Raw genomic sequence first — 53,234 nt, forward strand, 5'->3', positions numbered from 1 at the left:
ATGCGCAGGGGAACAGCAGCAGACCCGACCAGCCGACGAAGACGAAGCGATCCCGCTTCAGCCAGTCGTCCACTACGTCGAACCACCCGCGTTCCGTGCCCACGCGTCCAACTGCGATGGTCATGGAGTTCCTCTCTATCTGTTAACAGAGGTTCAAAATTGCGATATCTACGGTCGTGAGGCGGGTTTGAAGCACTTCCGGTTCCGTAGAATTTTGACCCGTCTCGCGATCGGGGCCTGGGCAACGATGAGAATCCGCAGGGAGTTGGGGCATGAGTTGCACTTCCACCCAGAAGAGCGCCGTTGCCGATGCCATCGATTGCTGAGATCGGTTAATTTTTCTTAACCTACCACACTCATTTCGGGTGAGGGTAGGGCGATCGCAAGTCTGGCAACCAAATCAGAAAATTTGGACTGGTTTCCAGGGTTTGGTCGAACGATCACATCGATTACAAATCTCATGATAATTGAAGGGGCGATCGGGGGGTGGAGAATCTCTTAACGGAGTTGATCAAACCCAGGTGGATCGCGTCAATCGGGCCCGTTGGCGGGATCACGGGCGGCGAAAACCCTTCCGATCAACTTCAGACTAATTTAAGAATTGCGGGGATCAACGCACGGCTCCGTAACAGACCACTGCCAATTCCCATGCCAATCCACAGCCCATGGGTGGTCAATCTCGCAGCCCGATCGCGATTCAGCGCCAAGTCACGATCACCGAGTTCGCGGCTCCGGGCGATCGCGCTGTTGCGATTTTTTTCATTTCCCCCAATCTAAGACCTTCGTTAAGAAAAAATAAGTAACTATGCTTAATGTTCGTCAGCCATTCTTGGATCGTTGTCTTTCGCCAAGATTTTTAGGAATCTGCCAAGTTTGCTTAGACTGTTGAAGGGACGGTTCCTGATGGAGCAACCGGGCCCAATCAAATCATGGCCGGTCTGAGCCAACAGTTTGGGGCCAACAAGCGTTTCATCCCCCCCTGCGTTCCCACACCTGTTTTCGATACACAAGCAATTTTTAAGCCATACACCTATGACTGTCTCCACCGATCCCCAATCCGATCGCCTGTTGCGGACGGAGATTGTCGGCGCGCGCCGTCTCAGTAGCTATGCGATCGCCACGATCGTCACCATCGGCGCTACGGGCTTTTTGCTTGCCGGTTTGTCGAGCTACCTGGGCGTGAATCTGCTGTTGTTCTCAGACCCCACCAAGCTCGTGTTTGTCCCCCAAGGACTGGTGATGGGGCTGTATGGCACTGCCGGATCACTGCTGGCCACCTATCTGTGGTTAACCATTCGCTGGAACGTGGGCGGTGGTTATAACGAGTTCGATCGCACCACGGGTAAAGCCACCATTTTTCGCTGGGGCTATCCCGGCAAAAATCGTGAAGTGAAGCTCACCTGCGACCTGAGCGCGATTCAATCCGTGCGCGTAGACCTCAAGGAAGGGATTAACCCCCGGCGGGCCTTGTACCTGCGAGTGAAGAATATGCGCGATGTTCCCCTAACCCGTGTGGGCCAACCCCTGTCCTTGACGGCACTGGAAACGGAAGGAGCCGCTTTGGCCAAGTTTCTGAGTGTGCCGCTGGAGGGTCTGTAACGATGAACTATTTAGCAACCTACTGGATGAAAACCTGCGCCAAAGCATTCCGGGGGCTATGGCTGGCTCCGATTGCCGCGTTGCTGGTTTTTTCGATCGCGGGCTGTGCTGGCCAGCCGGCCGATAGTCGCCAAGTGAGCAGCCCCGCGCCGTCGGTTGCCGCCACGCCGGCCCAGTTGCCCGCCGGTTTGCCCCAGTTAACCGGAAAAGCAACCGTGACCATGACCATCAAGGGTCAGCCGGTGGAAATTGAGGTGGACGGCACCAACGCACCCATCACGGCCGGAAATTTTGTGGATTTGGTGAACCGTGGGGTATATGACGGCTTGATGTTCCATCGGGTGGTGCGGGAGCCGGTGCCCTTTGTGGTGCAAGGGGGCGACCCGCGCAGCAAGGATCCCAAGGTTCCGATCACGGAGTTGGGGATGAGCGGTTTCACGGATCCCAAAACGGGCCGCGAGCGCACCATTCCCCTGGAAATTAAGCCCAAGGGTCAAGCCCAGCCGGTTTATAGTGCGACGTTCCCCGATTTGGGCATTGCAGAAACGCCGGTTTTAACCCACAAGCGGGGCGCGGTGGCCATGGCACGATCGATGTCGCCGGATTCTGCCTCGTCGCAGTTTTACTTTGCGCTGGCGGAGTTAACCCCGTTGGATGGTAGCTATGCGGTGTTTGGCTATGTGACCAAGGGCATGGAGACGATCGACCAGGTGCAACAGGGCGATCGAATTGAAAAAGCCAGCGTCACGGCAGGTCTGGAAAATCTGAAAACCACGCCCTAGTCCAAGCGATCGCAAAATTCAGTCTGCAAAATCACGCTCGCGTCCAACCAGGGACTTCCTAAGCCTGTTTTTTCAAGCTTGAATTAAATGAAAAGCAGATAAGTTGATTAACTTACCTGCTTTTTTATTGGGCACATTTTTCAATTTGTGTCAGCAGTGCAATCAGGCTATCGACACTCGATAACTTTCAACAGTCGATAGCCTTGAAACAGGACTCAACCTAACGTTTTCGAGGCCGGTTGCTATTCAAAAACAAAGTTCTCTCGACCCAAACGTGCTGGGGCAACGTTATTAATAGTCACCACATCAAGCCCATCGAAACGAATCACAGAACCTGATCCTCGTGCAGAAATTTGCAAGCCACTGTAGCGGCCCACAACTCCCTTAAACACAATCAAGTCCACATCGGGAGTGAAATCAGTAATCGTGTTAATTCCCGCAGGCAACGAACCATTAGTCACAACAAAGCGATCGCGCCCTTCTCCTCCAGTGAGACGAGAGCTACTACCCGCATAGAGAATGTCATCACCTTGGTCGCCAAAGAGCTGATCGTTGGCAAAGCCCAATAGTGTGTCGTTACCTTTTCCACCGCGCAACGTGTTACGGCCTACGCCGCGAGACAGCAAGAGATCATTACCCTCATTGCCGTTAATTGTTGCGTTACCAGCGCCAGTCAATGTGTCACCCTTGGGGGTAGATACAGTTGTCCGATTAATATTGAGTGTCATGACTGATGGAAGCCATAGCCGCAGAGATTAGGCGAATCATAACAACTAAGTTTTAGAATTTCAGTCTCGCGCGCTATTGTCAATTGTTAAATAATCTGATAGAGAGCCATACTCTTGCAAAAGAGTTTAATGAACGATTTTTAAGAAAGCCGCCAATTTCAATTGATCTTTGTTGTTTGATTAAAAAACGTCAAAATAAGCGTTGATTTGATCTGTAATCCTTAAGAAAAATTTCCTGAAAACAGTTATTATTAGCAATTGTGAGGCAATATTTCTATAAAGAGTTTCCAAAATACCAAAGATTTAATTTAAAGATTATTACTGAATGACAGCAACATCAGATTAACAAATCATTCATAAATTACTTTTGAGCGATTTGAACGTTTGAAATGAATCACATTCAAGAGAAATCCAGAAGGATTGTAGTCACTGGTATTGGATTGACTTCAGCTCTGGGTAATCGAAACGTTACTTGGCAATCACTGCTTGCTAGGCAATCAGCCATTCAACTCCATCAACCCTTTGTTTCAATTCCTGCGCGTCCATTAGCACTAATTGATTCGGAGCCAATTGAGCTAACACGGTTAGTAGACCAGGTAACTCAAGCAGCTTGGGTTGATGCAACCACGGTTCCCATTGATGCACCTATTGATCCAGATCTTGTTGATCAACATCTCGGGGTTTGTGTGGGATCCAGCCGCAGCTATCAGGGAGTTTTGGAGCAATACGCCGCCGGGGAACGCCCCTTGGATGATCAATGGTTAAGGCATTTGCCCCACGGCCCAGCGGTGCGGATCGCCCAGCAATTGGGGGCAGGGGGCCCGCTACTGGCCCCGATGACTGCCTGCACAACCGGAATCAGCGCGATCGCCCGGGGAGCGGACTTAATTCGGGAAGGCTGGTGCGATCGGGTCTTGGCGGGAGCCGTGGAAGCCCCGATTACGCCCCTGACTTTGGCGGGGTTTGCCCAAATGGGGGCCCTGGCGGCCACGGGTTCCTATCCCTTTGACCGATCGCGCGAGGGGCTGGTGTTGGGAGAAGGGGCGGCTCTGTTGGTGTTGGAAGCGGCCGACCTGGCCCGATCGCGCGGAGCCAAAATCTATGGAGAAATTTTAGGGGCCGGCTTCAGCACCGATGCTTATCACCTCAGTGCGCCGGATCCAACGGGGCGATCGGCTCGGGTTGCGGTGCATTGGGCCCTGGAGCGTAGCGGCTGGCGACCGAAACAGGTGGACTATATCCACGCCCACGGCACAGCCACCAAGCTGAATGATGCCCAGGAAGCCAAGTTAATTCAAGATCTTTTTCCCCAACAACCGCCCGTGAGTTCCACCAAAGGAGCCACCGGCCATACGCTGGGGGCTTCCAGCGCCTTGGGAGTTGCGTTTTGTCTTTTGGCGATCGAGTCCGGCCAGTTGCCGCCCACGGTGGGATTACAGGATCCAGAATTTGCCGGGTTTTGGCTGCAAACCCCGATCGCCCGACATGTCGATCGAACCCTTTGTTTTGCGTTTGGGTTTGGCGGTCAAAATGCGGTGCTCGCTGTTCAGCGATTTGAAGATTGAGAGTTGAGGATTGAGGAACAGGCTAGGCCGTCAATTTGCAGCAACCAGATTTGCAGCAACCTAGAAGCCTGGAGAGGCTCAGCACTTTAGCTTTCCACAATCCTGCGGCCCGACTCTCAGCGATCGGGCGTGGGTTGCGCTGGGCGATCGGGTCGAGCGGTTTTGACGGGCAAGGCGGAATCGGTTGCCAAAGTCCAGCCATGATTGGGCGATCGCCACAGTTCGATCGCGCTTTTGATCGTTCCCGCCAACGGAACCGCCAAAACCACCCCCAGCAAACCACCCACCTTAGCCCCCGCCAACAACGACAACAGCACCCAAACTGGATTCAGCCCCGTAAATTGCCCCAACAGGCGCGGAGCAACCGTATTTTCAATAATTTGATCCACCAAAAAGGCCAGCAAAAGCACCTGTAGCCCCAGCCAAAAACTCTTGACCGCTAACAGCAAGCTCACCACCACAATGCTGATCCCCGCGCCAAAGGGCACTAGCGTCATGACCCCAATGCCCAGGCCAAACAGCAACCCAAACGGCACTTGCAGCACCAGAAAAAGCAACACCATAGCCACCCCGATCGTGGTGGCCAAAGCCGCTTGGCCGGCATAGTAATTTTGGAAATTTTGGCGAAAACATTGGCGCACCTGCTCCCGTCGCTCGGGCGGCAACCAACTAAAAAAACCATCCCAAAATTGCTCGCCCCGCAACAGCAAATACACCGCCAGCACCATCGCAATCAGGGCATCAAAGGCCCGCCCGGCCATTTGCACCAACAGGCTCACCAGTTGGGTGGTTAGGTTTTGGATTTGGGCTGAGAATTGGGCGATCGCCTGGGTTCCCAACTGCTGAAGGTCGATCGGGAGCCGCTTGGCAATGGCCCAATTAGACAGGTTTTCAAGCTGTTGCCGACTCGAAGCCACCCAACCGGGCAACCCATTGGCAAAGGCAGCAAATTGGTCATAGAGCACCGGAGCCAGCGTTAGCCCCAACAGACCCACAATCCCCAAGGTCAACAGGACGATCGCCAACACCGCAAATTCCCGCCGCACACGCCAGCGTTTTCCCTGCGCTTCCAGCCACCGCACGGGATAGTCCAACAGAAAGGACACCAGCGTGGCCACCACAAAGGCAGACAGCAGGGACTGAAAATAATTGAAGACCTGAAGCAACATCCAGCCGTTCAAAAACGCCAGCGGCAACAGCAACCCCAATAAAAACCAGCGCAGGAGTGATCGGATGGACATTAATTATCGAGATTGATCGAAGTCGAGCGGCCACCCCAAAAACAGAGGAGCCACGCACTGAAAACAGTCAAGGCAGCCCGCTCAGGCTTCCGCCGTCGCCCAGCGCTGCGGAACTGATGGCAATCATTTTGGCGCAGAGAAAGCCGACCGTGGAGATCGATCGCCCTTCCCCACTGCCACATCGCCCTAGGGAGCCACCACCTCATCGGCAAAGCTGGCCACCTTCACAAAGTCAAAGGGCCCGGCCACCGCACCCCACACATGCTCATCGGTTTCCGGGTCACGACCCCGATCCCAGCTCACAAATCGATCGGCTGTGATTTCAAACTGGCTATCCAAGTAGGTTTCCTTGCCCTTGCGCGTGACCATGCAGGCCTTGCCGGGTTCCACCTGGCCCGTGAAGGTTTGCCCCGTCCGGCTCACCAAAAAATTGCAATGACAGAGCCGCTCCAGGCGATCGGCCGTCAGCGCTTGCAGGCGATCGGGCTGTCGAGAAGCACCAAAAAATTCCTGCTCATGGGCAACGGCATAGTTTTCAATTTGGATTTGCCCATTCACCTCAATCAACTTCAACACTCGCACGCGATAGGGCTGGTTGAGGGCGTAATCATAGGCCTGTTCCACATAGAAACTAATGCCACCCAGCAAGGCGATCGGCAGAGGCCGCATACAGACCCGAATATGGGCAAAAAAGGGCGGATTTTCAAAAGCTTGGGCTTGGTTGCTGAAGTCGGCGGCCATCCAACGGCCAAGGGTCACCAAATCAGCAGCGGGGGCGATCGCTTCAGACACTTGGGTCATGGTGTGATTAATCGGGGATTTCGTAAGGATTGAAAGGAATGAATGGTTATAGGAGCGAATCAAAATTGATCCCAACAATGGCGAGGGAAAGGCTGACCACTGACCACAGCGGATGACCGTTGCAGTTCGTTGCAGTGGCTCCCCGCGATCGCATCTTAATCGCCAACGCGCCGATAGCGAAATGGGCCCATGATTGCCCCCCAAATCGGTTTGCCCGTGTCGGGATCGATGCCCTTGTCGTAGCTGAGAAATTCGCCCGATCGCACCTCAAACCCCAAACTCACCTGGCGCAATTGCCCATCGGCCTGGAAACAACAACGCCGATCGGGCGGAAGCTGGGCCCGGAAACCTGCATCCTCTGCCAGAACCGCCATGGGCAACAGGCAACCGGGCAGTGGCTCCAAGTCCGCCAAGGTCAAGAGTTCCAAAATAGCGGGATCCAAACCCGCGCCGCGCCACCGCTCCGGCTGTCGCAGGGCAAAGTAGGCCACCGCCAGCGGAAAATCAGGATCAGAGGTGGGAGAAATCTGGAACACCCTGGGGCGATAGATTTTGGCAAAGGTGGGGGCGCTGGCCTGTTCCGCATAAATCCCCAAGTGGCCGGGCCCAAAGACCCCGATCGATCGATGCCACAGCCGCACACCCACATACCAAGTGGGATCCGCCAGGGCCTGTTCCCGATTTTCAAAAGTCCCCGGCAGCCAAAGGGCCAGGCGATCGAGCCACTTAGTCTCTATGTCCATTAAATTTCTCAATCCTTAAGCAATGAATCACTTCTATCAGTTGCAATTCTGTGTAGTGCCTCAATCCAAACTCGTAGTTCTTGTTTCGCTAAGTCCCGGTCAGTTAATTCTGACTCTTGGTGAGCGATGTAGGTGTTTCGAAATTGGTTGATCCGAGTGATGGTTTTTAGCAACGTCCGACTGCCCTGGAATCGTAATTCAGATCTAAGGGATTCGAACACCCCTCCAATTAAAATGGAGTCATTGAGAGCATAGTCTAAGCATGACCGAAGTAGACCAATTAAGGAGACCCCATTATTAAACACTAGGGTGCGTTTGAGGTTTTGGGCAAGCTTGCGATAATGCCCCTCAGTTTTTCGATCTATGACGGTCAAATCAGGTGAAAACCAGGCTTTTTGATCATTAATATTTGTAGGCATTACCGACTGAAGCCGTCGAGTCAATAATCCTTTAGCTACTTCGTCAATTGAACCTAGTAAAGGTGTAAAGACTGGTGCATAGCTCATTCCCATTTTATTCTCAAAAAATTGATAAAGCATGATCGCTTGATCGGCTGCCCAGCGATAACGGGTTGGTAACTGGTTCAAAATACTTGGATCAACAATGTCATCAGTCAGGGATATTTCCTCATCAGACTGACCTAAGTTGGCAAACAGCGGTAAATCTTGAAACTCTTCAGATTGCAGCAGATTTTGCAAAGCCGGTTCACAGGCCCGCGCTAGTTCTGCCACAGAATCACCCGCCATCCGCTCAAATACCCCTTGCGGAACGTAAAGATACTGCCACTTTTTGCTCGTAGTGATGACTTCAGTCGTCACCCCATCACTCACCCCAGAAGCCGCCTGACACCAAGCGATCGCAGCCTTAGCCTTCAACGGCACATCTCGATCTTCCCGCCCCTTGGTTTCCACCAAATAGCAACAACCATCCTTTGTCCGCACAAAGAAATCAGGTGTATAAAATGCCAGCCGATCGCCCAGGGCCAAATAATCGATGCGCAAGGCCTGAGAACCCGCATTTTTAGCAAAGGCCGCTACATCAGGAGCGCGATCGCAAAACTTCGCCACCGCCACTTCGAGTTCACGATTGCAAGTCACCAGATTAAAAAGCGTTTTCGCTGCTGGCAAAGCTGGACGGCGATCGCTCAAGGTCACCTGAAACGGTTTCCAGTTCTTTAACAACTTTGGTGGCTCAACCATCAGCCGCTCCTCCGTCGTTGTTGTATGACTGCGGATCAGCGGCACAAACACGGCTCGCAAATGTTCACCCACATCAGAATCGGCCAAGCGCCCTACTAGTTGAGGGTCAAACAAGGTTGTTCTTTGATCAAAAAGAATTTCTTCTAAAAACATCTGAACTAAAGGAGCTAGAAGCGGGTGCAATCCTCGTAATTTACAGATAGTTTCTAATTGTTTAACGTAATAAGAAACCGCTCCAACTCCTGAAGCCAGCAACGGTAGATTCAGTTCCGTTTTTTCTACAATTTCACCTGTAAAAAGATGCCGTCCTTCATATTGAATTATATTGAGATTTGATGAGTTTCCTAACGGCAATGGGCGGTAAGACTTGAAGGCTTTTTTTACGTCCTGTATGGTTAGCCCCTCCAGCTTTGGCACAATCCGAAAGCCTGCCGACAACGACGGAATAGGAATCTCTAGGGCTTCAAGATCCTTATGAGCCAGATCAGGAAAGATCGAGATTGTTGTTTTAGGAACCTGATCGAGTTCCACAATTTCTAATGGCAACCCTTCTTGAGCCAGCTCCTGTTGATAGAGACTCGCAAAAGCAGGATGTTCAACCACCGTCACCAACTCGTTCGCCTGTCCCGGCGGAGTCATGCGGCGTAAACCACGGCCCAGGGTTTGTTCCGGCAAAATATTGGCTTTGGAACTGTAGGGACGCAGCGGCACGATCGTTGTCACATTCCGCACGTCCCATCCTTCCCGCAACATCAACACCGACACAATGCAGAAATAGGGGCTGGCATTGCTGTCTAGCTCGCGGCTCAGTTGACGCAATGCCTTCAGATCTTCATCGCTGATCGCTTTTTCATCTTCGACAAACTCATAGCGAGCGTCTTGGCCTCGCCCAACTTTTTTTAACTTGCCCTTTAGATTTGTGTGTAGGTTAATCGTTTTACCGTTTAGCTGCTCAAATAGGGGATCAGTGTTGAAGCGTTGCGTAATTTGATTAGCCGCTTCCGTGTCTTCACACATTACAAACAGCAACGGTTTTTTCCCGCTAGGCTCCCATTCTGCCTTGCTGGCTTTCCAGCGTTCATAGCCCAGCAACAAATGCCGTTCCCAGCGATAGGCTGCATTATCATCAGCCTGCTCTTGCAAGTTTTGACTAGCAGCCCCGATCAACGGTGTTTTAACAATGCCCGCATCCACCGCTTCTCCCAGGGGCGTATCGCAGACAATGTGCTTAAATGGTTGCCCTTTGTTATCTTTGGGGGTCGCTGAAAAGTCCAACTGCGCTACCAGCGAGCAACCGCTACGAGCCAAAAGGGTTTCATGGAGCCAACGAATTGCTTCATTCCATGCCGAACCCGAGTCCCACACATGGTGCGCCTCATCATTCAGCACCATCACTCGTCGATGGGTCGTGATGCGATCGCGCAGGGCCGCTCCAGTATCCAGCGCCTTCGTTTTAGACACCACAGGCCCCATCCACTCATAGGTATCGGCGGCCGCTTTTTTAGTGCGTTTGGCTGAGTCGTAGAGACGATGGATATTCGTTAGATAAAGTGTGCCCCCCGTGGCTGCGCCGCTGGCCTCATCTTGCAGCACCACGGACAAGTTCCAATCTCCCCGCCACTCGGGAGGAATCAGCGGATCGGTATCAAACACCCGCCCATGACCAAAATCGTCCTTGAGCCGCTCATAAACTGTCAAGTTAGGCGCAATCACCACGAAATGCCGCGCCATTTCTGAATCGGACTCCCGCAGGGCATGGAAATAGCTCCAAACCATGCAGAGGCTCATCACTTTGGTTTTGCCCGCACCAGTTGCCAGCTTAAAAGCGTAACGACTCCAAGCATCTTCTTCCTCCTTGACCCCCAAGGCCTGAAGTTCCGCATTCGAGCCACCAAACTCCGCAATAATTTGTGACAGACACTCAATCCGCCGCACTTCTTTGAGATAAATCAGGGTTTCGATCGCCTCGCGCTGGCAAAAGTAGTAGCGAAACTCGAAGTCCTCTCCGGCGGCTGTGGTTTGTCGGTGGGCACGGTTAAACCAATGGTTCAGCAGATGACGGCTAGTATCGCTGGCTCCAACGTAGAACGCTTCTCGCCACTCCCGCACCGCCGATCGCAGGCTGTTTACGACTTCAATCGGAGAAGGTCGGCGGCCCTGTTGCACCACTGCTGAGTCCCCAGATTTACTGGCCCGAACGCGGTGAGCATTCGGTTCTTGCCAAGGAGCAAACAACGGTTCGAGCAGCGCAAGGTTTAGGGTAGCCATGGGTGTAATGAAGCGGCTAAAAGGCAATTAGGCGAGGAGATTAAGCCGTGGCAAACTCAGAATGTTCACGCATTAGAGGGTGGTGAAAACCCACAACAATTTCTTGTTTGGAGATGCCCATTGCTTCAAGATCTTTGTCAAGTTCTACGTCAGTTGTATTTTCTTGAACCCAAATTTTTTCATCTTTAATGTCAAAGTGAAAAACGGGATAATAAATTCTGTGATCGCCAACCCATCCGGCCTTCAGTAATAAGTAGTGATCATGCTCAGAGTCAATAATAATTTGGTTTTCAACACCGTTTTCTTGCCAAAGCTGAGAGTAGCGATCGAGAAAGATGCGAATGCAATGGCGATAGTGATTTAGTCGATCCATGATTGAATCTCCTGACTAGACAAGTTGTAGATGAGCAGTTTTACGGGATATTCATTCAACACATCTTGAATCAAAATCTCTTTAAAAAATGTGTAGTAAATCGGTGCGGGAACAGCTAGGTAGAGCGTGCGATCGGGGTCTTCACGAGCAAGGGCAACCTTATAGCAGAGGTATTGTCCAAAGGCAGCATAGAAATCTGTGATTTTAGAAACATTCATAAATCCTTTGATTTCAATGGCTATTTTTCGCTGTGCTTTTTCAGCCCCAATTAAATTCTCTAGCCCCAAATCAACGTGAATGCCAATTTTGCCAACTCGGATTGAAAGGGGATCATGAGAAACAGTCCACCCTGCTTGGATGAGCGATGCTTTTACCCAATCGTGGTAGATGTCCTTGGCTGGCATCGTTACACTTCGATATCGATCGTGATTGAGGTATCGCAGCCGAAGGTGTCTACCACTTTGACGCAGGCAGTATATTTGCCGGGTGCGGGATAGGTGTAACTAGCATCGCTGACGGTTTTGAGGCTGCGATCTTTGCGAGTGCGGTAGTCCTGCCAATCGTGGTTAAAGGCCTTGCCAGGTTGCCAATTAAAATCTACAGCCCAAAAATCAATGAAATCAAAGCCACTTTTGATCGCTCGCTCTCGAATTGCCTCTAATTCTTTGGTAGGAACTTCGGCAAGGGAGGGCAAAAATTGGGTGAGTTTGATGTCAACGGTGCGCTGACTGAAGTCAGCACTACGAGCCTTTTTGTTTGTAGTGACGACTTCAGTCGTCGCAGTCGTCGCGGTTTTGTAGACGGGTTCGGCGGCCAGGACGGCCACTTCTAGAAATGGGGGCGGAGCGGTGCGATTTTTCTCCATGATTTCGCGGGGAATTTGCACCATTTTGAGTTTCACGCCCAGTTCTTGCGCCAGGGCATTAATCAACAAGTGCAAGTCCATTTCAAATTCCCAAGCGAGGCAAAAACACTCGCGCCCGCCCGCTGCTTTTACGGCTTGGGCTACTTGTTTGGCTTCGTCGCGGGTAAACATGGAATCAATCCCGTCCACATGGCAAAAGGCTCCGGCTTTGCGCCCATGTAGAAGAGGTGAGGGGGCGCTGGTCAAAGGCTCGGCTTTAAAAAATTCCAGAACGACGCGGCGATGTTCTTCATCGGCTCCCTGTAGGCGATCTTTTTGCCACCATTGTCGCTCGTAACGTCCGAGGTTATAGACATCAAAGGCGCGGTAGGGTTGCCCGTCGCTGTGCAATTTTCGCTGGAGTTCAATCATCCGTTTGCGGGTGGTGTGGATGGCAAATCGCCCCAGATCTGCCATTAACCAACGACGACCTAAACGCTCGGCGACAGCTCCGGTGGTTCCTGATCCACAAAAGAAATCTGCAACAAGATCGCCTTCGTTGGATGAGGCTTTGATAATACGTTCTAAAAGCGCTTCTGGCTTTTGTGTATCGTATCCAGTTTTTTCTATAGCTTGAGAGTTTATACGTGGGAGATCAGACCAGAGATCTCCTAATGGTTTTCCTGGCATTTCATCTAAATAACGAATGTACTCAGCTGTTCCATTACGTGTATATTTTATACGTCCTAAATTATCAAGTTCTTGCATTTTAGAAATAGGACATCTCCAAATTTTCCTAACTCCATTCCATACATAGTCATATCCACCGCCTTTTAACCCAGAGGCAGTCAAGTTATCAGTTCTATATAGACGACCCTTATCGTCAGTAAGCCTGTAGTGAGACTCAATATATTCTGAGTCATAGGAATCATAGAGCTGATTCCAAGTAACCTTTTCTGATTTTGAAAAAAAGAAGATAGTGTTATGTGTTACCCCATAATACCCTGCATCATTGTGCCCGGGAGCGCTTTTCCAAATGATTTCACTTCGATTCAATTCAGAATTTAAGCCAAACACGTCAGTTAATATAATTTTCAGATAAGCATTAGTGCGATAGTCACAATGTACATATATACTGCCAGTCTCGGAAAGAAGCTCTTTCATTAGAGAAAGGCGTTCATACATCATGAACAAGTAAGAGTCAGTTCCTCTTCCCCACGTATCTCGATAAGCAACCATTTCTAAGGTTGATTGTTCTTTTTGAATTGAATCTTTTTCATCCCCAATCTGAACCTGCATCGAAAAGTCCGCACCTACATCAAACGGTGGATCGATATAAATCAGATCCACCTTGCCCTTAAACTCCTTCAACAACGAAGCCATCACCAGCTTGTTATCGCCCCAAATTAGCCGATTCCGAAAATCATCCTGGCGCTTATTTTGTTGTTCAAAAAGCGTCAATTGTTGATTCGCTTCCGCTTCCCGCCGTGGCTCATCAATGCTCTCAATTTTTTGCATCGGCATCGCGCAGCCCGCAATATCCACCTCCCGCCGATTGCCATACTCGTCATACTTCCCCTCCCACACCAACTCCGTCCGCAATTGCGACAGGGGATGGGGATTGTGTGGGCCGTAGGTCGGTTGCTGAGTCATGGCGTGAGTCAAAAAGTAAACGAGAAAAGGTGAACGCAGAAAGCACCATGACAATTATAGTCACGGCTGCGCGACGCTTGTAGTGTGAGCTTTAGCTCGCACGGAAGTGCAGGATGGTGCAGGTTGAAACCTGCACTACGAGCCGATTGGAGGGTTAGGGCAATGATCGCACATCGACCGCGCGGGGTTCGATCGCACTCAAATCTTGCATGTTTTGGCGAACGGTGTTGCAAATGGCATCTAGGGGCAAATCATTCGGATCCGTGCCAAAGGGATTTTCGATTTCTTCGCCAATTTCTTCAATTCCAAATAGGGTGAAAGAAATGATGGCAACGAGTAATCCTGTCCACCAACCCACCTTGGACACCAATTCAAAAGGCAAAATTAAGCAGTAAATTAATAGCAATTGCCGCAAGTGAATGGCATAGGCAAAGGGCATGGGTGTTCGCAAAATTCGCTCGCAACCTCCCAAAGAATCCACCAACACATCAAGCAGACGGTGCATGGAAGCCAGTTGATAGGGGTTGAGGTTGCCGCGATCGCGTTGCTCTTCTAAAAAAGCGGCAATTCGTACCGATAAATCAATAGGTGCGTGATTCGTGGTTTGCAAATTAGCCAGCACATTTGGCTCAACTAAATCCGCAACCGCTTCGGTGACGGATGCCCCTCGTAAATGTTGCTTGGTGGCAATGCCAAAGGCAGCAATGAGATTCAAAGCTGAGATTTTTTGTTCCCGCACTTCCGGCGTTGGTTCGTCAATTGCCACCCAAATTTGTCGCCCCAGGTTACGGGAGGTGTTAACAATTCCGCCCCAAAGTTTGCGCCCTTCCCAGAATCGTTCGTAGGCGGTATTAGTGCGGAAAACCAATAGCAAACCCAGCACCACGCTGGGAATTAAATTGGCCCAGCCCGGTTGGGCCACGGGAACTTTCAGGGCATGTAGCCAACTGATGATGGCGGCAAAGGTTCCACAAAGCAGCACGCGGGGTGCAATGGTGGGCACAACGGAGCCGCGCAGTTGCAGAATGACCCGCAGCCAGGGACGGCGATCTTTTTGTCTGAATTGAAAAATGCTGGTTGCCATTACGATTTCAGAGTTCTCGCAAAATCCTGAGTAGGGAAGTGGGTTGATTGTACTCAGTTGGCTGACTCTGCCGCAGGGCGATCGCTTGGGGCAATGGGTTTTGTGTTTTGTTGAGCAATCTCGCTAGAACGGTTTCCAGCACGCTGAAGACCGCAGGAATGGCATAAGGTTGGCCGTGGCGGATGGGCAAGCCTAGGGCGATGAGCGAGGGGAGTCCGGGGTTTCGCCGGAGGGTGATGCGGGGCTTTCGGTGGTGGGTGCGGGGCTGGATGTGGGGCCAGGTGTGGGGTCGGGCGTGGGGCTAGATGTGGGGCTAGGGGTCGGGTCGGGGTTGGCGGCGCGACAAGGGGGATAGGTCAGGGTGTAGATGTGGATGAGATAGCCCGGGCGATCGGAGAGTTTTTTGCCGGTGAGCTGTTGGGTCAAAAAGGCGATCGCCTCGTCATCCAAGGCTGAGTAGCCGGAGCTTTGCACCAACCGCACGGGGTTCAAACCGGGGGCCACCAGTCCCCGATCGCCCACCAAGACAACCAAGCGGATCGGTTGGGGCGGGTTGGCGCTCAGGGTGGTGCAAGCCCGCAGATCAGCAAATTTGCGCCATTGGATCGGGGTGTCTTTCTTTTGAATGGAGTCTCCGACAGTGAGCATGTCGCGGAAAACGCCGTTTAATTCTTTGCCCGTGCCCGGCAACAGGGATCCATCTGCGTTGCGCATGGGGAGATCGTTGACCCGTTTCACCCAATCGGCCAGTTGGCTCAGGCGACCTTGGGTGGCGTTGCTGCTCACCAGGCTTGGATTAAAGGTGTAGTTCCCGGGGCGATCGGTCGGTTCCGGGTTCAGACCGCTGGCCAAGGCCTGGAAACCGGCCGCCATTCGCCATTGATCTCGAAATTGGGCGATCGCAACGTTGGCGGTGGACTGGGCCAGGCGATCGGCAGCGGTGGCGGGGGTGGCGGCCGCGGGCGATCGGGACTGGCCATTGGGCTGGCGACCCCGACGACCGCGATCGCCACCGTTGGGGCGAGGGGGCAGATTTTGGAACTGATCCCAGCCAGCGTAATCGTTATAGGGACTGATGTAGGAGTTGTTATAGGGGTTGTTATTGGGATTATTCTCAAACCGGTTCGTAGCCCGATCGCCCATGCGACTGTTGGAACGACCCTGGTTACCCGCTGCACCACCAAAGGTATTGAAGGGATCGGCGGCAGCTCCGCGACCAACGGACGGCGACGAACTGCCCAAACCTAAGCGATTGAACAGATCGTTGGCGCTACCGGAATTGGGGTTGGCATTGGGGGGATTGGTCAGGCCGGTTGGATTTTGGGGTTGGGCGGCCGCTTCCCGGGCAAAAGCCGGCAGCTCTTGCAACTCCTCGGGGGTCAGCTCCAGCAGGGCCACTTTGCGCTCGTCCTCGGGGGGTGAGGCCGGATTCCAGTCCGCCAGCAGAGGCAAGGCCGCCAAATGCACCACAAAGGACAAGACCATGGCCGACCCCAAGGGCGATCGCAGTCCTTGCAGCAGTTGCTGTGATCTTTTCAGGATTTGCTCCATGGTTTGTTTTGCCCTCCTCCCCAGTGCCACCGAGGAGAATTGTCCCGCATCTTATACGTTTCCCTCAGTGTAGAGGGCCGATCGAGCGAGGGGGACGATCCAGGCTCGATCGGAAAAAAGCCAAACCAAGCTAGACGAAATGACTGTTCAACGGCTAAGATGTGTGCTTGTGGTTTTTTGAACCAGTCATGAACGCGCAAGAAGTCATCCGCTCAATCGAAGCTGAGCAACTCAAATCAGACCTGCCCGTCCTTTATGTCGGGGACACGGTTCGAGTTGGTGTTGTGATCCAAGAAGGCGGCAAAGAGCGCGTCCAGCCCTACGAAGGCACCATCATCGCGATGCGCAACGGCGGAATTAACGAAACCGTCACCGTGCGTCGGGTGTTCCAAGGTGTTGGCGTAGAGCGCGTGTTCTTGCTGCACTCGCCCCGCGTCGCGAATATCAAAGTCGTGCGCCGTGGTAAAGTCCGTCGTGCCAAGCTGTACTACCTGCGTCAGCGCATTGGTAAGGCAACCCGCATCAAGGAACGGTTCGATCGCAAGAAGTAAGATCCTCCCCGGATCTTCGTTCGATCGGTTCATCCATTTCAAATGGTTTTTGAGCGACCGGCCTCGATTAGTGCTAAACTGAGAAAACGTCCAAACGTGCGCTCTTAGTTCAGTCGGTAGAACGCAGGTCTCCAAAACCTGATGTCGGGGGTTCGAGTCCTCCAGGGCGCGCTGGCATTCATCGCCGATGAATCTACCCAAAGGCTGACCGCCATCACCGGCAAGAGGTCTTTGGGTAGATTCTCATGAGGCGTGTTTTCCGATCAGCCCTGATCGACCAACCGGGTATCACGACCGATCGAACGCCTCTTCACCGGAGCCAGTCTGTGGCCCTATGGCCCGTCAGCCTTTGGTCTTCCGTGCGATCGAGTCCCCATCCTAAGGAGCATTGGTCAACAGAGGAACCCACCCGTGAGCAAACCAGCGGAATCGCCAGCCCCAGATAACGAAAAATTCGACCCCACCGAGTTTCTGCGCGGCACTCGCGAAGAACTCAGCAAAGTCGTTTGGCCCAGTCGCCAACAACTCATCAGTGAGTCTGTGGCGGTGGTGCTGATGGTTGTTCTCTCCGCCACAACTATCTATCTGGTTGACAACCTCTTCACTTGGATCGCAAAGCAGGTGTTCCAATGAGCCTGAGCGACGAACAGTTTTACGACAGCGACGAACAAACCGAAGAGCAAGCGCCCAAGGTTTTAGCCCGTCGTGCTCGCTGGTATGCCGTGCAAGTGGCTTCCGGCTGTGAAAACCGCGTCAAGATGAACCTGCAACAACGGGTGCAAACCCTTGACGTGGCCGAACGAATTTTGCAGGTGGAAATTCCCCAAACCCCCACCGTCAAAATGCGCAAAGACGGTAGCCGTCAGCATGGCGACGAGAAGGTTTTCCCCGGCTATGTCCTGGTGCGGATGCATCTGGACGACGAAACCTGGATGGTTGTGAAGAATACCCCCAACGTGATTAACTTTGTGGGGGCAGAACAACGGCGCGGCCAAGGTCGCGGGCGCGGCCATGTCAAGCCCGTACCCCTGAGTCCCGCTGAAGTCGAGCGCATTTTCCGCCAGGCCCAGGAGCAAGAACCCGTCATCAAAATTGATATGGCGGCCGGTGACAAGATTGTGGTTTTGTCTGGGCCGTTTAAGGATTTTGAAGGCGAGGTGATTGAAGTGAGTCCCGAACGCAGCAAGCTGAAGGCTTTGCTGTCGATTTTTGGTCGGGATACCCCGGTTGAACTGGAGTTCAACCAAGTTCAAAAGCAAAGCTAGCTCGTCCCATAGCGCAATAAACGAATGGCTAAGAAAGTCGTCGCAATCATTAAGCTGGCGATTACCGCCGGCAAAGCGACCCCTGCTCCCCCGATCGGGCCTGCCCTGGGTCAGCATGGGGTCAACATCATGATGTTCTGCAAGGAATATAATGCCCGCACGGCCGACAAGGCTGGGCTGGTGGTTCCGGTAGAAATCTCGGTGTTTGAAGATCGGAGTTTTACCTTCGTTCTGAAAACACCGCCTGCTTCCGTTTTGATTTGCAAGGCCGCTGGCATCGATCGCGGTTCGAGTGATCCGAAGTCCAAAAAGGTGGGCAAAATTACCCGCGCCCAGCTTCAGGAAATTGCCCAAACCAAGCTGCCTGACCTGAACACCAACGATGTGGAAGCCGCCATGCGGATCATCGAAGGGACGGCCAACAACATGGGCGTGACGATCGTCGAGTAGGAGCCATTGGTTCGGTTGGGGGCAGTCGGCTCGATCGACTCCTAATTCACCGAGTCATTGACCGATCTCAGACCGATCACAAACAGATTTGCTGAAAACCATCTGGGGGAGAAGATCACCTCTTCGCTAATGACCCCGAAGGAGTGTTTTAATTCATGACTCGTAAGATTTCGCGCCGGATGCGCGAGCTAATGGCCAAGGTGGAACCGCGTCCCTATGCGCCCGTGGAGGCGCTGGAGCTGGTGAAGGAACTGGCCACAGCTAAGTTTGTGGAAACGGTGGAAGCCCACATCAAGTTGGGCATTGACCCGAAATACACTGACCAACAATTGCGAACCACGGTGGCCCTGCCCAAGGGCACGGGTCAAACCGTGCGGGTGGCGGTGATTGCTCGGGGGGAAAAGGTCGCGGAAGCAACGGGCGCTGGCGCTGATATTGCCGGTTCCGAAGACCTGATTGAAGAAATCCAAAAGGGCATGATGGATTTTGACATCCTGATTGCCACGCCCGACATGATGCCCCAGGTGGCAAAGTTGGGTCGGCTGTTGGGTCCCCGGGGCTTGATGCCGTCGCCGAAAGGTGGTACGGTGACGTTCGACTTGCCTCAGGCGATTTCGGAGTTCAAGGCTGGTAAGCTGGAATTCCGGGCCGATCGCACGGGTATTGTCCACGTGGGCATCGGTAAGTCTGCCTTTACGGCAGAAGATTTGCTGGTGAACCTGAAGGCGTTGCAAGAGACGATCGATCGTAACCGTCCTTCGGGTGCCAAGGGTCGCTACTGGCGCAGCATCTACGTGACCTCCACCATGGGGCCGTCGGTAGAAGTAGATGTAGCTGCCCTGCGCGACTTGAAGATTGGCGAGAACGCTGCCTAAACGGGCGGTGCTGGGGGGTAGAGATTTACCCCTTCGCGAATCCAAGCTTCGGCTGTTGATCTAGCTCGATCGCGGTGCTAATCAACAGCCAAGACCTCCTCGATGTTGAACTAGCGGCCCAGCAGTCGCTTCTCAAAACCCTAGCTTCAAAACCCAACAACCAAAGACAGTGGGTGTGTTCGCAATTGCGCGATCGCTTAATCAATTCCCACCGAGGTCTGTCCTGTTTTGAGCCAACTCGCTACCCGCTCAGGGTGCTGTTTGGCTGTCAAATCGAACCCCCTCGACCCGTCTTTGGCTGACCGTCGAGGGGGTTCTCGTTTCCAGACTGCGCGACAAACCGAAAGGAGGTGATGACGAATGGGTCGCACGCTGGAGGACAAGCAAGCAATTGTCGCGGATCTGAAGTCGCTGCTCACTGAAACCGAAATGGTGGCAGTGATCGACTACGCGGGTCTGTCGGTTGCTGAATTGTCGGATCTACGCAATCGCATCGCTGCGAGCGGCGCGGTTTGCAAAGTGACGAAAAACACGCTGATGCGGATCGCCGTTGAGGGTGATGCCAACTGGCAGCCCATGACGGAGTTTCTGAAGGGTACTTCGGCATTTTTGTTGCTGAAGGGAGACCTGGGTGCTGCCCTGAAGGCATACCAAGATTTCCAGAAGGCCTCGAAGAAAACCGAGCTGCGCGGCGGTGTGATGGAAGGTCGCGCCCTGACGCAGGCCGAGGTTAAGGCAATTGCCGACCTGCCCTCGAAGGAGCAACTCATTGCTCAAATCGCTGGTGGGATCAATGGCCTGGCCACCAAGATCGCGTTCGGTGTCAAGGAAGTGCCTTCGATGCTGGCTCGTGGGATCAAGGCAATTTCCGAGAAGCAAGCCGCCTAGGCGATCGCTTCAGAATCGAGCAGTGCGATCGCCCGGCGGCCTAAGGTTTTGGCCCACAAGCCGACGACCCCGATCGACTGTGTTGGTTTCCCCTGTTGCTGTTATTGCTGTTCAACCATTGCAAGGAGCAAATCCATGTCTGAGAAGGTCGCATTGATCATTGAAAGCTTGAAGTCGCTGACCCTGCTGGAAGCGGCTGAGCTGGTTAAAGAAATCGAAGAAGTGTTTGGCGTGAGCGCTGCGGCTCCCGCTGGTGGGGTGATCGTGGCGGCTGCTCCCGCTGCGGTTGAGGAAGTGGAAGAAAAGACCGCTTTCGATGTGGTGCTGGACAAAGTGCCCGCCGACAAGAAGATCGCCGTGCTGAAGGTGGTGCGCGAACTGACCGGTTTGGGTCTGAAGGAAGCCAAGGATTTGGTGGAAGCTGCTCCCAAGGTGGTCAAGGAAGGCGCTTCCAAGGACGATGCCGAAGCCGCCAAGAAGAAACTGGAAGACGCTGGCGCAGAAGCTTCGGTCAAGTAAGATTCGATCGACCTTTTTCGATCGGTCTGATCCAGTTATTTGGTCAATTGGATTGGTCAGTGGTTTTGGTCAGCCGGGGTGCAGATCCAGCGCGATCGCCCCTGGGCGACCAACAACCATCAACCATCAAATCAACCAAGCCAAGATCCAATCAACAGCAACTCTCCTAGTTCACGAACTGGGGGAGTTGTTGTTATTGGGGCCCTGGGAACCCGGTTGAACGCGCTTGAACTCGATCGAGGCTGGTCTCTTCAGCTTGCAACCTGTTTCCCAAGGCCTGAACCGGAGCGATCGCCCCTTGCTGGCTGAACCGCTTTGGAGGCAAAATCCGAGAACAAGACTGCGTACTCCGTTGCGCGGCCGCAAGACAAAAGCCATGCGCGGGTTTGCTCAATTTGTGTTGATTGCCAACAGCCTATTTTTTGGGGCCTTGCTGCCTCCGGGGTTGTTGGCTGCGGTGGCTTCGCCGTCTCTCTTCGCCCAGGCCGATTCAGCGGCCCCCATAGGAGCCGGGCTGGCGTGGGTTGCGATCGCCCTATTTCCTCCGGTGGCCATTTTGGGGCTAACGGGGGGCTGGGTGCTATGGCTGCGGGGGCGATCGCGTCAGGGGGCCATTTTCAGCAGCTTGCCCTACGCCAACTGGTTGTTGTTACTGTTGGGACAATGGGTGCAATGGGTGGCGGGGCTATCCTAAGCGCCACTGGTGCTCTCGCCCTCGGCCGATCGCTGAAAGATCACGACCCGATCGCCCACCACGGGACTGCGGGCCAACAGTTGTCCCTCTCGATCCTGTAGCTCCAGCTTGTTGAAATCTAAACGGCGCGATCGCTTCAATAAATCCGCCGCAAACCGATCCTGATTGCGATCGCCCAACCCGTACCACAAATCAGCCGGAACCGTCACAATCAGCCGACTGGCACGGAAGTCCGCTTGGATGGAGTCCACCAACGCCTGATCGCCGTAGCGAGTGGCAATTTCGCTGGTTTCGTCCTGAATCGCCGCAATTAATTGTTGTTCCGGCGATCGCTCCAGTTTGGGCGGCGGGCTAGAAACCGGGGTCGTCTCGGAAACTCCCACGTCCCCGGATTCTGCGGCGGTCTGACCAGGAATGTCCGTTGTTCGAGGCGTGGACTCCGATCCCGCCGCTCCGTTACCAGAAGGGGCGATCGGTTCCGCTTCCTCCGCATCAGACGGCAGTTCCAGCAGGGTGGGAATCAACGGCTTGAGAGGAGCAGGCTGAGACTCCGGCGGCTGTTGAGCCACCGTGGCAGGTTGAAACTTGGGCGGGAAAATGGCGATCGCGGCAACCAGCACCACACTCCCCATTATCGACAGGGCAATGGTCAGGTTGCGATCGGACAGCTTCCGCAGGGATTCGGGCAACCAAGGGCGGGCCCAGCCTAAAACTTGATGGCCCGCTTGGGCTGGGGTCAACCGGGGCGATCGCACCGAGGTGGCCGGAGGCAAGGCCGACTCCGTTTCCAGTTCCGTCGCCGCCCAGTCCAACAAGCGAATCAGGCCCCGCAGCAGGCGAGCGATCGCCCGCCGCCACGATCCCTTCGTGGGTTCGGTTCCAACCGACTTGGGTGAGTCCGACGACATAGCCATTTCCAAAACAGCGCAACAGCCAGCGACCCTCAATGGCTCAGGGCGGATGAATCCAGTCCCTGGGAATGCCCACAAATTGACCTGAACTCCATTGCCAGCGCCGCTAAATCGCATCGTAACAGCCTGGGTCACGGGTCGTAACAATCACGGCCGGGTTGTAACGTTGAGCAATGGAGGCAACCCCATCCTGCTTTTCGGTTCCGTCCTTAGGATGTCGATCGCTCCTGCACACCCAACTCAACCAGCACCGTCGTGCCCCCTTCCGGTTCACTGGTGATGGTTAGGGTTCCCCCATAGAGGGTGCAAAGCCGCTGGGCCAGAGTTAACCCCAAACCCGACCCCTGTTGTTCATGCAACTTGCGATCGAACTGTTGATAGGCCCCCACCGATTTGATCTGATCCGAAGTCATGCCCCGGCCGCTATCTTTCACCACCAACTGGTAGCGATCGCCCTGAATTTCCGCAAACACCGCGATCGGCTGGCCCGGCTGCGAAAACTTGCAGGCATTATCCACCAGCTCAATCACCATCTTTTGCAGCGCCGATTCTGAAATGCCTACGATCGCATCCACCGCCTGCACCGACAAATCAGCCGATCGCCCCGCCCAGTCCTGCGCCTGTCGGCGTGCCGTTGTTTCAATCATTGCAGCCGGACTCTCCACTTGCAGTTGTCGCAGCTCGTGCAACCGCTGGGGATCCCGAGCTGCCAACTCCAAATCCGCGTAGAGCAAAAAGTTTTGAATTAACCGAAACAAGCGCTGACCCGAATTGTGAATATCCGTCAGCATCTCGCGGGTTTCTTCGGGATCCAAATCCTCCAACTCTTCAAGCATGAACTGCGACGTGGCCACAATCCCATTCAGCGGCGTTCGCAACTCATGGGGCAGCGAGAATGCAATGCTATAGCGCAACGCATCGAGCTGTTCTTGGGATTGCTTTTGGGTGGCCGATTGCCGTTGCAACCGAGCAGCCACCGCCCCCAGCAGCTCATCCCGCGTAAACGGCTTCGTTAAATAATCATCGGCTCCCAAATGCATTCCTTGGCGCACATCGCCCTTGGTGGTGCGGGCCGTCAGGAACACAAAGGGAGTTGTGGCGGTAATGGGCGATTGGCGCAGGGCCGCCAGCACCCCGTAACCATCCAACTCCGGCATCATCACATCGCACAGAATTAAATCGGGTTGGAAGGCTTCGGCCAAACGAACGCCCGCATTGCCATCAGCGGCTCCCGCCACTTCATACCCCTCGGCTTCCAAAATATCGAGAATAATTTCCCGAACATCCGGTTCGTCTTCGATGGTCAAAATTTTGGTCACGGCGATCGCTCCCTTAACCCGATGCGTTGTCCACAAAGAATCGATTAACTCAATGGCCACCCATTTTATGGATTTCCTTTCCAGGATTGAACCTGGCCGGCCTGGATCAGAACAGCACCCGGTAGACCGCGGCCGCCGTGGTCTGCAAACCGCCCCCAACGCTCAAGACTGGTTCAAGACTCAAACATCAAGGCTCAAGCATTGAGGTGATCTTCTTCACTGCTGAGCGGTTGCCAAGGGGTGACCGGTAGGGTGACCGAGAAGGTGGTTCCCATACCTTCAGTGCTGTCCACTTGGATTTGTCCCCCGTGTAAGTCAACCGATCGCTTGACGATCGCCAGGCCCAACCCAGTCCCGGGAATGGTTCCCACATTGCCAGCCCGGTGGAAGGACTCAAACAGACGCTCCCGATCGGCCGCTGGAATGCCAATGCCCTGATCTTGAATCACGAACCGCACAGACTCCGGAGCACAGATCAATCGAAACTGAGTGGTGCTGGCGTTGGGGGAATATTTCAAAGCATTAGACAGCAGATTAGACAGGATGTGCCGCAGCAGCTTTTCATCCATGGCCAACACCGGAGCCGCCGCCCCTCGGTTCACCACTCGAAACTCGATCGCCTGGTGTGCCTTCAGGTTCAAAGACATTTCCTCCACCAACCCGTTGCAGAACCCTTCCAGGTCAACGGGCCCCGGCCGAAACTGCAACCGCCCCGAGTCCGCCTGCCCCAACACCAACACCGACTCCAACAATTCCGTCAGGTGATGCACCATGGTTTGGATGCGGCGGAGATAGTTGCGACTTTTATCGGGCCCCCACCGATCGCCATAGTGCTCCAGGGCTTCCGCCGAAGCCAAGATGGTGGTTAAGGGGGTGCGGAATTCGTGGGAAGTCATGGACACGAACTGGGATTTCATGCGGTTCAGATCTTTTTCGGCTTCCAGGGCGCGGCGAATTTCCACCTCGGCCGCCTTGCGGGTGCTGACATCGGCCACCGTGCCCTCATAGCCAATGATTTGCCCCCGCACGTCATAGACCGCTCGGGCATTTTCCACAATCCAGGTGGTGGAACCGTCCGATCGATAAATTTGAGATTCAAAGGCGATCGCCTGGCCCTCTGTGGCCAGAATGTGGCAAAACTCATCCCGCCGCTTGGGATCTGAATACAAACTCGGAATTTCCGTAATCCCTGCGATCGCAGCTTCCGGCGAGTCATAGCCCAGAATGCGCGCCAGGGCAGGATTCATGCTGATAAAAGATCCATCCACCGTGGACTGAAAAATTCCCTCCACGGCGTTTTCAAAAATGCTGCGATATTTGGCCTCGGCCGCCTCCACTTGCTCATAGGCATCGGCGAGCTTGCTGCGAGCGCTAAATTCCGCGCGCTGGAGCCGTTCATAGAGATAAACCGACAAATCGCAAACCACACAAATCCAAAACAGCTCTAGCAACAGGCCAAAGCGCGATTGGATCGGTGAGGAGCGAATGGCAGCCCCCAGCAATTCCCGCAACCCAAAGGAATGGATCAACGCCAAGGCTTGGGACAACACATGCAGGGGCCAGCGAGCCGGAATGAGGGTCGCTTGGGCAAAAAAACCAAAGGCCCATCCAAAAAGACGCGGGGGCAACCGGTTCAGGGTCACGGGCGACAACAGAACCTGGCAAGTTTCGGGGACGATCTGGAAGGAAAATAAAAACCCCAGAAACAGAACCCGCAGATGGCGCGCTCCCCAGCGGGTGTCGGATAAATACCAAAACCCCAACAGGCTAATCAGGGTGGCCAACCGTGCGGCCACGTTATCCCAACTGAGGGTTTCCTGGCGCAAGACCGATCGCGCCAGGTCTAAGACCGCAAAGCTCCAGGAAATCAGCAGCCCTAACCCAAAGGCTAACCGAACCCGAGCTAGCAGGAAGCGATTTTGCCAGCCTTCATAGGACATACGATCGAGATTGCTCCCATCGTCCGCCGCCACATTGACCGCAGCTAAGTATTCGATCGCTGTCCTGACAACCGGAATTCGCTGAAGCCACTGTTGGATCAACCGCGTTACGCGCGCCCGCAACAAGGTTTGCATCAACTACATTAACGACCCTATGAATGGCTCGTACATTAACGACCCTACGAACGGCTCGACACCACCGTCACGATTTCCCTAAACCCTTACCGCAAAATGCTAGCAATCAGGGAAATTCCTGCACCATCGCGGCGAAGTTGGCTTCATCCGCGGCCCAGGCTGACACGACCGACCTGGCCGTGTTTCGTGCAAATTTGCCAATGACCGTTTTGGCGATCGGTTTTGGTCATCGCTTGATCATCGCCCATGAGCCTTCTGATCAATGCCCTAAACAATCCCTAAACAAAACGAAACAACGCTGTCGAGCCGAGAACCGGGACATCGCCAGCGGGCAAAAACCGCCCCCAGCGTGACAATCGCCTGATGGCAATCGCCTGATGAGTTGTCTTCTCTAGAATGGCATAGCTTGGGAAGGAGGCGAGATGTCTATTGCGATGGGCGCAAGCTAGATTAAAACTGGGGCTGCGATCGAACCGTGGTGGTCTTTGGTGCGATCGCTCGCCGGGCCTTGTTTGAATAGCCAAGGAGTGCCCAAGCCATGTGCATTTGTGTCAACTGCCTCCATATTGATCGCTGCACGACTTACCACGCGGTTGAAGCCCAACACCAACAGGCACATTTGACGGATTCCCCAGATTTTGAGCCGATCGAACCCAGCATTAATGTCAACATCCGACCGCGCGACAACGAGATTGAAATGGAGTGGGATGTGGTGGGTTGCCAAAGCTTCACGGCTGACCAAGGCCGTTGGGCCCGGCTGCGACCCGGCGAACTGGTTCCCACCTGATTGGGGACGTTGAGGGAAGCCTCATTTGCTCGATATTTATTCGATATCTGTTCGATCGCGGGGAGTGGACGGTGATTGATCGTGCTCCCCGACTGATGATTTGTCGTCACTTCTGGTTTTAGTGACTGGTTTTCATGACTAGCTTTCACGACTGGTTGCCGTTGCTGGTTAGCGTTCTCAATTCACCACGCCAGCCGCAAACCAAACCACCTATTCCCCAAAGCCCGCCGGATTCCGAATGGGTTTAATCCGCACATCTTGCCCCAATTGCAATCGTTCACCGGGCAGGGCTTGCAAAAATACTTCAACAGCTTGCAGATAGTCCCGAACCATTTGGATATCTAATTCGTATTTCTTTTCAATGGAAATGGTTAAGAACGGTTGATATTGACCGCTATAGCCATCATCATGCTTATAAGCATTCACCACTTTGCGCATGGCTTCCACGTCCTGAAACCCTGGCAATGTTTCTATTTCGACCTGAAATTCACGTTCAATAATTCGATAGATTTCCGCGATCGTTTTGTGGGAAAGTTTGCGGCGATAGTCGCGATGGGAGCCATATTTTTTTTGATAAATTGACCTCACCACCCACTTCAACTCATACTCCACCACGGAATTTAATTCACTTAAAGCGGCTCGTAGGACAATGCCTTCGTAATCTAACAGTAAACCTGTGGCGCGATCGTGTTCGGCTGCTCCGAAGCGCTGCCATTCTTCAGGGGTATAGGCACGGTTTACGCTGTTGATGTTGGCATCATCAACTTTGAAGGCGCGATCAATAAACATTGAAATTGCACTCAATCGCGCGGAAAAGTGCCGAATAGGCATAGGAGCAATTTGGCCGGGGCGATCAGGTTTTGAGTTTTGTGGTCAACTTTTCGTAGTCAACTTTTCGTAGTCAACTTTTCACGGTTAACAATTTGTAGTCAACAATGGCAAGCTTGACAGTCGCCACCATTCTATACCTAGCGATCGCGCTCTCCCACGAATCAGTCAGGAGTTAGGAACACATGTCCGATCGATCATTTAGCTTTCGTCAACTACAAAGCCAATTTGGTCTTGGTCAGGCATTGCAGTCCTTATCCTTGGGAGCCAAGACCACCGCGATCGAGCCGTCTTCTTGGTTGCTCAGAACCTTGGAAATTGCCCAAAGTACAACTCTCTTCACCGAAAAGGAGCGATCGGAGCGGTTAATTTCTCCAATTTTATTGGAGCTGCGGGAACAAACCCACCGACAAGTTTCTATTTTTTCTGGTTTTGAATTAACCATTCAACCTGATCAAGGGCTAAATGGAGAATGTGATTTTATTGTCGCCCGATCGCCCCTAGATGTTGAGCTACAAGCCCCCATTTGCACGATTGTGGAAGCGAAGCGGGGAAAATTAGAATCAGCTCTGGCCCAATGTTCAGCACAAGTTTGGGGAGCATACCAATTCAATCAGAAATTTAATTCCCACTGGTTGTCGTCAATAATTAATCCCCCAAATATCAATCCCCCAGATATCGATCGCCCAGATCAGGAATCAAGATTACCCTTGCCCCTTTTCGGCTGCGTAACCACCGGGGAAATTTGGCGTTTCCTACAACTCATGCGGACACCTAACGACCATTACTTGATTGCCATCGATCGGGAGTCCTACTACCTCGACCAAATCCCCACAATCCTAGGAATTTTGCACTACATTGCCATCGTCGCCTAGCCGGATAATGACTGCCACTCCCAAACATCAGGTCAATATTAATTGACCCTTAGTTTCAGGATTTTGCAACAGAAGAGCCAAGGCAAAAGTTAGGGCAAGGCGGCGGGGGCTAACTCGGCCTGTTGGCGGGCCTGTTGGCTGTTTTGGCGGTAACGTTGGGCCCGATCACGCGCGGTGGCGGCCCGGCGATCGTCTGGGGTCACCTGCTCCATCAAGTCGGCGGCGGCTTGCCACTGGGTCGCCAGTTCTAGCCACTGTTGGCGCGTTTTGGCCGTTTGCCCCCCAAGAGCAGCCGTTTCCGCCAAGCGAACAGCCTTTACGAAGGGATCATTGGTGGTGCTGGCGGTGGGGGTGGCCGGCGGGTTGCCAATGGTGATCCATTTCAAATTCCAGGCCACTAGCCCCAGCAAAAAGATACTCAAGATTGCTCCCCCGGCGGCTCCGACCCAAAATTGGGTGCGGGCGGCCTTGGCGGGCAAGGTGGATCCAAGGGTGGGTAGGTTGAGGTCTCGTTGGCGGGAGGTGAGATTGCGAAAAACCCACCGGAACCAGTGCGATCGCTTCAAAATCATCGGCTCTGACCACAACAGATCCTCCGGCTCTCGCTGGATCGCCTCTAGCCACAAAAGCTGCTGTTCTTGCACAAGGCGGGCATAGAGCGTGACTTTGCGAATTCCTCGGGGGGCCACTTGTTCCAAGATGGCGCGTACCCGCTCGACCGTGTGGTCGCGATCGAGGTTTTCCGCTGTGGGTGCTTCACACAGCAATTGCAAGCTACCACCCGCAATGATGGCGCGGGTGCGAATTTGGTCGGAAGCCAACTTCTGATTCAGGATTTGGACGATCGCGGCAATGCTGCCACCACAGGCCTGACGATATACATCATCAAACCCGTTATCAGATGTCCAATCCTGGTCTTGGGAGGGAATCACGAGGGCATCGCCATGGCTGCTTTCAGGACGGTTTTATCATACTCGGGGATCAACAATGGGGGATACGTGCGATTGCGCTCCGAGTCCGTACACTTTTGCCAAGGCCTGCGCCAAATCGGCTAATAAATCGTCTGGGTGCTCAAGGCCGATCGAGAGACGCAGCAGGTTTTCTGGGGTGGTGGTTCCGGGCCCCTCGATCGAGGCGCGGTGCTCAATTAAACTTTCCACGCCGCCGAGACTTGTACCCCGGGTGAAAATCTGGAGGGCGGCGGCAACGGCCAGGGCTTCCGGGCGATCGCCCCGCACTTGCACCGACACCATGCCCCCAAAGTCTTTCATTTGCGATCGGGCCAAGGCCGCTTGGGGATGATCTGGCAAGCCAGGATAGTGAACCGCCTCGATCGCCGGGTGTGATCGTAACCAGGCCGCCACCTGCCGCCCATTGGCACAGTGGGCCGCCATCCGCACCGGCAACGTGGCCACGCTGCGCAGGGTCAGCCAGCAGTCAAAGGGAGCTAATCCGGATCCGCCCAGCCGCTGCACCTGTTGCACCCGCTCAAAGGCGGGGGTCAGTTCGCGAGCAATGACCGCCCCGCCGGTTACGTCGCTATGGCCCCCGAGATATTTGGTGGTGGAATGGACAACCCAATCGGCTCCCAATTCCAGGGGCCGTTGCAACAGGGGAGTGGCCCAAGTGTTGTCGCAAATGCAAAGGGCCCCGGCCGCTTGGGCTAACTGGGCGATCGCCCGAATATCCGACAGCTTCAGCAACGGATTGGAAGGCGTTTCCACCCAAACGGCGCGAGTTTCGGGCGTGAGGGCGGCGGCCACCTGTGCCAAATCCGTGGCATCGATCCAAACCACCGCTAAGCCCCAGGGTTGCAACACCTGTTCCATCAATTGGGCCGTGCCGCGATAGAGGTCGCGCGGGGCCACCAACTGCCCGGGCCCGAGGGCTTGCAGCGCTGCCATCATGGCCGCTGCGCCGGAGCTGAAGGCCGCCGCCACTGCGCCGCCTTCGAGGGCGGCCAAACAGGTTTCGAGCGATCGGCGGTTGGGATGATCTAACCGGCTGTAGAGATAGCCTTGGGGATAGGAACCATCGGCCGATCGCTCGAAGGTGCTGGTGAGATATAGCGGCGGGGCGATCGCTCCCGTGGCGGGGTCGGGGGCGCGGCCCGCATGAATGGCCAGGGTTTCCAGGTGGGGCGCGGCTGGCTCGATCGGGCGATCGGTTGCCTCGGCCGGTTGACCAGTCAGTTGCTCAGCGGGGTTAAATGTTGGGTTTTGCAAGGGAAAGGGCGATTGGGAAACGGAGCATGATACAACTCCTAATTAACGCAATTAACGCCACAGGATCACCACAAAAACCGCACCAGCGAACCTAAGACCGATGACCGCTCCCCCTTCTTCCCCCAATTGGCAAACTAAATTTTGGCTGTGGGCCGATCGCGCGCTGATGGCCAATCTGTTTTTGGTGTTTTTGAGCTTTGCTTGGCTGGCGATCGCCGTGGTTGGTCGCAGTCTCCACAAGCCCTTCGGGTTTGATCTGTGGTATTCCCTGTGGCAACCCCTATGGCAGCCGGCCTTGGGCATTCTGATGGCAGGCGCAATTTTAAACGGGATTGGCCGCTGGATTGCAAAATGGCTCGATCGCTCCCAATCTTGAATCAGGAATCTAAACTTAGCAGCTCAATGTTCAATACTTTAAACACTTAAAACTAAGCACTTAACGCTAAACACTCAAACCTCAAACCTCAAGCTTCAAAATTCAAGCCTCAAAATTCAAAAGGTCTAGCCCAGACGCGGACTAGACCTTTTTGCTTTCGCTGGCTATTTGAAGACAGGAATCACTCAACAGGTTTTACTCTCAACAGCTAATCAATCGGGTGGACAACGATACACAACTTCGGTCGATCGGGCATCACTTCAGTCGATTCAGACTGCTTTGTTAGCAGCGCCTGTGGTGCGAACCTCACGATTCATGACCTCCCGAATGAGCTAGTTTTATCAACAGCTACCGGTTCGATCGCCGCATGGCGCAAACGCTACTTGAACAACAAGCTTCGGATGCAACACAGAAGAGGAAGTCGTGCCAGTCTCCGGCAGGAGGTACGCACCGGGAACTGTCCTTGGAGAGAAGCGTTTCTTGCTTCTTTCGTACCTTGATTTGAAGATAAACCGGTTCTGAGTCAGCGTCTAGGGAAGTCAACAGAAGTTGACGTTATTTCAACTAGGTTCATAAATCCAGGGATCGAACATAGCAATCCATGAGAGTCTTGCTCTTGCGGAATGCCGGGAGTTGCAACAAAACAATTACAAAGCAGCCATTTGCAACCACCCGCCAAACGATGGCGATCCCAATCAATTCTGATCGATCTCGATTGATCCCGATCGATCCCCAAGGCTTTTCCCAACGGTCACTACGAGGGCGGCCATTCAGCACGATGGGGATTGCAAAGCAGATTCGCCTAGGGGAAATTTGGGTTTCGCAGCCTGAATTATGGCTGGAATGTCATGGGCAATTCACGGCTGCACTTGCCATTGCTCCCCACGCAATCACCGATTTCAGACGGTGGAAACCAGGAGAGTCTTTGCTCATTTTTTGTAAAATTTTCTTTACGATGCACCCAACGAGCCACATCAAACCGGTTGGCAACATTGGGCAAGTCATTGGGCAAGTCATTGAGCAAGTCACCTAGCGCCAACGGTCAATCAGCCAACGCCCCAATTCCAAACCCAACCAACCGAGGGCAAAGCTGCCAAAACCATAGGCCAAGCTCATGGCCCAAGCGCCCGATCGCGCCAGATTTGACGCATCCAAGATGTAGCTAGAAAAGGTGGTGTAGGAGCCTAAGAATCCCACGGCAAACAACAGCCGCAATTCGGGATACAGGGGCGATCGATCCGTCATCCACCCCACAAACAGCCCCATCAACACCGCCCCAGACAAATTCACCAAAAACGTGCCGATCGGCCAACCCGTGCCCCACAGCCGCGCACAAAGCAGCGACAGATAATAACGCCCCAATGCGCCGGGAATGGCCCCCAAGACCACCGCGATCGGGGCCCGCAGGTCTGGCCGCTCTGAGGCGGCGGCTAACCACTGATGCCACAAATATTTCAAGAGACGCACACTCCCGATCGGCTCAAGAATTTCCTCAAAATCATTACCCTAAAATTCCCAGCCCAGATTCCCAGCCCAGATTCCCAGCCCAGATTCTCAGTCCAGATCTGGATCAACCGAATCCCGATCGAGGTCTTCTGGATCCTCTAGATCTTCCGGGTCTTCGGCCGCATCCTCATCCGGCGGCAGGCTCGATCGCAACTGATTGAGCGCCAACTCCAACTGGGCAGAATTCTGATTTTCCACATCCAACTGAAAGTAGCGGTGGAACTTTTCGCTCACCTGCACCATGGACGATCGCCCATAGCGCCGTTTTTTCACAAAATCTCGCTCCACCAGCTCCTGGACATGTTGATAGGCTCCGGAGCCGCGTAAATCGACCAAATCCGCCATCGGCAGCGGCCCCTTGAGGGCAATGACCGCCAACGTTCGCAACGCCGCCACTCCCAAGTCCGCCGGAATCAGCCGCTCCACCAGGGACTGGAATCGATCGCGCAATTGCAACGTGTAGCAGCCCTTGCGCAGTTCCACCACCTCCAACGCCGTGTCCCGCTGGGCATAGTCGTTCATCAAGTCCAGCAAGGCCTCGTGGGCCAGATCTCGCGCACAACCGGCACAGTCAGCAATCTCCGCCAAACTGAGGGGCTGTCCCTTGAGATACAAAATTGCCTCGATCGTGCTGACCAGCGAGTTTGCCCGTAGGTCGGTTTGTGAATTGGCCAATCCAGACAACGGCGAATCTTCCTTGGCGTTCGTCAATTCTCCATTCAACCAGCACTGATGCCGTGGCGATCGCAATTTTGACCCCAATTTTTCCCCGAAATCCGGTTTTCCGGCCCCCCGAACGAAGAGATTCTAATTAGCTAATTATCACCCAAATTTCGGGGCCAGTTAAGGGATTGGCACTGAACCGTAAAGGGAATTAGTTCCGGAGAAAGACATCAAAATTCTTACTAAAAATGTTGATTCGTTTTCCTGATTCCGTTGATTTTTTTCAGAAGGAAGGAGCAGCAACGTTCGAGATGGATTTCTTCCTATGCGCCTGTTCCCTTCTGCTTCGATGCTGCTCGGTTTGTGCCTAGCGGTTGCGCCATCGCTGCCGGCGGGCGCAATGACTCCCTTGGTTTCCGAAACCCAAATGATCAATCATCAAGAACTGTCCGTAGAGGCTGCACCCACTGTGGTGCGGCGCACTCGGAACTCGCACCGGGGCAGCGGCCGCCGTGATTTTGTGCGGTATGTGTTCGCCGCTCCTATGAGCTAAGGATCGTTTGATGCAGCCTGTAATTGGGGGGTTGATTCCGTTTTCTTTCTAGGATTTTGTTATGCAATTTCTGAGAATTTGATTCCATCAAAAACGGAATTTTCAACCCTCCACCAATCAGCATTGGTCAGAATTAGCTAAAGCATATTTGCGGTTCGTTGAGCCAGTTCAGTCTGGTATCCAGTAATTCTGAATTGGGTGTGGTGGAGTGTGGTTTTGGGGCGACAGTTCTGAGAGAACAAAACCAGATCAGAACTGCTGAGAATGACTCCCCCAATGCGTTACGGCGATAATTGGCTTTTGCAGTTGTTAATTGCCGGTTGCCAGTGGCCAGTGGCCATTGCAGATGACCCGTCGCTGTTTTGTTGATTCTGGTTTGTTGATTCTGGTTTGTTGATTGTTATTGCGTTGATTGCCGTGGTCGCGGTGGATCGAGGCGAATCGAGGTGGATCGTGATTGATCGCCCTGCTCGGAGCCAATTTCGAGGGGCGCATCGAGCGATTAGCCTCGATTCGCTGTCTTGCTGGGCCGGGGGCCGTGGGGATCGATCGAGCCTTTTTCTCTTTCGGGCAGGGCAGCCAAAATCCGGAACCGTCAAAGGCTGAAACCCTGAAAATTACCACTAGCAAAGCATTTCAGCTTCTCAAGTCTTTTGTTGGGGAACCACTTCCCTTGCGCTTCCAAACCGATCCAGGGATCGGGCTGTTCCTGATAGGATCGGAGTATGGCAACCATCACCATTCGCGGCGTTCCCCACAGTTACCGGCTCGATCCCGATCGCCCCACCCGCTGGGCTTTGGTCTTTGTCCATGGTTGGCTGCTCAGCCGCCACTATTGGCAGCCCCTCATTGACCAATTCCAGCCCCATATCCCCTGTTTGTCCTATGACCTGCGCGGTTTTGGGGCATCCCAACCCACCCAACCCCAGCAATTTTCAACGCCGCGCGAGCGTTACCAAAACTACGCCCCGGCAGCCTATGCCGAAGATTTAAATCGGCTGCTTGAGCATTTGGGAATTGAGACCGCCTGGATTGTGGGTCACTCCCTTGGCGGAGCGATCGCCCTGTGGAGCGCCCACAAATTTCCCGATCGGATTCAAGGGGTCATTTGCCTCAACTCCGGCGGCGGCATTTATCTCAAAGAAGAATTTGAGCGCTTTCGGGCCGTTGGCCAGCGCTTGGTGCAATTTCGGCCCCAATGGTTGCGGGCCTTTCCGGGTCTCGATTGGGTCTTCAGCCGCGACAGCGTGGCCCGCCCCGTAGACCGCCAATGGGGTCGGCAGCGACTGATCGACTTTGTGACCGCCCATCCCGAAGCGGCCCTCTGGACTCTGTTGGAGTCCACCACCGAAGCGGAAGTTCATCGCTTGCCCCAGGTGGTGGCCCAGCTCACCCAGCCGGCCTACTTCATTGCCGGAAACCAAGATTCTGTGATGGAGCCGCGCTATGTGCGCCACTTGGCCAGCTTCCATCCACTGTTTGACATGTCGGGCGAAAACCTGCGGGAAATTCCCGATTGTGGACATATGGGCATGGTGGAACAGCCCATCCCGATCGCCCAAGAAATTAAAACCATCTTGCAACGCCACGGGGTCGATCACGGGTTGCAAACCCAACCCGAAGCCCTGAAAAACGTCTAGGCCCGAATCGGAGGCCATCGGAGACAATCGGAGACAAGGGGCTGAAGCCCCTTGCCCCTCAAACGCACAACCTACACCCGACCGCGCAGGAATTGGGCCATTTCGTTCGGTGTGGGCGAGTTTTCCAGCGCCACTTCCTCCGTGATGCGGCCCTCTTGGTAGAGATTAAACAGCGCCTTATTCATGGTGATCATGCCGTCAAACTCTGACTTCAGCATCACCTGGTTAATCTCCTCCATCTCGCCCTTGATGATGTATTCCTTAATCGCATCCGTGGCGATCAAGATGTCGTGGTAGGCCGCTCGTTTCCCATCGGTGGTTTTGCACAACCCTTGGGCAATGATCGCCACCAACGATTCGGCCAAACTCACCCGCAGGGCCGCGTGCTCATTGGGGGGAAACATCCCCAACACCCGCTCGATCGTCTTGATGGCGCTGTTGGTGTGCAGGGTTCCACAAACCAAGTGACCCGTTGAGGCCGCCTTCAGGGCGATTTTCATTGTTTCCGCATCCCGAATTTCCCCCACCAACATGATGTCCGGGTCTTGGCGCAGGGCCCCCTTCAGGGCATTGAAAAATTGCCGCGTGTGCCGCCCCACTTCCCGGTGCTTGATCAGGGATTTTTGGCTGACATGCACAAACTCCACCGGATCCTCGATCGTGATGATGTGCTTCGCCATGCTCTTGTTGATGTAGTCGAACATGGCGGCCATGGTGGTGGACTTCCCGGAACCCGTGGGCCCCGTCACCAAAATCAAGCCCTTGTGGTAGTGGCAAACATCCCGGAACACGGGCGGCAAATTAAGCTGCTCCATGCTCAGAATGGTGGCCCCAATCAGCCGCAACACCATGGCCGGGCCCGCCAATGAATCAAAGCAGCTAATCCGAATCCGCACAAAGCCCAGATCGGCAGCTCCGTCATAGTCCAAATTTTCTTGGAAGAAGGCGATATCTTCTTCGCTCATGATTTCCCCCAACCAACTCATGAAGGTGTCGAGGTCGGTGGTGGGATAGTCCAGAGGCACGATGTCACCGCGCTTCCGGAAACGGGGCACTTCGTTCACTCCCAAGTGAATATCGGAGCAGCCTTCTTCGTCTGCCCGCTTCACGATGTCAATCATGGTCGGCTGACCGGGAGAGGGCTTGCGCTTCGCAGGAGGAGCGACCACTTGGGCCGCCACCGGAGCGCTGGGGGGCCCTGACTGCACCACGGTGGACGGTGGCGCGGGGGTGGTGACCGTGTTGGCGGCCGGTGGCGGCGGGGCCACACGCGGCGGCGGAGCCGTGGGGGCCGGCGGTGGGGCCACACGCGGCGGGGCCATGTTGATCGGGAGGGTTTGCTCGTTGTTCCCGATCGGGGGAGGCGACGGAGGACGACCAGCAACCGGCGGCGGCGGCGGCGGGGCCACCCGAGGCGGTGGTGGCGGCGGCGGCGGGGGAACCGGGGGACGGGAGGCGTTCGTCATGGTCGTTTCCTCGTCGATGTCCTTGAGTGCGTTGAGCCAGTTGGGTGGTTGAGGTCAACTGGGCCGAGGTGGCGTTGAGAGAATGCGATGGTGTGATTGATTGCCCTGGGGAAATCGCCCTGGTGGCCTTCACGCTGGGGAAGTCACGCTGGGGAAACCACCCTGGGAAAGGGCATGAGAAGACTTCAGGATTGAGATTGCGAGAAGTCTTCGGGTCGATCGCCCGCTGATCAGTCGGGATTGGGGGGCGATCGGGTCTAGTCACGCCATAGCATGACCTGTTGTTTATTGTGGCTCATTGTTGGCCCTGACGGTGCATCAATCATCACTGAATCGGGATCAGCAATCTCACTCTCAAAATCGACCAAAATTCAGACAATTTCGACATTTTTTGAAAACACTGGTGCATTTTTAACTCAGTGTTTATACGGGGTGTAATGTGGCAATTTTCTAGATGCATTGAGTTCACTGTTGATTAACCCTCAATCATCAGGAGCCGGAAGAAACCTATGATGAACCCCCATGGACTGACCCCAACACAACCAAGGGGCCCATCGATCGAACTGATGCGGCACTGATGCGGCCACACGGTCAGATCAACGCTGATTCATAATCAGTGCATTCGCGGGCACACAAAATTCACGAGCACGCTCAGTTCTTGAACGATTAACCAACCAACAGATCTCAAGATTTCATCAAAATTGCATCAAAGATCTCAAGATCTCAAGATCTCAATCAACAGATCATCAAGACCAACGATCGACCGGTTCCCGAACGAATTGCCAAAGCGCTGGCCGACAAGATGGCGGGATAGATTTTTCAGACTTGGGCGGAGGGCAAAACAAATGAAGGTGGCCTATTTTGATTGCCCAACGGGGCTGGCGGGGGATATGTGTTTGGGGGCGCTGCTGGATGTGGGTGTGCCCTTGGATTATGTGCGATCGCAGCTCGATCGCCTGGGAATTGCCGAGGAATATCGCCTCAGCAGCCAAACCATGCACCACAACGGCCAGCGAGCCTTGAAAGCGATCGTGGAGTGGCGATCGCCCGGTGGTTCCTTTCAGGTGGAAGATCCCATGGATGAGCCGGGGGAAGGGACTGAACCGTCTGCCCGCTCACCTGAAGCGCTGGGAGATCACGGGCACGAGCATCACGGGCACGAGCATCATGAGCACGGGCATGAGCATCATGATCATGGGCATGAGCATCATGGGCATCACGGGCACGAGCATCATGATCATGGGCATGAGCATCACAAGCACGATGATCACGACCATAGCCCCGATCACCATCATCACCACGATCCCCACAACCATCACACCCATCACCACAGCCGCCGTTGGCCAGACATTGAGGCCATGCTTCTGAATTCGTCGCTACCCGATCGGGTGGTGCAATGGAGTCGATCGATCTTTTGGCAGTTGGCCCAAGCGGAAGGGGCTGTTCATGGCATTGCGCCAGAACAGGTGCAGTTCCACGAGGTGGGGGCGATCGATGCGATCGTGGACGTGGTGGGAACCTGCTTAGGGCTGGATTGGCTGGGGGTTGAGCGGATTTTCTGTTCCGCTTTGCCCACGGGCGGCGGCACGGTTTGGGCGGCCCATGGGCGATTGCCCGTGCCGGTTCCGGCGGTGTTGAAGCTGTTTGAAATGGGACAAGTGCCGGTTTATGCCAACGGAATCGATCGGGAATTGGTAACCCCCACGGGAGCCGCGATCGCCGTGGGATTGGCCCAGGGGTTCGGGTCGCCGCCGGCCATGACCCTTCAGCGGGTGGGGTTGGGCGCGGGCCAGCGATCGCTCCCATTGCCCAACATTATGCGGCTGTGGTTGGGGGAATTGGCAGCGCCCGCCGGTTTGTCGGCTCCATTGGTGCGATCAGCCCCTTTGCCCCCGCCGATTGTGCCCCCGCCTCGGAGCGATCGGGGCCCGCAGTCTCCGGCTCCGGGCGATCGCCCCGAGAAGTCTCCCCAGGCCGCCCAGCCGCTGCCATTGACATCAGGGCAGGTTTTAGCGGGCCGATCTGGCCCAGCTTTGCCGGGGCCGGAGAGCCTAGCCAGTCCCCATGATCCTGACCTGGAAACGGTGGCGGTGTTGGAAACCCAAATTGATGATTGCAGCCCCCAGGCGATCGCCTATGCGATCGAGCGGTTGTTGCAGGTGGGGGCCCTGGATGCCTTTGTGCAGCCCGTGACCATGAAGAAATCGCGATCCGGCGTGGCCATCACGGTAATTACGCCCCTGGATCGGTTCACCGCCTGTGAGGATGTGTTGTTTCAAGAAACCACCACGATCGGGATTCGGCGATCGTTTCAACAGCGCCGTGTTTTGCCGCGCCATTTGGAAGTGGTGGACACGGACTATGGCCCCGTGCGGGTGAAGGTGGCTTGGCAAGACGAAACCCGCAAAACGGTTCAAAATGTTCACCCAGAATTTGAGGATGTGGCCGCTTTGGCACGCGATCGGGCCATTTCTTGGCTGGATATTCACCGAGCAGCTTGGATTGCTTGGGAACAGGCGCGTCGGGCCACGGAGGGCGATCGCTAAAATTCTGCAAGTCAATCACCATCCCAGACCCGTGATCTCGCCATGTATGACGAACTTTTTGCAACCATCAGCGCCCTAGTAATGTGTCATTCGCCCAGCGGGGCCGAACAGGAGGTCGATCGCTGGTTAATCGCTCGTGCTGAGGCTCTGGGGTTGACCTGGAATCAAGACGAGGCCGGTAATTTGATTTTTGTGATTCCCGGGCGCGATCGCACCGCCAAGCCGATCGCCATCACGGCCCACAAGGATGAGATCGGCGCGATTGTCAAAGGCGTTGAGTCCGATGGGCGGGTGCAGTTGCGCAAGCTGGGCGGGGCTTTCCCTTGGGTCTATGGCGAAGGGGCGATCGATCTGTTGGGCGATCGCCAAACTATCACCGGCGTACTCAGTTTTGGATCGCGCCACGTGTCCCACGAGTCCCCCCAGCGGAATTTGCAGGACAACCAGCCCCTGACCTGGGAGCGGGCTTGGGTGGAAACGGGTCGGATTCCCGCTGAGTTGGCCGCAGCGGGCATTCGGCCCGGCAGCCGCGCCGTGGTGAGCAAACACCGCAAACAACCGCTGCGCCTGGGCCCGAACCAAATCGCCAGCTACACCTTAGATAACAAAGCTTCCGTGGCCATTTTGCTGGATTTGGCAGAACGGCTATTGGCCCAGGAGGAGCCGCCGGCCATGGATCTATATCTGGTTGCTTCTGCCAAGGAAGAGGTGGGAGCCTTGGGAGCCATGTACTTTGCGCAACAACAAAAGCTGGCGGCCCTGATTGCGCTGGAAATTGCCCCGATCGCCCCGGAATACCCGATCGCCGCGGGCCCCGTGCCGGTGTTGCTGTCCCAGGATGCCTATGGGCTGTATGACGAAGACCTAAACCAAGCACTACAGGCGGCGGCCGAGCGATTGCACTTACCCATTCAATACGCCGTGATCAGCGGATTTGGCAGCGATGGTTCGATCGCCATGAAATTTGGCCATGTGCCCCGGGCCGCCTGCTTGGGCTTCCCCACCCAAAACACCCACGGTTACGAGATTGCCCACCTCAAGGCGATCGCCCGCTGCACGGACATTCTGATGGAATTTGTGCAGCAGCCTTTTCCACCGCCAATTGAAAAGCCAGTTGAACAGATGGACGCGCCTTAAACCTGCTCTAGGTAATCATTCAGGTCAGACATCAGGCGATCGAGCGCCGTTTCCAAACTGAGCCGAATCCGATCGTCCCGCACGGTCAACAGCACCTTCGCCGCAAAGGGCGATGGCCAAATATTGGGGTTACAAAACACCTCCAAAAACACCTCTCCCGCATGTTGATAGTCCAAATTGGCTTGGGGCGTGGGGCGATCGCCGGAAGTCACCTGGGTGGCGGCCTTGATTCGATCGATCAACCCCTTCAATTCCGTTTGTAATTGCCGGGCCGCAGCGGGTGCATAACCAAAAGCAACGGAGCCAGTTTCTAAATTGAGGCGGCAGGTAGGCGTAGTCATCCACAAATTTCCTAAAAATAGCCACGTCGCTCCAAGCGCAGAACAGCGGGGCCAAACCATGCCCAATGTCCAAAATTCATGGCAGCGAATGACTAAGCACATGATTAAGCAAATGACTAAGCACATGATTAAGCCACTCACTGCCCAATCCCGAACAAGGGGTTTAAACCTTTTGTTACCACGAATGTTCTAAGGTTTTTGTCAATTCTGGTGAACGAGGGTCAAGGTAAATTGCAACAAATCTAATCAAACCAACAAATCTATAGAATTCGCAAAATCCTCAGAAATTGGGGCGATCGGGCGATTGCTCTGCATTCAACGCTTGATCCAATGCTTTTACCCCTAGCCCTCAATCCCAAGGAGTCTGGTTAGGATGGCGATTGACCAAGGTTGAAGACCCCCTTACAGCCATGTTTTCGACTGTTTCAATCTCTCAAATTTCCCAACGCCTCCTTGGGGCAGCGCTGGGTTTGGTTTGCACGTTGTCGATCGGCCCCGATGCGGTGCAGGCGAACCCATCCCCCAAGGAACGCTACAACGAGGCAATTCGGGATGCGGCGGTGGCGGAACCCACCGAGCAGGTTTCGGAGCTGATTCCCCTCACGCCGGATAATCCAAATTTGGTTTGGCATCCCGATCGCCAGCGATTGTTGATGGTGACCTGGAAGAGTCAAAGCTCGTTCGATCGCTTCATCAAGCCCGCCACCAACAGTTCCAGCAACGAAAACCAACTGATTTGGGTCACGGCAGCTCCCCAGGTGCAACAGCTTTGTCGGCAATATCGCCAACAGAATCCCAACGCCACTGAAGCGGATTTGAAACTGCGGCTCCAGCAATATTTGGGCTTGGATCCGGCCTGGAACTATGACGTGTTTGTGGAAATGTGGGTGGATGTGCGGGATTTGTTTCGCCCCTGCGCGGATCCGGAAGTGAGCGATCGCCAGTGCCAAGCGGATTTTCCCCAATCCCTGGCGGCGGACTTGCCAAAGGTGGCGGGTATCACCCCCCGATCGGGCATTGCCAACTATCAAACCTTCTTCAAGGGGCTGTATTACCGCAGCATTCGCACTAATCTGCAACCCTTCACCGGCTTGGGCTACACCTACGATTGGGGCAACCCCAACAGCGAAGTGGGAGCCAGCGAATTTATCCTTGTGCCCGGTGCGGCCTACACGATCGAGCGGGCCGTGCCCACGGGGGATTATTGCAAACCCGAATGACGCATTCCGGGACTTGCTAGAAGCTCACAAATGATGACTAGTCCTGAATAGGATGGGATGATCACGGAACCGCCTGAGGTCTCAAACCCGAGAACGAACCGGTTTGGGATGGGGGGTTAGGCGGTTACCTTGCTCGATCGCCCGTTTGGCACAAGGCTTAGGATTCACAACGCGGAAGCAAGACAAACTGAACAAGCAACTGGCCGAAAAGTTGCAACCAAAATGGGCCATGGGGGGTCTAAGCCTGAGGAATCGCCATCTCAGTCTTGGTCGGGTCTATTTTTGTCGGGTCTGTCGGGTCTATGGAGCAGTCTCCTGATGACCACAGCATCCTCGGAAGGTTAGGGCAGGGCAGCTCTTTGGCGATCGACTCTGGTTTTTCTGAACAATAACGGTGAGTGACATGTTTCCATGGCCCCTAAGGATCGGCTCCTTGATCTTGATCGGCGCGGGGTTGACTTGGGTGGGTCTGAAGGGCCCGATCGGGCAATCGGCCCCTTCAGATTCCCCCGCGTTGGCCCAAGCGGCCGACTCGTCCACGATCGAGCCGGCCGGCGGTGTCACCAGCATTCCGGCTCCGGAGCGCTCGACCGATGGTCGCTTGGCCCAGAGAACGGCCACCGCCCTGTTGCGCCGCCCGATCGATTGCCAACTGGGCAAAGATTGTTTTGTGATGCTCTATCCCGACCACGACCCCAGCACGGGCGAGCGGGATTCCATGTGTCGGCACTTGACCTATGACGGTCACAACGGCACGGATTTTGCAATTCCCTTCTGGACTCCGCAAACGGCCGTACCGGTGGTGGCCACGGCGGCGGGCACGGTGTCGGCCATGCGGGATGGTGTGCCCGATCGACGGCTCACATCCCCGGAAGCGCGATCGACCGTGGCGGGCATTGAGTGCGGCAACGGCGTAATGCTAGACCATGGCAACGGCTGGCAAACCCAGTATTGCCACATGAAACAGGGCAGCGTGCGGGTCAAAATTGGCGATCGGGTTCAGGCGGGCAATCCCCTGGGTCTGGTGGGTCTATCGGGCATGACCACCTTTCCCCATGTGCATGTGACGGTGCGCAAGGATGGCAAGGAAGTGGATCCGCTGTTGGGGGGCGATCGGATTGCGGGCTGCGCGACGGGCAACAACACCAACACGGTTTGGAATGACGGGGCGCGCAACTATGTGGCCACGGGGCTAATTCGCAGCGGCTTTGCCCCCAAGCAACCGGTGGAGGATGAGCTGTGGCGCGGCGAGTTCCAAAGCAACCAAATTCCCGGCCAAGCGGAGGCGCTCACCTTTTGGGTTCATGCCTTTGGGGTGCAAACGGGGGATGTGGAATATTTCAAGCTGTTGGCCCCCGATGGTTCGATCGTCACGGACTATCAACGGCCGATCGACCAAGATCAAAAACAGTGGATTACCTACGTGGGCAAAGGCACTCGGCGATCGCCCCTGATGCCAGGCACTTGGACCGCTTCCTATCGGTTGATGCGGGGTAACCAAACCTTGATTCAGCTCGATCGCCAGCAGGCGGTGGTGCGCTAGGCAGCCAGCTTTGGCCGGGACGAAGCCACCTAGCTCGGAAACTGGGGCAGCAGGTTTTGAATCGTGGTCACCAACTGGCGCAGGCGCACTGGTTTCGTTAAATACTCATTGGCTCCGGCGGCCAAGCAGCGATCGCGATCGCCCTCCATGGCCAGCGCCGTGAGGGCCACGATCGGCAAGTTAGCGTATTGCGCATCTTGCCGCAGTAATTGCATCGCCTCCAGGCCATCCATCCCCGGCATTTGCACATCCATTAACACCAAATCGGGCTGCGATTGTTGCACTTGAGTGATCGCCTCTGCACCATTTTTGGCCAGAATCACCCGATATCCTTTGGCCGTTAAATAACTCACGATCGTGTTGATGTTGGCCTCTTGATCTTCCGCCAACAAAATGCAGGGCGATCGGCCCCCATCCGTTGATTCAATCACCAGCGATGAATCCAAATTGGCCGATGATTGATCATCACTAGCGTCCGCGATCGTGCGACCAGGATGGTAGGGCAAATCGACCGTGAAGCAACTGCCATTCCCCACCTTGCTCGTGACCCCCACCCGGCCGCCGTGGAGTTCCACAATCCGCTTCACCAGGGCCAAACCCAGCCCCGTTCCTTCGTATTGGCGATTCAGCGCACTATCAATTTGCACAAAGGGACGGAACAGCCGATCTAACTGATCCGGGGCAATCCCAATTCCCGTATCGATAATAGAAAACCGCAGCCAAGATTGAGACGACTGTAATTCTTGAACGGCGTAATTTTCCAGGGAAACCAACAGCGTCACACGCCCATTTTCTGGCGTGAACTTCACGGCATTATTCAGCAAATTAATCAGCACTTGCCGCATTCGTCGTTCATCTAACAATGCGTGGGGCAACTGACTGGGAATTTGAGTATCTACCTGAATATGTTTCTTCAGGGCCTGTTGTTTAATGAAAGTCAAACTAGATTGACACAAAGGCACGATCGCCGTGGGCGCTTGATCTAATTCCAATTGCCCCGATTCAATTTTGGCCACATCCAAAATGTCATTAATCAGGGAGAGCAAATGGGAGCCAGTACGCTCGATCGTCCCCAAGGCTTTGAGCTGACTATCATTAATCGAGCCAAAAACCTGTTCCTGTAACCCTTCGGTCATGCCCAAAATGGCATTCAAGGGCGTGCGTAATTCATGGCTCATGTTGGCCAAAAACTCATCTTTCAGGCGAGTCGCCCGAATTAATTCATCATTGGTGCGCTGTAGTTGTTCTTCGGCTTGGCGGCGCTGGCGATCGACCCGATAGCCCTCAATTAGGGTGCTACAGGTGACCAAAAATGGCTCTAGATAACCCACCATGCTCGACTCATAACCGCCGGGCCGGTTGGCAATTCCAATCATCCCCACCAATTGATTACCTTGATAGAATGGAATGCCTAAAAATGCCTGCAAGGGAGGGTGGCCGGGTGGTGTGCCGCCACTGCGCGGGTCGGTGCTGGGACTGTTGGCAATCACGGGTTTACCGGTCATGATCACAGCGCCAAAGAGCGTGTTCATGTTGGTAAATTGCATTCCCGTTTCATAGTTATCTTCATAGAACTTTTGCGTATTTGCATCCCAAGCGATGTTGGTGACGCTGTGGGATTGCAGGTAGGGAACGCCTTTAATTTTGAGAAAGCCTTCTTCGATCGCAGCACTGCCATCGCCTCGAAAGAGCGCTTCTCCGATAAAGCCATATTCACTTTCGGTCAGTTCTAATAAGCCATTCAGAAGGCCTTCAAAGATTGTTAATCGATTGGCAGCCGTAATAAATTCCGTTTGGGCTTGGCTGATGGTGGAAAGCAGGAAGTTGCTATTTTTGAGGTCAATTTCTGCTCGTTTGCGCGGGGTGATGTCAAAACGAACGGCCAAAAATCGAATCGGTTGTCCTGCGCGATCGAGAAACGGCACGATCGTGCTGTCTACCCAATAGAGCCGACCATCTTTCGCGCGGTTGCAAATTTCCCCGCGCCAAATTTGCCCCGCCAAAATGGTGTCCCACAAGTCCTTAAAGAAGGAGGCGGGATGGTGGCCAGACTTCACGAGTCGATGGGTTTTGCCAATCAATTCCTCGCGGCTGTAGCCGGAAACCGCGAGAAATCGATCGTTGACATAGGTCATGACCCCTTGGGCATCGGTAATCACTACGATCGCGGAGGCATCAAGCGCCAGCTTAAAGGCGGCCAATTCCTGAAGCAGCCGTTCTCGCTCCAGTTCTGCTTGCTTGAGGGGGGTGATGTCTTCGGCAATGCCCGCGAGGCGATAAACCTCTCCTTGGGCGTTGCAAATGGGGAATGCTCGATCGCGAATCCAACGCTGTTCGCCATCGGGCCGCAGGATCCGATATTCCTCGTCAAATTCGCCCAATAACTGTTTGGGAAGGGCGGTTAAGACGCGATCGTGATCCAGGGGGTGAATGCTGGTGGCCCAACTGTCGGGGGTGATGTAGAGTTCTTCGCTGGGTCTGCCCCAAATCCGCTCGTAGGCGGGGCTGACGTAGATCCGATTGGTACGATTGAGATCCAAAATCCAAAATACCGAATCCACAGCTTCGGCCAATTGGCGGAATTTTTCTTCGCTCTCGCGCAGGGCTTCTTCGGAGCGTTTGCGATCGCTGATGTCCACCACCACGCAAACACAGCTACCGGTTTCGGGGGCAATCATAGCCACGCCAATCAGCACCCACACCCAATGGCCATTTCGATGCACGTAGGCCTTTTCCCAAGGGGCGATCGACTCGTGTTGCCGCAGGTGTTCAATGGCCGCGATATCTTGCGCTCGATATTCGGGCGGTGTGAGTTCGGCCCAGTTTAAGCGCCCGGCTTGCAAGTCCAGGCGATCGTAGCCCAGCATTTCCAAGAAGCAATCGTTGGCATCAACAATCAGCCCCTCAAAGTTGGTGAAAATGGTTCCCACCACGTTGGAGTCAAACACACGACGGAATTTCTCTTCGCTTTGCCGCAGGGCCGCCTCGGCCTGTTTGCGATCGCTGATGTCATAGTTCACGCCGATCATGCTTTGGGGCTGACCTTGGGCATCACAAAGCAGCTCGCCATAGGCCTTGATGTGGCGGACTGTGCCATCGGCAAGCATGACTCGAAATTCGGTGTCGTAACGGGCTTCGCCGCGTGTGGCGGCATAGAGTAACTGTTCGGTGGCCGGTCGATCGTCCGGATGGACGGAACTGGCCCAAATGTCGTAGGGCAGGCGCTGTTCCTGGCCGGGTTCCACGGGCGCAACCCCATACAGGCTATACATCCGCTCATCCCAAACCAGGGTGTTGGTTTGAATATTCCATTGCCAACAACCGATCGCGCCGGACTCCAGGGCAAGGGTGAGTCGTTGGGACAGGTCGGCCAACTGGCGTTCGGCATTTTTGCGATCGCGAATATCCCGAAAGATGCCTTGCACCAGTTGGGTTTGGCCCACCTGCACGATCGAGCCGGTAATTTCCACCGGAATTGCTTGCCCATCGGCCCGCTGAATTTGACCATTGGTGAGCTGACAGGAACCATCCGTAATCACCGATTGGAAGGCTTGCACCATCTCCTCTTCGCAATCGATCGGGTGCAACTGGGATTGGTGCATCTGGATCAGTTGGGCGCGGTCATAGCCAAACAGTTCCTCCGCCTTGCGATTCACTTCCAGGATTTCCCCTTGGAGGTTGGTCACCACGATCGCGTCACTTGCCCCCGCCATCAAGCCGCGATAGCGAGCCTCTCGTTCCTGCAGTTGGGCTTCGGCGGCCTTGCGCTCCGTCACATCCCGCACCATCACCAGGGCCGCATCCGCATCACTGCCCACAATCCGCAATTCCTCATCCAGAACCCGATCGCCCAGGATCCGCCGCTGTTCAATGACTTGCAGTTGGCCGGTTTCGATCGTCTGGTTCACCGCCTCCAACACCGCCTCCAACTGATCCGCCGCCACCCAATCGGTCAACTGGGAGAGGGTTGGGGTGTCCGCTGCCTCCAACGAATCACCAGTCGCCTCGGCGCGGAAGCGGCCCCAGGGGTGTTTCGCCTGGGTGAGGGTGCTGTAGTCCAAACATTGGCCCCGAGGAGTCACCCGCAGCAGGCGATCAGGAATGGCCGCCACCATTGCCCGAATCTGAGCTTCCCGAATTTGCAGCGTGGTGGTGCGCTTGGCCACCTTCCGCTCCAAGGACTGATTCAAATCTCGCAGTTGCCATTCCACCTGTTTGCGATCGCTGATGTTGCGCACCAAAACCAACACCTCGTCATCGCGGTAAGGAACCACCCGCACTTCCTCAATCCGCAACACCTCATGGGTGGACAGATTTTGCTCATAGAACTGAACGGTTTTGGTGGCCAAGGCTCGCTGAATGGCTTTCATCCGCTTCTGGGCGGCCACCGGCGGCAGCAATTCCGACACATGCTTACCGACCCAACTACTTAAATCGCCAACCCGATCGAACTCAGGGTTGGCGACAAATTCCAGAAAAATCCCTTCAGCATTCAGCCGCACTAACAAATCCGGCAGCGCACTGACTAGGGCCCGCTGGTGTGCTTCCGCTTCCCGCAAGGCCGCCTCGGCCCGGCGACGCTCTTCCAACTCCGCGGCCAAGACCGCATGGGATGTGGCCTGCTTGAGGGCAATGCCCACCTGCACCCCCAGGGCTTGCAGCAAGTCAATTTCCGCCGCCTGCCAAAGTCGCGGGCGATCGTGCTCACTGGCCACCATCAACCCCCACAGGCGATCGCCCACCAGCAAGGGCAAAATCAGTTGGGCCCGCATCTGGAGGCCGAGCAGCAAATCTCGGTGGCAGTCCGACAACGGCGCAGTGGTGACATCCTCCAGCACCCGCACTTGGCCCCGCCGAAAGGGATCCAGAAAAGCCGACCCCAAACAGGCATCCTGAACCCGCCGCCCCAACAGGGACTGACCCTGATCGCTCGGATCCGCCAAAGCCTCCGCGATCGTTACGCCGCTGCAATCGCCCTCAAATTGATAGACAATCACCCGCGCACAGTTCAGCAGCCGCTGCACTTGCTGCACCGTCGTTTCCAAAATGGTGTGCAAATCCAGGGCATTGTGAATTTGCGTGGCCACTTCCCGCAACAGCGCTTCCCGTTCCGCCTGTTGCCGCAGTTGGGCGGTGCGCTCGGCCACCTCCCGCTCCAGTTCCTGCGCTCGGCTTTCCAGCAGCGCCAATCGTTCTTGCTCCAACTGCGACACCTGGGTTTCCAGCACCGTCGCCAAGTTGTAGATTTCCAGCGGATTCAAGGCCTGTAGCAGGCGCGTTTGGCTGAGGATGCCCAGCAATTGCCCCTGGTCATTGGTGATCACCAATCGCCGAATCCAGCGATCGGCCATCAACTGTTGCGCCTCCCACAGGCTGGTGTGGGGACTGACGCTAAACACCGGGCTGCTCATCACCAAATGGGCACTGGTTTGGTCCAAGGGCAACCCCAGGGCCTGAAATTGCACCATATCCCGCTCGGTCACTAGGCCCACAGGCGGCCCACCCATCGGCTGTAGAGATGAGGCAGCAGCAAAATCGCCCTCAAGATCACCCTCAAGATCGCTCTCTGATTTCGCCGCTAGATCATCGATCGCCCCGATCTCTGCGTGGGCCGGATCCACCAACACCACGCAACTCACTTGGTTCTCACTCATTAATTGCGCCAATTCCAACAAAGAGGCGTGAGAGCTGGCCACCACAATCGATCGGCTCATCACTTCCTGGACTTGGCGCAACCGCAACAGGTCGATCGGGCGGGCCAACTGGCGCAAACTTTCCTGGGTAATTAGCCCCAACAGGCGATCGGCCTCATCCACCACCGGCAAATGTCGAATTCGATGTTTCGTCAACAGATGAATGGTGGAAAACAAGTCCGTAAACTCACTCTCCCGCAGCATCACCAGTTCCCGCGTCATCACGGCGGTCACCGGGCGATCGAGCGGGCACTGCTGCGCACTCAAGCGCACCAAATCTCGCTCCGTCAAAATGCCCACCACCCGATCATCCACCCTCACCAGCACACAACTGGGGCGAGACCCGATCGCCGCCTTCTGTGGATCCGCCTGGGCCGCCGGCAGCCCACTCATCAGGGAAACCACATCCCAGACCGTTGCCGCCGCATCAACCACCAATGGTTGGCGGATAATAGCCGCCCTCAGTTCAGAAACCGTCAGCATAGGAAACGGAATGGACATGACAGGACTTGTTTTTGAGCGAGAAAAATCGAGCGCATCCGGCTAACGGAGGTCAAAGCAGCTAAATTTGCCCCCAATTAGCTTTAAAACTCCCCCAAAACACAGCAAAAGCCCATTGCTTGGCGCGAATCCTAGCTTAGGTCTGGCCGATCCTGCATCAGACCATCTCCCCACGGGTTCTATCAATTTGTTCTCAGCTCAGGGGAGCGATCGGGATCACAGCCGAAAACAGCATCTCCTAACAGCTAAAGTACCCCGACCAAAAACCCAAGCGATCCCAGACCACCACGATAGGCCTTTGATCAATTGACCTCACCGAAAAGTTATGCAAGATCCACACCAGCCGCCACGGTTTACCGTCTTAATCAAGCTAGAAATGCTTTTAGATACTCTGACGGCGATCTGTGACTAAGCCATGGTAGATATCGCTTTTCCTCTAAAATTGACGTAAAACGAGCATAGCACGTGACTTTCTTTACCAAGAGTCATATCTTTATTTTATTTTTAATTCTTTCAAAAAGTCAAAAATGATACCTTGCATTGTCAAGCAGTCCCTAGAATCCATTCCAGTTAAAAACTAACCCTAAAAAGCAAAATGGTGAAATCTGATCAACAAAATTCAACAAAATCGACTCACACACAAATCTATAAGCATTAATCAGCGTCCTATAGCCCAAGTAGCAGCCATTTTCAAAACCACGATTATCCTTTTCCAAAGCGCAATTCAATTCATCAATTGATAAATTTTGAAATTTATAGTTGAAAATTCGTTGGAGACTCAGGAACATCAATTCCTAAAAATTCTCGATAGATTTTAGCTTTATATTCACTGCCCACCTCGTTAACTGCTTCAATTAGTGCTTGATAAGTTCCTGCACCACCTAATAGATTCCAAAATTCATCACCAATTAAAACAACGGGATCATTTTGCATGTCAAACCACCGTTGTGGAAATGACCAGGCATAATTTTGTTTTTGACCATAGGGGTTATAGGGCAATGCGAAATAGGCACGAGTAACTGGACAGGGTTCCATCGCATAGAGCTTAAATAGCTTTTCTTTACTAACTTTAGTTTGATCACTATTGGGCAAGGGAGCTTTCAGCTCGGCAGCCATAACTTCACTACCATCCTTGGATGTAGCCCAGAAATCACAGGTCACTGAAACTGGAATTAATTCCCCTTTTCCTTTCAGGATATAGTTAAGCTCTTGCCGCCAATTTGGCTTTTGGCGCACTTTAGCAGGATGCTTATGCTCTAAAGCATTCAAGGTTTCAGAAATCCTAGCTAATCGCCCTTTGGGAATGAGACCTTGAATAGATTGCTGTAAGCTGACGTTCCCAAAAGCCTGCTGTGCAACAATTAGGGCTAGTCGTTCCCAAACTTTGCCAAACGGTGTGACAAATCGTCGTTCAAAGTGTGATCCTTTAAAGATTTCATCTGGCACAAGAGCAGCATAGAGTGGTTTTGCGGCTCGATGTTCTTCAACAATGAATGGGTTTTTGACGATCGCATTATCCAAAACACGATCCATCATTTGTTGAATTTCCTGTTGAATCGCAGCTTTGAGGAGCGAACTTTCCATAATCATTCCAGTGTTGCTAGTTTTCGGTCAGCGCAAAAAGTAAGATCAGAGACATTGCAGAATCGATTGTGCGATCGCAGCAATCACCGGGACAGAAACAGCATTTCCAAATTGTTTCTTGGCGATGCTGCTATTTGGATGCAGAATGAAGTCCTCTGGGAATCCCTGGAGTTTGGCATAGTCCTGGGCCGTGAGTGATCGAAACTGGCCGGGATAATAAATCTCTTCCAAAAATTGCTGCTTATAGGTATTGGGTTCACAGCCACTGAGAGCTACTGTCGCCACAAAATCACGGGTTCCACTAGCTGTTAGCGTCCCGATCGCTTCAGCAGTAGGCAAGAAAATTCGCGATACCCCCTGAATGCCGGTTGAAATTTTGGAGTTTTCAAAGTCAAAGCGATCGACTGTGACTTCTCGCAGAATTTCTTTCTGTACCAATACCGTAATTTCAGTCTGATCTAAGTCCGGAATCAAACCCTGAAAATCTTCTAAGGAAAGGGGATTACCATCCTTGGGGCCATATTTCTTTTTACGACGATTTCTCAGCAGGGTCATGCAGATGAATTTTTCCCGATCGCTCGTTGGAATCAGATCCCAAGAGTGAATGGTGCTGTGGCCATCGCGCACATCACTAAACAGGAAAAAATTATTGAGTTCGTCAATTTTTTGGAATCGCCCACGGGAGGCAGGAATCTTATCGCCAAAGAGCGATCGCGGTGAAAACTTTAATTTGGGTTCCGAGCAAGCGGGCAAATCATCTAAGACTTCATAGAGTTTGCGGGGGCGATCGCTGGCGGCAGGGAACTGAAATTGCCCCGCACGTTCCAGATCGTTACGTAAACCGACTAAAAAGAGGCGATCGCGATCTTGCGGCAATCCAAAATCATAGCTACTTAAAACAGTCCAATAGACGTAATAGCCGCTGTCATGAAGCTGATGAACAATGAAATCTAGGCTATTTCGATGGCGGGGTTCCGTTAGTCCTTTGACGTTTTCAAATAAAAATGCTTTGGGTTGCGCCTGACGCACTAGCCGACAAACATCAAACCATAGGCGACCGCGCGGATCATCAAATCCCAAGGTTTTGCCTGCGATCGACCAGGCCTGACAGGGAACACCACCCACCACCAGATCGAGATTGTTGGGGAGCTGATCAACCGCAGAAACATCACCCAAATTGGGTTCGTGATCAGAACTATCACTCAAAAAATTTTGTTCATAGGTAGCGATCGCATCGCGATCAATTTCTGCATAGGCAACACAGCAGCCACCTAATTGTTCTAACGGAATCCGAAACCCACCAATCCCCGCAAACAGATCAACAAATTTGAAGGTTGTTGTGATGGCTTGCTGGTGATTGACCGCTAACAAGTCAAATAGATTGGTTTGGACTCCTGTAGCAACCATATCTGATAATCAAAGGTTGACAAACATGATAGCCTAAGATGTTAGTCGCAATCTGCTTGAAGCCAATCAAGGTTTGATCAGAAAAAACCTAGGCTATTGCAGACTGTTTCGATGAGATATTTCTATCAAAATCAAGACGAGAACCAGTGGGGCAATCTGGTAAATATGCCAGGACAATCCTTTCAGGTGAAACTCCCTTTTTGACTAAATCGTAGAAAATTCCATGTTCCATGCCATCCAGAAGTGTTGAATGACAGATTCAGGTTATAAAAAAGGGGTAAGAAGATGTAATTCTTACCCCAAACAATCAAAAAGTAATACACCAATGTTACGCTCATTCTCTCAAATCGTCAAACCTATTCTCA

Annotated in this window: 45 protein-coding genes, 1 tRNA gene and 1 pseudogene; 22 read left to right on the forward strand and 25 right to left on the reverse strand. The window is 54.1% G+C overall.

Translation table 11 applies throughout. From position 1 onward, the window contains the following. A pseudogene (locus tag H6F46_RS17725) lies at nucleotides 1-124 on the reverse strand (photosystem II D2 protein (photosystem q(a) protein)); the annotation flags it as partial. A gap of 18 nt (nucleotides 125-142) precedes the next feature. Then, nucleotides 143-316, reverse strand: a complete 174-nt coding sequence (locus H6F46_RS17730) for a hypothetical protein (RefSeq protein WP_158234519.1) — start codon at nucleotides 314-316, stop codon at nucleotides 143-145. A 716-nt stretch (nucleotides 317-1,032) separates the two neighbouring features. Between H6F46_RS17730 and H6F46_RS17735 the strand changes: the two genes are divergently transcribed. Then, nucleotides 1,033-1,599 carry a photosystem I assembly protein Ycf4 gene (locus tag H6F46_RS17735; protein WP_099534768.1) on the forward strand — a complete coding sequence of 189 codons (567 nt, stop codon included), beginning with the start codon at nucleotides 1,033-1,035 and terminating at the stop codon, nucleotides 1,597-1,599. Nucleotides 1,600-1,601: 2 nt separating this feature from the next. Continuing rightward, nucleotides 1,602-2,381, forward strand: coding sequence for a peptidylprolyl isomerase (locus H6F46_RS17740; protein WP_234407059.1), 780 nt, complete (start codon nucleotides 1,602-1,604; stop codon nucleotides 2,379-2,381). A 242-nt stretch (nucleotides 2,382-2,623) separates the two neighbouring features. Here H6F46_RS17740 and H6F46_RS17745 read toward each other — a convergent pair whose 3' ends face one another. Continuing rightward, entirely contained in the window at nucleotides 2,624-3,109 is a 486-nt protein-coding gene (locus tag H6F46_RS17745) for a hypothetical protein (protein ID WP_143473152.1), read from the reverse strand. 389 nt (nucleotides 3,110-3,498) lie between these two features. Between H6F46_RS17745 and H6F46_RS17750 the strand changes: the two genes are divergently transcribed. After that, nucleotides 3,499-4,674, forward strand: a complete 1,176-nt coding sequence (locus H6F46_RS17750) for a beta-ketoacyl-ACP synthase (protein ID WP_190356099.1) — start codon at nucleotides 3,499-3,501, stop codon at nucleotides 4,672-4,674. Between the two features lie 116 nt (nucleotides 4,675-4,790). On the opposite strand, the gene H6F46_RS17755 is transcribed toward H6F46_RS17750, so the two are convergent. The 9 genes from H6F46_RS17755 to H6F46_RS17795 all read right to left on the reverse strand — a co-directional run bounded on the left by H6F46_RS17755 (nucleotide 4,791) and on the right by H6F46_RS17795 (nucleotide 16,431). After that, nucleotides 4,791-5,915 carry an AI-2E family transporter gene (locus H6F46_RS17755; RefSeq protein WP_190356100.1) on the reverse strand — a complete coding sequence of 375 codons (1,125 nt, stop codon included), beginning with the start codon at nucleotides 5,913-5,915 and terminating at the stop codon, nucleotides 4,791-4,793. Between the two features lie 186 nt (nucleotides 5,916-6,101). Beyond that, nucleotides 6,102-6,716: a chromophore lyase CpcT/CpeT gene (locus tag H6F46_RS17760; RefSeq protein ID WP_199291651.1), complete on the reverse strand. Its 615-nt coding sequence runs from the start codon at nucleotides 6,714-6,716 to the stop codon at nucleotides 6,102-6,104. Nucleotides 6,717-6,871: 155 nt separating this feature from the next. Beyond that, nucleotides 6,872-7,459, reverse strand: a complete 588-nt coding sequence (locus H6F46_RS17765; RefSeq protein WP_190356101.1) for a chromophore lyase CpcT/CpeT — start codon at nucleotides 7,457-7,459, stop codon at nucleotides 6,872-6,874. A gap of 8 nt (nucleotides 7,460-7,467) precedes the next feature. Beyond that, nucleotides 7,468-10,926, reverse strand: a complete 3,459-nt coding sequence (locus tag H6F46_RS17770; RefSeq protein ID WP_190356102.1) for a DEAD/DEAH box helicase family protein — start codon at nucleotides 10,924-10,926, stop codon at nucleotides 7,468-7,470. Between the two features lie 40 nt (nucleotides 10,927-10,966). Next, on the reverse strand, nucleotides 10,967-11,299 hold the full coding sequence (locus tag H6F46_RS17775; RefSeq protein WP_190356103.1) for a XisI protein: 333 nt from the start codon (nucleotides 11,297-11,299) through the stop codon (nucleotides 10,967-10,969). After that, nucleotides 11,287-11,703 (reverse strand): XisH family protein, encoded by a 417-nt coding sequence (locus tag H6F46_RS17780; RefSeq protein WP_190356104.1) that lies wholly within the window; start codon nucleotides 11,701-11,703, stop codon nucleotides 11,287-11,289. The genes H6F46_RS17775 and H6F46_RS17780 overlap by 13 nt, the downstream gene beginning before the upstream one ends. 2 nt (nucleotides 11,704-11,705) lie before the next feature. Next, the gene (locus H6F46_RS17785; protein ID WP_190356105.1) at nucleotides 11,706-13,796 is read right to left on the reverse strand and encodes a DNA methyltransferase; all 2,091 of its coding nucleotides are present in this window, start codon (nucleotides 13,794-13,796) and stop codon (nucleotides 11,706-11,708) included. A 154-nt stretch (nucleotides 13,797-13,950) separates the two neighbouring features. Further along, nucleotides 13,951-14,880, reverse strand: a complete 930-nt coding sequence (locus H6F46_RS17790; RefSeq protein ID WP_190356106.1) for a bestrophin family protein — start codon at nucleotides 14,878-14,880, stop codon at nucleotides 13,951-13,953. Between the two features lie 192 nt (nucleotides 14,881-15,072). After that, complete coding sequence (locus H6F46_RS17795; RefSeq protein ID WP_190356107.1) at nucleotides 15,073-16,431, reverse strand: hypothetical protein; 1,359 nt, start codon at nucleotides 16,429-16,431, stop codon at nucleotides 15,073-15,075. 188 nt (nucleotides 16,432-16,619) lie between these two features. Here H6F46_RS17795 and rplS point away from each other — a divergent pair, with 188 nt between their 5' ends. The 10 genes from rplS (at nucleotide 16,620) to H6F46_RS17845 (ending at nucleotide 21,673) form a co-directional block, all read left to right on the forward strand. Further along, a complete protein-coding gene (rplS, locus tag H6F46_RS17800; protein WP_099534243.1) occupies nucleotides 16,620-16,982 on the forward strand; it encodes a 50S ribosomal protein L19 in 363 nt (120 codons plus the stop codon). 98 nt (nucleotides 16,983-17,080) lie between these two features. Beyond that, a tRNA-Trp gene (locus tag H6F46_RS17805) sits at nucleotides 17,081-17,153 on the forward strand. A 74-nt stretch (nucleotides 17,154-17,227) separates the two neighbouring features. Beyond that, nucleotides 17,228-17,428: a hypothetical protein gene (locus tag H6F46_RS19435; protein ID WP_190356108.1), complete on the forward strand. Its 201-nt coding sequence runs from the start codon at nucleotides 17,228-17,230 to the stop codon at nucleotides 17,426-17,428. After that, nucleotides 17,394-17,615: a preprotein translocase subunit SecE gene (gene secE, locus H6F46_RS19440; RefSeq protein WP_099534244.1), complete on the forward strand. Its 222-nt coding sequence runs from the start codon at nucleotides 17,394-17,396 to the stop codon at nucleotides 17,613-17,615. Before H6F46_RS19435 ends, secE begins: the two co-directional genes overlap by 35 nt. Beyond that, the gene (gene nusG, locus H6F46_RS17820; RefSeq protein WP_099534245.1) at nucleotides 17,612-18,247 is read left to right on the forward strand and encodes a transcription termination/antitermination protein NusG; all 636 of its coding nucleotides are present in this window, start codon (nucleotides 17,612-17,614) and stop codon (nucleotides 18,245-18,247) included. The genes secE and nusG overlap by 4 nt, the downstream gene beginning before the upstream one ends. Before the next feature lie 24 nt (nucleotides 18,248-18,271). Continuing rightward, a complete protein-coding gene (gene rplK, locus H6F46_RS17825) occupies nucleotides 18,272-18,697 on the forward strand; it encodes a 50S ribosomal protein L11 (protein ID WP_099534246.1) in 426 nt (141 codons plus the stop codon). Nucleotides 18,698-18,852: 155 nt separating this feature from the next. After that, a complete protein-coding gene (gene rplA, locus H6F46_RS17830; protein ID WP_099534247.1) occupies nucleotides 18,853-19,572 on the forward strand; it encodes a 50S ribosomal protein L1 in 720 nt (239 codons plus the stop codon). Between the two features lie 360 nt (nucleotides 19,573-19,932). Next, nucleotides 19,933-20,460 carry a 50S ribosomal protein L10 gene (rplJ, locus tag H6F46_RS17835; RefSeq protein ID WP_099534249.1) on the forward strand — a complete coding sequence of 176 codons (528 nt, stop codon included), beginning with the start codon at nucleotides 19,933-19,935 and terminating at the stop codon, nucleotides 20,458-20,460. A 135-nt stretch (nucleotides 20,461-20,595) separates the two neighbouring features. Continuing rightward, nucleotides 20,596-20,979, forward strand: coding sequence for a 50S ribosomal protein L7/L12 (rplL, locus tag H6F46_RS17840; RefSeq protein ID WP_099534250.1), 384 nt, complete (start codon nucleotides 20,596-20,598; stop codon nucleotides 20,977-20,979). 226 nt (nucleotides 20,980-21,205) lie between these two features. Next, a complete protein-coding gene (locus tag H6F46_RS17845) occupies nucleotides 21,206-21,673 on the forward strand; it encodes a hypothetical protein (protein WP_190356109.1) in 468 nt (155 codons plus the stop codon). On the opposite strand, the gene H6F46_RS17850 is transcribed toward H6F46_RS17845, so the two are convergent. The 3 genes from H6F46_RS17850 to H6F46_RS17860 form a co-directional block, all read right to left on the reverse strand. Further along, nucleotides 21,670-22,587 carry a hypothetical protein gene (locus tag H6F46_RS17850; RefSeq protein WP_190356110.1) on the reverse strand — a complete coding sequence of 306 codons (918 nt, stop codon included), beginning with the start codon at nucleotides 22,585-22,587 and terminating at the stop codon, nucleotides 21,670-21,672. The genes H6F46_RS17845 and H6F46_RS17850 overlap by 4 nt on opposite strands. 206 nt (nucleotides 22,588-22,793) lie before the next feature. Then, nucleotides 22,794-23,939: a response regulator gene (locus H6F46_RS17855; RefSeq protein ID WP_199291652.1), complete on the reverse strand. Its 1,146-nt coding sequence runs from the start codon at nucleotides 23,937-23,939 to the stop codon at nucleotides 22,794-22,796. Nucleotides 23,940-24,097: 158 nt separating this feature from the next. Then, nucleotides 24,098-25,978 carry a PAS domain-containing sensor histidine kinase gene (locus H6F46_RS17860; protein ID WP_099534253.1) on the reverse strand — a complete coding sequence of 627 codons (1,881 nt, stop codon included), beginning with the start codon at nucleotides 25,976-25,978 and terminating at the stop codon, nucleotides 24,098-24,100. A gap of 538 nt (nucleotides 25,979-26,516) precedes the next feature. On the opposite strand from H6F46_RS17860, the gene H6F46_RS17865 reads away from it, so the two are divergent. Continuing rightward, entirely contained in the window at nucleotides 26,517-26,765 is a 249-nt protein-coding gene (locus H6F46_RS17865; protein WP_099534255.1) for a Ycf34 family protein, read from the forward strand. A gap of 210 nt (nucleotides 26,766-26,975) precedes the next feature. On the opposite strand, the gene H6F46_RS17870 is transcribed toward H6F46_RS17865, so the two are convergent. Beyond that, complete coding sequence (locus H6F46_RS17870; RefSeq protein WP_099534256.1) at nucleotides 26,976-27,554, reverse strand: hypothetical protein; 579 nt, start codon at nucleotides 27,552-27,554, stop codon at nucleotides 26,976-26,978. A 224-nt stretch (nucleotides 27,555-27,778) separates the two neighbouring features. Here H6F46_RS17870 and H6F46_RS17875 point away from each other — a divergent pair, with 224 nt between their 5' ends. Continuing rightward, on the forward strand, nucleotides 27,779-28,468 hold the full coding sequence (locus H6F46_RS17875; RefSeq protein ID WP_190356111.1) for a hypothetical protein: 690 nt from the start codon (nucleotides 27,779-27,781) through the stop codon (nucleotides 28,466-28,468). A gap of 89 nt (nucleotides 28,469-28,557) precedes the next feature. Here the strand turns inward: H6F46_RS17875 and H6F46_RS17880 are convergent, their stop codons facing one another. After that, nucleotides 28,558-29,400, reverse strand: a complete 843-nt coding sequence (locus H6F46_RS17880) for a hypothetical protein (RefSeq protein WP_190356112.1) — start codon at nucleotides 29,398-29,400, stop codon at nucleotides 28,558-28,560. Nucleotides 29,401-29,436: 36 nt separating this feature from the next. After that, nucleotides 29,437-30,624 carry a PLP-dependent transferase gene (locus tag H6F46_RS17885; protein ID WP_190356123.1) on the reverse strand — a complete coding sequence of 396 codons (1,188 nt, stop codon included), beginning with the start codon at nucleotides 30,622-30,624 and terminating at the stop codon, nucleotides 29,437-29,439. A 169-nt stretch (nucleotides 30,625-30,793) separates the two neighbouring features. On the opposite strand from H6F46_RS17885, the gene H6F46_RS17890 reads away from it, so the two are divergent. After that, nucleotides 30,794-31,069, forward strand: a complete 276-nt coding sequence (locus tag H6F46_RS17890) for a hypothetical protein (protein ID WP_242028026.1) — start codon at nucleotides 30,794-30,796, stop codon at nucleotides 31,067-31,069. 1,029 nt (nucleotides 31,070-32,098) lie between these two features. Here the strand turns inward: H6F46_RS17890 and crcB are convergent. Together crcB and scpB are read right to left on the reverse strand one after the other, a co-directional pair. Then, nucleotides 32,099-32,536, reverse strand: a complete 438-nt coding sequence (gene crcB, locus H6F46_RS17895; RefSeq protein ID WP_347278358.1) for a fluoride efflux transporter CrcB — start codon at nucleotides 32,534-32,536, stop codon at nucleotides 32,099-32,101. Nucleotides 32,537-32,623: 87 nt separating this feature from the next. Then, nucleotides 32,624-33,250: an SMC-Scp complex subunit ScpB gene (gene scpB, locus H6F46_RS17900; protein WP_199291656.1), complete on the reverse strand. Its 627-nt coding sequence runs from the start codon at nucleotides 33,248-33,250 to the stop codon at nucleotides 32,624-32,626. Nucleotides 33,251-33,563: 313 nt separating this feature from the next. Here scpB and H6F46_RS17905 point away from each other — a divergent pair, with 313 nt between their 5' ends. Further along, nucleotides 33,564-33,791: a hypothetical protein gene (locus H6F46_RS17905; protein ID WP_143473102.1), complete on the forward strand. Its 228-nt coding sequence runs from the start codon at nucleotides 33,564-33,566 to the stop codon at nucleotides 33,789-33,791. A 725-nt stretch (nucleotides 33,792-34,516) separates the two neighbouring features. Further along, nucleotides 34,517-35,431 (forward strand): alpha/beta fold hydrolase, encoded by a 915-nt coding sequence (locus H6F46_RS17910; RefSeq protein WP_099534261.1) that lies wholly within the window; start codon nucleotides 34,517-34,519, stop codon nucleotides 35,429-35,431. Nucleotides 35,432-35,502: 71 nt separating this feature from the next. Here the strand turns inward: H6F46_RS17910 and H6F46_RS17915 are convergent, their stop codons facing one another. Then, nucleotides 35,503-36,897, reverse strand: a complete 1,395-nt coding sequence (locus H6F46_RS17915) for a type IV pilus twitching motility protein PilT (protein ID WP_190356114.1) — start codon at nucleotides 36,895-36,897, stop codon at nucleotides 35,503-35,505. An 845-nt stretch (nucleotides 36,898-37,742) separates the two neighbouring features. On the opposite strand from H6F46_RS17915, the gene larC reads away from it, so the two are divergent. Both larC and H6F46_RS17925 read left to right on the forward strand, forming a co-directional pair. Continuing rightward, complete coding sequence (larC, locus tag H6F46_RS17920; RefSeq protein ID WP_190356115.1) at nucleotides 37,743-39,443, forward strand: nickel pincer cofactor biosynthesis protein LarC; 1,701 nt, start codon at nucleotides 37,743-37,745, stop codon at nucleotides 39,441-39,443. Nucleotides 39,444-39,485: 42 nt separating this feature from the next. Then, the gene (locus H6F46_RS17925) at nucleotides 39,486-40,580 is read left to right on the forward strand and encodes a M42 family metallopeptidase (RefSeq protein WP_190356116.1); all 1,095 of its coding nucleotides are present in this window, start codon (nucleotides 39,486-39,488) and stop codon (nucleotides 40,578-40,580) included. Here H6F46_RS17925 and H6F46_RS17930 read toward each other — a convergent pair. Beyond that, entirely contained in the window at nucleotides 40,577-40,921 is a 345-nt protein-coding gene (locus H6F46_RS17930) for a hypothetical protein (protein WP_190356117.1), read from the reverse strand. The two genes, H6F46_RS17925 and H6F46_RS17930, sit on opposite strands and share 4 nt — an antisense overlap. 410 nt (nucleotides 40,922-41,331) lie before the next feature. Between H6F46_RS17930 and H6F46_RS17935 the strand changes: the two genes are divergently transcribed. Both H6F46_RS17935 and H6F46_RS17940 read left to right on the forward strand, forming a co-directional pair. Next, a complete protein-coding gene (locus H6F46_RS17935) occupies nucleotides 41,332-42,141 on the forward strand; it encodes a hypothetical protein (protein WP_190356118.1) in 810 nt (269 codons plus the stop codon). 433 nt (nucleotides 42,142-42,574) lie between these two features. After that, on the forward strand, nucleotides 42,575-43,684 hold the full coding sequence (locus H6F46_RS17940; protein WP_190356119.1) for a M23 family metallopeptidase: 1,110 nt from the start codon (nucleotides 42,575-42,577) through the stop codon (nucleotides 43,682-43,684). Nucleotides 43,685-43,713: 29 nt separating this feature from the next. Here the strand turns inward: H6F46_RS17940 and H6F46_RS17945 are convergent, their stop codons facing one another. From H6F46_RS17945 to H6F46_RS17955, 3 genes are all read right to left on the reverse strand, one after another. Next, nucleotides 43,714-49,860, reverse strand: a complete 6,147-nt coding sequence (locus H6F46_RS17945) for a PAS domain S-box protein (protein WP_190356120.1) — start codon at nucleotides 49,858-49,860, stop codon at nucleotides 43,714-43,716. A gap of 771 nt (nucleotides 49,861-50,631) precedes the next feature. Then, nucleotides 50,632-51,468 carry a TdeIII family type II restriction endonuclease gene (locus tag H6F46_RS17950; protein WP_199291653.1) on the reverse strand — a complete coding sequence of 279 codons (837 nt, stop codon included), beginning with the start codon at nucleotides 51,466-51,468 and terminating at the stop codon, nucleotides 50,632-50,634. Between the two features lie 39 nt (nucleotides 51,469-51,507). Then, nucleotides 51,508-52,869 carry a DNA cytosine methyltransferase gene (locus H6F46_RS17955; protein ID WP_190356121.1) on the reverse strand — a complete coding sequence of 454 codons (1,362 nt, stop codon included), beginning with the start codon at nucleotides 52,867-52,869 and terminating at the stop codon, nucleotides 51,508-51,510. Between the last annotated feature and the right edge of the window lie 365 nt (nucleotides 52,870-53,234).

The sequence above is a fragment of the Limnothrix sp. FACHB-1083 genome (assembly GCF_014696485.1).
GTDB lineage: Bacteria > Cyanobacteriota > Cyanobacteriia > CACIAM-69d > CACIAM-69d > CACIAM-69d.

Coding starts and splice junctions, on each gene's coding strand:
- H6F46_RS17730 (WP_158234519.1), bottom strand. CDS start 316: ATGGCATCGGCAACGGCGCTCTTCTGGGTGGAAGTGCAACTCATGCCC.
- H6F46_RS17735 (WP_099534768.1), top strand. CDS start 1,033: ATGACTGTCTCCACCGATCCCCAATCCGATCGCCTGTTGCGGACGGAG.
- H6F46_RS17740 (WP_234407059.1), top strand. CDS start 1,602: ATGAACTATTTAGCAACCTACTGGATGAAAACCTGCGCCAAAGCATTC.
- H6F46_RS17745 (WP_143473152.1), bottom strand. CDS start 3,109: ATGACACTCAATATTAATCGGACAACTGTATCTACCCCCAAGGGTGAC.
- H6F46_RS17750 (WP_190356099.1), top strand. CDS start 3,499: ATGAATCACATTCAAGAGAAATCCAGAAGGATTGTAGTCACTGGTATT.
- H6F46_RS17755 (WP_190356100.1), bottom strand. CDS start 5,915: ATGTCCATCCGATCACTCCTGCGCTGGTTTTTATTGGGGTTGCTGTTG.
- H6F46_RS17760 (WP_199291651.1), bottom strand. CDS start 6,716: ATGACCCAAGTGTCTGAAGCGATCGCCCCCGCTGCTGATTTGGTGACC.
- H6F46_RS17765 (WP_190356101.1), bottom strand. CDS start 7,459: ATGGACATAGAGACTAAGTGGCTCGATCGCCTGGCCCTTTGGCTGCCG.
- H6F46_RS17770 (WP_190356102.1), bottom strand. CDS start 10,926: ATGGCTACCCTAAACCTTGCGCTGCTCGAACCGTTGTTTGCTCCTTGG.
- H6F46_RS17775 (WP_190356103.1), bottom strand. CDS start 11,299: ATGGATCGACTAAATCACTATCGCCATTGCATTCGCATCTTTCTCGAT.
- H6F46_RS17780 (WP_190356104.1), bottom strand. CDS start 11,703: ATGCCAGCCAAGGACATCTACCACGATTGGGTAAAAGCATCGCTCATC.
- H6F46_RS17785 (WP_190356105.1), bottom strand. CDS start 13,796: ATGACTCAGCAACCGACCTACGGCCCACACAATCCCCATCCCCTGTCG.
- H6F46_RS17790 (WP_190356106.1), bottom strand. CDS start 14,880: ATGGCAACCAGCATTTTTCAATTCAGACAAAAAGATCGCCGTCCCTGG.
- H6F46_RS17795 (WP_190356107.1), bottom strand. CDS start 16,431: ATGGAGCAAATCCTGAAAAGATCACAGCAACTGCTGCAAGGACTGCGA.
- rplS (WP_099534243.1), top strand. CDS start 16,620: ATGAACGCGCAAGAAGTCATCCGCTCAATCGAAGCTGAGCAACTCAAA.
- H6F46_RS19435 (WP_190356108.1), top strand. CDS start 17,228: ATGAGGCGTGTTTTCCGATCAGCCCTGATCGACCAACCGGGTATCACG.
- nusG (WP_099534245.1), top strand. CDS start 17,612: ATGAGCCTGAGCGACGAACAGTTTTACGACAGCGACGAACAAACCGAA.
- rplK (WP_099534246.1), top strand. CDS start 18,272: ATGGCTAAGAAAGTCGTCGCAATCATTAAGCTGGCGATTACCGCCGGC.
- rplA (WP_099534247.1), top strand. CDS start 18,853: ATGACTCGTAAGATTTCGCGCCGGATGCGCGAGCTAATGGCCAAGGTG.
- rplJ (WP_099534249.1), top strand. CDS start 19,933: ATGGGTCGCACGCTGGAGGACAAGCAAGCAATTGTCGCGGATCTGAAG.
- rplL (WP_099534250.1), top strand. CDS start 20,596: ATGTCTGAGAAGGTCGCATTGATCATTGAAAGCTTGAAGTCGCTGACC.
- H6F46_RS17850 (WP_190356110.1), bottom strand. CDS start 22,587: ATGGCTATGTCGTCGGACTCACCCAAGTCGGTTGGAACCGAACCCACG.
- H6F46_RS17860 (WP_099534253.1), bottom strand. CDS start 25,978: ATGCAAACCTTGTTGCGGGCGCGCGTAACGCGGTTGATCCAACAGTGG.
- H6F46_RS17865 (WP_099534255.1), top strand. CDS start 26,517: ATGTGCATTTGTGTCAACTGCCTCCATATTGATCGCTGCACGACTTAC.
- H6F46_RS17870 (WP_099534256.1), bottom strand. CDS start 27,554: ATGTTTATTGATCGCGCCTTCAAAGTTGATGATGCCAACATCAACAGC.
- H6F46_RS17875 (WP_190356111.1), top strand. CDS start 27,779: ATGTCCGATCGATCATTTAGCTTTCGTCAACTACAAAGCCAATTTGGT.
- H6F46_RS17890 (WP_242028026.1), top strand. CDS start 30,794: ATGACCGCTCCCCCTTCTTCCCCCAATTGGCAAACTAAATTTTGGCTG.
- H6F46_RS17905 (WP_143473102.1), top strand. CDS start 33,564: ATGCGCCTGTTCCCTTCTGCTTCGATGCTGCTCGGTTTGTGCCTAGCG.
- H6F46_RS17910 (WP_099534261.1), top strand. CDS start 34,517: ATGGCAACCATCACCATTCGCGGCGTTCCCCACAGTTACCGGCTCGAT.
- H6F46_RS17915 (WP_190356114.1), bottom strand. CDS start 36,897: ATGACGAACGCCTCCCGTCCCCCGGTTCCCCCGCCGCCGCCGCCACCA.
- larC (WP_190356115.1), top strand. CDS start 37,743: ATGAAGGTGGCCTATTTTGATTGCCCAACGGGGCTGGCGGGGGATATG.
- H6F46_RS17925 (WP_190356116.1), top strand. CDS start 39,486: ATGTATGACGAACTTTTTGCAACCATCAGCGCCCTAGTAATGTGTCAT.
- H6F46_RS17930 (WP_190356117.1), bottom strand. CDS start 40,921: ATGACTACGCCTACCTGCCGCCTCAATTTAGAAACTGGCTCCGTTGCT.
- H6F46_RS17935 (WP_190356118.1), top strand. CDS start 41,332: ATGTTTTCGACTGTTTCAATCTCTCAAATTTCCCAACGCCTCCTTGGG.
- H6F46_RS17945 (WP_190356120.1), bottom strand. CDS start 49,860: ATGCTGACGGTTTCTGAACTGAGGGCGGCTATTATCCGCCAACCATTG.
- H6F46_RS17950 (WP_199291653.1), bottom strand. CDS start 51,468: ATGATTATGGAAAGTTCGCTCCTCAAAGCTGCGATTCAACAGGAAATT.
- H6F46_RS17955 (WP_190356121.1), bottom strand. CDS start 52,869: ATGGTTGCTACAGGAGTCCAAACCAATCTATTTGACTTGTTAGCGGTC.